Consider the following 56,225-nt stretch of genomic DNA (forward strand, 5'->3'; position numbering starts at 1 on the left):
ATCGTGACGCTGCCGAAGGGCTACGACACGCTGGTGGGCGAACGCGGCGTCAAGCTCTCGGGCGGCGAACGCCAGCGCGTCGCAATTGCGCGGGCGTTCCTCGCGGATGCACCGATCCTGATTCTGGACGAGGCCACTTCGAGTCTCGACAGCGAAAGTGAAGTACTGATCCAGCAGGCCATGGAGCGGCTGATGGTGGGCCGCACGACGCTCGTCGTCGCGCACCGGCTGTCGACCGTGCGCGCGCTGGACCGCCTGCTGGTGCTCGACAAGGGCAAGGTCATCGAAGAAGGCAGTCACGATTCGCTGATCCAGCTCGAGAAAGGCCTGTATCGCAGATTGTTCGAGCGCCAGGCGCTGGAACTGATCAAGGGCCTGTCGGAGCCAACACTGGGCGGACACGCCAGCGTCAGATCCGGCGCGGGCGCCGCGCAGATTGACGACTCGGAAATGCTGGTCGGCGAATAAGCGGTACTGAGGACGATGGCGGGACGTCGCGAGACTCCCGCCATCCCTTTCTGTCTGCCCGAAAGTTTTTTTGTACTTGTGCTTGACAATCTATCTACTGGTAGATAAAGTTCAGTCCATGGAAACGACAACGACAGTCCGCGAACAGATTCTCGAGCACGCCATCACGTTGATGATGCTGCGCGGGTACAACGGTTTTAGTTACCGTGATCTGTCGAGTCTCGTCGGCGTCAAGACCTCGAGCATCCACTACTACTTCCCGTCGAAAGACGATCTGGTGCTGGAAGCGGTCAACGAATACAGCAAGCAGGTATTCAGCGCGTTTCAGTCTGTCGACGATTCGTGGCCGGCTGATATCAAGCTCAGCAAGTACGCAAAGATGTTCGGCAAGACGCTTGGCGACGGCAACCAGATTTGCCTGTGCGGCATGCTGGCTGCGGACATCGAGTCGTTGCCCGAGAACATCCGGCAGGCAGTGCAGGCGTTTTTCAAGGCGAACGAGCAGTGGCTCGCGAAGGTTCTGGCGCAAGGCGCGCAAGAAGGCACGCTGGCGGTTAACGGCAAGCCGGAAAACGCCGCGCGAACCCTGTTCGCGGCTTTTCAGGGCAGCGTGTTGGCGGCCCGGCTGTTTCATACCAAGGCCCGGCTTGAAGATGTCGAGGCGTCGGTGAGCGTTGCGCGGTAATGCAGTGAATATGAGGTGGCGTGTTCGCCTCTTTGTTTGGCCCGATTATCTATCTTTGCATAGATAGATAATCGGGTAGCCGTGAAAGAGAAATCGTGCGGTCTTTTGTCATTCAATCTATCTAGTAGTAGATAGTAAATTTAGCAATTCAACCTGTTTGGCAGTTCAACCTACTTAAGGAGCTTCACCATGTCCCTCGAAAAAGTCCTCTACCGCGCTCAAGCTCACGCAACCGGCGGCCGTGACGGTCGTGCTGTCGTCCCCGCTGGCAATCTCGACTTCAAGCTGACGACGCCCAAGGAACTCGGCGGTGCAGGCGGCGAAGGCGCCAATCCGGAACAACTGTTCGCAGCCGGCTATAGCGCGTGTTTTCTCGGCGCGATGAAGTTCGTCGCCGCTCGCGACAAGATCGCGATTCCGGCGGACGTGTCGATCGACGGCAGCGTCGGTATCGGCGTGATTCCGAATGGCTTTGGCATCGAAGTGGAACTGAAGATCTCGCTGCCCGGCATGGCGCGCGACGCGGCACAAGCCCTGGTCGACAAGGCGCACATCGTTTGCCCGTACTCGAACGCGACGCGCGGCAACATCGACGTCACGCTGACGATCGTCTAAGCACCGAATAAGCCGCCGATTCAAGCAGGCAAACCCGCTGATCCGGCAGCGGCGCAGTTTTCAAATGGCAACTGCGCTGCGCCCGCTGTAGGGAGCGCCGCCGGACTCACACAGACATTTAACGCATCGGAGTAAATCTCATGAACCGCAATCGCATCGCAACCCTTCTCGTCGCCGCCACCGCAGCAATCGCGGCCCCCGCATTCGCCAGCAGCGGCTACGGCCCGGCGCCGTCGTATAACCCGGTGGCCGGCGCGCCGGCTTCGCAGCGTGGTCAGAGTGCGCAAACCATCGCCGCCGAACAGGCCGCGTTTGGTGCGAACAGCAATGCCTATGGCGGCGTGGCGAGCGTGCAGTCGGAAGCAGGCAGCCGTGTGCAGACCCTGCCTGGCCAGTCGACCTTCGCGCATCATTAAGCGGAGTGGGGATTGGGCCGGGCCACTCGCCCGATTCCATTCAGACCTGGCGCAGCGATTTATCGAGAGCGCGCGCCGCGACGCGATCCCCCTCGGTGGCGAGTGCCGCGCGAAAGACGGTCTGATGATTGTGTCCCGCCGCCGCGGGCGAGTCCCACAGCAGTTCGACCTTGGGCCGCCGATGCAGCCAGCCGCTGCGCGCCATGTCCTGCGGCACCGTCGCCGCCGACGCCGGACCGGCGCCCACCGGCGCGGGCGTCCCCGTGGGGTCGAGCATCGCCACAGGCGCCGCAATGGGCGCCGCGCCCGTATCGCTCTGCCCGTCCAGCCAACGCACCGTCAATTCGCGCGCATCGTATTGACCGAGCTTGCGGCTTTCCACCCAGACGATCACCGTGCGCGTCGCCGTATCCACGGAGATCGCATAACGGCCGATCGCGAAGCGACGCGCCGCGACGTTAGTGCGCCACAGCGCGCGCGGCCGGCAGATCCACAGCACCGCGGCATAGAGAGCCGGCGCCGCCACCAGCCAGCCGTTGGTCGCCGCTACGGCATGGATCGCACGCCGCCCGCCGGCGCTCCAGACGAAAGCGCCCACCGAGAAAACCGCGAACAGGAAACCAAGGAAAGCGAATAGCCGCAGCGCCTGCCGCAGCCATTGCGGCAGCGGATGAAACGGGCGCTCGGCGCGGGCGCGCGCGCCCGGCAGGAAAATCAGCAGAAACAGAAAGACCAGGTTGATGCAGGCCCACGGCGATGAAGCCATGGCGGACAACGACGCAATAAAATCCATGTCCGACATCGAAAACAGCCAGCGCGCCAGAATCACGAGACCGATGGCACGCAACGCGAAAACCGTTCCGGCGCCGGGCGCCGCGTTCGCACGCGTTTCTTTCGTTCTCGCCAAGGCATCCTCCTGTCGTTGACGCCGCCGCAGCCAAATTTGCGGCACGGCCATTATAGGGATATTACCGAGGCGGCTCACGGTTCCCGTTCCCGAAACGCCACTTTCAGACAGTTCCACCACAAATGCGCGGCGCGCATGCAACAACGCCCCGCGTACCTGAGGCACGCGGGGCGTTGTTGGCGCCTGGCACGCCGCCCGCAGGCGGCATACAGACAGTCACGCTGAGCAGAACTTAGCTCGCGTTGACTTCGCGCAGGACCGTGCGGCGCTTCTGACGCAGCAGCTCCTCGTAGGTTGCCACGTAGTTCTGCGCCATGACCTTCGACGAGAAGCGCGATTCGAACGCGCCGCGCACCGTGGCGCGGGGCAGCGTATGCAGACGGTTCACCGCCGCAACCGCGCTGATTTCGTCTTCAACGACAAAACCCGATACGCCGTTTTCGATCACTTCCGGCACCGAACCGCGCTTGAACGCGATAACCGGCGTGCCGCAAGCCATGGCTTCGATCATCACCAGACCGAAGGGCTCCGGCCAATCGATCGGGAACAGCAGCGCATGAGCGTTGCCGAGGAATTCGGTCTTCTCTGCTTCGCTGATTTCGCCGATATATTCGACGTGCGGCAGCGCCATCAACGGCTTGATGACTTCGTCGTAGTAGGCACGGTCGGCCTTGTCGAGCTTGGCGGCGACCTTGATCTTCATGCCGGCCTGCTCGGCAATGCGAATAGCCGTGTCGAGGCGCTTTTCCGGCGAGATGCGGCCGAGGAACGCGAGATAGCTGGGCTTGACGTCGGGAATCGGCTTCAGCAGGTTTTCCGGCAAACCGTGATACACGGTGGACAGCCAGTTGGCCTGTTGCAACGGCTGACGCTGGTTGTCCGAAATGGACACCACCGGCACGTCGCTGAACGTATTGAAGATGGGCTGCAGTTCCGGCAGGTCGAGACGGCCGTGCATCGTGGTCAGGAACGGCACCGGCTGGCGTGCGAACAGCGAGAACGGGTAGTAGTCGATGTGGAAATGCAGCACATCGAACTCGTCCGCGCGGCGGCGCACTTCTTCCAGCAGCAGCATGTGCGGCGCCATCACGTCGCGAATGGTCGGGTCGAGGCGCAGCGCCTGCGGCCAGAAGGCTTCGAGTTTCGCCGAGGTTTGCGAATCGCCGCTCGCGAAGAGCGTCACATCATGCCCCTGTTCGACCAGTGCTTCGGTCAGGTAGGACACTACCCGTTCCGTTCCGCCATACAGCTTGGGAGGAACCGCCTCGTGCAACGGAGCGATTTGAGCGATTCGCATAAAGAGAACTCCTCGTAAAAAATCAGGCAAAAGTACTGCGGTTTGTTAAAAGCGCCTCGCTTTGCTCGCCTTGCCAGCCGCACCGGACGCTCCGGCACGGGCCTGTTTCTTCGAGAAATCCTGCGATGGATCGCTTGGTAAGGATGCCCAGACTGATCATCGTCACCAGGCTGTTCATGTGCAATAAACGCACCTGCTTCAGACTCGTTGACAAACTGTCAGTTAATTCATGGCACGACCGAGGCTGCATTATGCGGGTCCGCCGCCCCGCGCCGCGCCAAACATTTCAAACACTTTACGTTGTTACAAAGCGGAAACACTTGGCAAACCCTTGTTTTATAAGACAGTTCTACAGTAGGGTCTGGCTGTGGCAGGCGACCGAAATGCGTCTGGTTTGCAAATTCTTCCGTCCATGTTTGCCGCGTGCTACCGCTTCTACGCGTCGCCGGAAGCCGGTCCGCGCTGAATGGCTTTTGTAATTATATCCCGAAATTATCCGCGACCTGTGTGAACGACCGCCGCGGCGCGAGGTCGAGCTAGGGAGGTTTTGCGGATGCCATCGCGAAATCAGTCGCGTCTCGTTGCCGTGCAAACACGGCGGAATGCCTTTTGCGTGTTTACAATGCGAAGCATCTGCCTTTCGTGGCGATGCGTCCCGTGGCCCATGCTGTTGCATGACATAACCTGAATCACACCGACCACACGATCAATTGGAACATCTCACCATCGCCCAGCGTAATGCCCACAACGCAAAGCTCGCGAGCTATGCGCACAGGCCGCTTGCGTTTCTCTTTAGCTACATTCGCCGCCACCCGTTCGCCCATGCGATCGTCCTGTGCAGCGTGTTCGCGGCCGTGGGTTGCGCGCTCGCTTCGCAATACGCGATCAAGCATCTCATCGACGTGCTCGGCGGCGGCCGGCATCATCCCGGCCCGCTGTGGGGCGCGTTCGCCATCCTTGTCGGCCTGATTGCCGCCGACAACCTGCTGTGGCGGGTCGGCGGCTGGGTCGCGGCGCACACCTTCGTGGCGGTTACGGGCGATCTGCGCCGCGATCTGTTCCAGTATCTGAGCGGCCACTCGCCGACCTACTACTCGGAAAAGCAACCCGGCATGCTGGCAAGCCGCATCACCGCCACGTCGAACGCCGTCTACACGGCGGAGAACACCACCGCCTGGAACGTGCTGCCGCCCTGCATTGCGGTGCTCGGCGCCATCGTCATGATCATCGCCGTCAATCCGTTGATGGCGGCCGGCCTGATGCTCTGCTCGGCAATCCTCTCAGTGGTACTTTACAAGCTCGCCGGGCGCGGCTCGGCGCGGCACCATCACTTCGCCACCAAGGCGGCGTCGGTGGACGGCGAGCTCGTCGACGTGATCAGCAACATGGGCCTCGTGCGCGCGTTCGGCATGACGATTCGCGAGCAGGCGCGCTTCGGCGCCACCGTCAAAGCCGAGATGGATGCGCGCCAGCAAAGCCTGCTGTATCTCGAGAAGCTGCGCCTGCTGCACGCGGTCATCACCGCCATGCTCTCGGCCGGCCTGCTCGGTTGGGCGCTGTGGCTGTGGGATAACGGCCGCGCGACCTCGGGCGACATCGTGCTGGTCAGCTCGCTCGGCTTCACGATTCTGCATGGCACACGCGACCTCGCGGTCGCACTCGTGGACGTCACGCAGCACATCGCGCGGCTAGCCGAAGCCGTGCGCACGCTGCTCGAGCCGCACGGCATGCCGGATCGCGCGGACGCCGTCGAACTGGTGCCGCAAGGCGGCCGGATCGACTTCGAGCGCGTCACGTTCGCCTATCCGCGTCGTCGGCCGATTCTCGATCACTTCGATCTGCATATCGAGCCGGGCCAGCGGGTCGGCCTGATCGGCAAGTCGGGCGCGGGCAAGTCGACCGTGCTGTCGCTGCTGCAACGTTTCTACGAGACGCAAGGCGGCCAGATCAAGATCGACGGGCAGGACATCGCCACGATCACGCAAGACAGCCTGCGCCACGCGATTGCCGTGGTGCCGCAGGATATCGCCCTGTTCCACCGCACCGTCTACGAGAACATCGCCTACGGCCGCCCCGAAGCGAGCCGCGAGGAAGTGCTGGCGGCGGCGCGGGAAGCGCGCTGCTCCGATTTCATCGAAGCCATGCCGGAAGGCTACGACACGATCGTGGGCGACCGCGGCGTAAAGCTGTCGGGCGGTCAGCGGCAACGCATCGCGATCGCGCGGGCCATCCTCAAGAACGCGCCGATCCTGCTGCTCGACGAAGCCACTTCGGCGCTCGACAGTGCCTCCGAAGAGGCCATCCAGAAGGCGCTCGACCGCCTGATGGTGGGCCGCACGGTGGTCGCCATCGCGCACCGGCTGTCGACGCTGAACAGCTTCGACCGGATCATCGTCATGAGCACGGGCAAGGTCGTGGACGACGGCACGCCGGAAGAGCTGCGCAACCGGCCGGGGCTCTACCGCGATCTGCTGTCGAAGCAGTACGGCAAAGGCGCTACGCTGCACGCCGGCGGCAAGAAGGTCGACGAGCAACACGTGGTTTGACGGCGGCTGGCGACCCGGCAGCGCCGCCAGGATGCCGATAGATCAGGCCGGAATGTAGAAAAGCCGCTTCGAATCGAAGCGGCTTTTTTGTGCTTTGTGGGCCGGGCTCAGCAGGCCCTCAGCCAGTCACGCCAGTAATCGGTTAGCGGCGATTCAGCGCCATCTCACCGCGCCAGCTTCTCGCGCCTCACCTTCTTCGCGCCTTTGCCGTCCCCCTGCACGCTACCCGCCGCCTGCAAATCGCGCATGAAGTTATCGCGCCATACCGACACGTTGTTCTCGCGCAATTGCACCATCATGTCGCGATAGCGGGCCTGACGCTCGGCGAGCGGCATCGACAAAGCCGTAGCCAACGCCTCGGCCATGCCGTCGATATCCACCGGATTGACGATCAACGCGCCGTCCAGTTCCTGCGCCGCGCCCGCGAAGCGCGATAGCACGAGCACGCCCGGATCTTCCGGGTCCTGCGCCGAGACGTACTCCTTGGCCACGAGGTTCATGCCGTCGCGCAAAGGCGTCACATAACCCACGTGGGCCGTGCGAAACAGCGCGGCCAGCACGGCCCGGTCGTACTGACGATGGATGTAGAGAATCGGCGCCCAGTCGAGTTCGGCGAAACGGCCGTTGATGCGGCCCGACTCGCCTTCCAGTTGCAGGCGGATGTCCTGATAGGCATTGAGATCGGCGCGCGTCGGCGGTGCGATCTGCAGGAACGAGACCTTGTTGCGCTGCGCCGGCGCATGTTCGAGCAGCCGCTCGAAGGCGCGAAAGCGCTCCACCAGCCCTTTCGAATAATCGAGGCGGTCGACGCTCATGATCAGCTTGCGCGAGTGCAGCGTGGCCTTCATCGTGCGCACCGGCTTGCCGCGCTCGCCCGCTTTGGCGAGTTCGGCGATTTCGTCCGGATAGACGCCGATCGGATAAGCCGCGGCCTTCAGCGAGCGGCCGAACGCCTGTATGACGGCGGGACCTGCCGCCGGCGTCTCAACGGTGCCGTTGGCCTCGTTGACGATGTAGTCGCAAAACGCCCGCAGATCCGGACCGGTCTGAAAGCCGAGCAGATCGAACGAGCACAGTGCTTCGACCAGTTCCCGATGCGGCGGCACCGCCAGCAGCACCTGGGAAGCCGGAAACGGAATATGCAGAAAAAAACCGATCCGGTTCTTCACGCCCGCCGCCCGCAAGGCTTGGGCAAATGGAATCAGGTGATAGTCGTGCACCCAGATGACGTCGTCGTCACGCAGGAGCGGCACGAGTTGCTGCGCGAGCCAGGTATTGACCCGGCAATAGCCGCCGAAGTCGTGCCGGTCGTATTGCAGCAGATCCGCGCGGTAGTGGAACGCCGGCCACAAGGTGGCGTTCGAAAAGCCGCGGTAATACTGGTCGTAGTCGCGCCGCACCAGCGGAATGGTGGCGAAGGTCACCGGCCCGCGCTCTTCAAGGCTGATCTGCGGCTGCCCCGAGGCGAGCACGTCGCCGCTCCAGCCGAACCACATGCCGCCCGTTTCCTTCAGCGCATCGTAGACGCCCACCGCCAGGCCGCCGGCTGCCGGGCCGCCTTCCGAGATCGGCGCGACCCGATTCGATACGATAATCAGTCGACTCATGAAGCGCGGTTTCCGTGCAGAAGGACGTTCGATTTGAAGCGAAGGACGAGGCGAAAGCCGGCGCGCATCATGCGCCGCGCGCCGCGCTGACGATCGCGTCGAGCCAGTCGAGCAAGGCGTCGACCGACTCGAGCCGCGAGCGCGCGATCGTGTCGCCGGGGCCGATCTTGATCGACACGCCGCCGCGCTCGTTGACCACCGCGAAGCCCTTCTCGTCGGTCAGATCGTCGCCGGCGAACACCGGGCGGCGGCCGGTGAACGGCGGCTCGTCCAGGAAGGCACGCACGGCGCGGCCCTTATCGACGTCTTTCGGTTTGATCTCGTAGACCATCTTGCCGGGCTGCAGCACATAGGCGCCCGGATAGTCGGCCACCAGTTGCTCGGTGGCCTTGCGCGCCACCGGCTCGCGGTCGGGCGCGTTGCGGTAATGCAGCGCCAGCGCCGCGCCCTTGATTTCGAGCAGCATGCCCGGATTGCCGTTGACGACTTCGGCCAGCACCTGTTCCATGCGCAGAAGCCGCTCGTCATGAAAACCGATGCGCTGAGTGTCGCCATTCGAATCGCGCCGCTCGGCACCATGCAGGCCGGCGATAGGCAGATCGGGCATGCCGAGGAACCCATCGATACTGTCGATCCCGCGGCCCGACACCACCGCGACCGCGCCATTGGTCAGCCGGCGCAGCTCGGTCAGCAGGGTGATGACCTGGGGCTGCACCCGCACGCCATCAGGAGTGGAAGCGAGTTCGACCAGCGTGCCATCGAAATCGAAGAAAAATGCCGTCTCGCTCGGAGACAGAACAGCCGGAAGTGCTTGCATCGGTTTATCTTGCCTTTCAGCCGCTCGCAGCCGCAAAAGTGTGCGCATCTTACCGCGCATCCCGCTATTTTTCGGGAAAGTCAGGTTTAGCGCAACGCGCCCGGAGAATCCGGTGGTTTGCCACGGAAACTCCCTACGGAATCCACTGGGTTCGACGTCAGAAGCGCCCGCTCATCAGGATGCGTCAAATTGCCCCGCGATGGCGACCCTTCGGGACGCCGTATGCCATGCTCCGGGAAATTACGCTACAGTCCCAGCCACGCTGACGGGTCCCGCATGGCGTGCAACCTCGGCAGGCCAGTTGCCGCTTACCCGCCTCAGCCCGTGCTTCATGCCGTTACAGGCCGCCTAGGATCGAGTCATAGATGCCTGCTTTGTTCCCCAGAATTTCGCGCCGACCGGCGCAAGCTGATGGACCGGAATCGCCCCGGCACGCCGTTCGCTCGGCGCGAGGTCTGCGCCGGGCCGCGTGGCGGCCCGGCGTATTGGCGCTCGCCATGACGCTCGGGCTGCTCTCCGCCTGCTCGCACAAGGAAGAACCCTGGCATCTGACCAACGTGACCGGCCATCTGCCCGATCTGGACTTCACGCTGACCGGCGACGACGGTAAACCCGCCACCGGCGGGTCGTTCAAGGGCGACATCGCCCTCGTCTACTTCGGCTATACGCATTGCCCGGACGTCTGCCCTGAAACGATGGCGCGTCTGATGCAGGTGCTCGCCAAGCTCGGCCCGGACGCGCAAAAGGTGCGCATCCTGTTCATCACCGTCGACCCGGCGCGCGACACGCCCAAGGCACTGCATGATTACGTCGGCGCATTCGACGCCGAACACGCCGTGGGCCTGACCGGCAGCGACCGGCAGATCGAGGCGCTGGCACGGCAGTATCGCGTCGCGTATCAGATGGAACAGCGCGATCCGAACGGCAACTATGAAGTCACGCACAGCTCGGCCGTCTATGTCTTCGATGCGCAGGGCCACGCGCGCCTGCTCGCCACCGACCGCGATTCGCCCGACGTGTTCGCCGCCGATCTGCGTCGTATCATGGCAAACCCGTCCTGACGATGGGCGGCTCACCGCCCGGCTTTAATCTTTTATTTGTCTTCTTCCCGAGTCTCCGTTTATGAACCTCAAGCCCTCCTCTCTCGCGGCATTGGCCGGCGCCCTCATCCTCTCGCTCGGCGTCGCCGCCACGGCCGACGCGGCCGGCCCGCAGGCCATCACCGCCCAGCACGCCTGGGTGCGCTGGTTGCCGAACAACCTGCCCGCCGCCGGCTATGTGACGCTCGTCAATTCGAGCGCCAAGCCGGTGGATCTCACCGACATCTCAAGTGACGACTACCAGGGCGCGATGCTGCATCAGACGGTCGCGAACGGCTCGACGCAGCAGATGGTGATGGTCGACAAGTTGACCGTGCCCGCGCACGGCCAGGTCGCGATTGCACCGGGCGGGTATCACATCATGCTGGAACACGCGCAGCACAAGGTGGCGCCGGGCGATACGGTGCATCTGAAGCTGCAGTTCTCGGACGGCGAAACGCTCGATACGGTGTTTGCCGTCAAGTCGCCGGCTCAGGCGAACTAAAAAAGTAGAGTTCGAGCGGCGGCGCATTGCGCAGTGGCGTGACGCGCGCCACGCGCACCGTCATCGTGCCGCTCACTGCGAATCTCAGGCAGAGCGCATCCAGACGTGCGGAATGCCGTCTTCTTCGTGGATATCGGAGACAGGCACGAAACCGAATGCGCCATAAAAGCCCTGCAGATGCGCCTGCGCGTGCAGGCGGATCGGCACGTTGGGCCATTGTTCGAAGATATGCGCGATGGCGCGTTCGAGCATTTTGTTGCCGAGGCCCATGCCGCGAAAACCCGCGGTCGTCAGCACCCGGCCGATGCGGATGTCAGGCTCGTTTTGGTCCGGCAGCAGCACGCGCAGATAGCCCGCGAGTGTGGCCTGCGGCTCGGCGGGACCGAACGCGAACAGATGCCATGCGCCGAGGTCGAGGCCGTCGATATCGCCATACACGCAGTTCTGCTCGACCACGAACACTTCGCTGCGCGCGGCCAGCATGGCGTAGACCTCGCTGATGGTCAGGTCATCGAAGAATTTCCAGCGCCATTCGACAGGTGCATGCGGCGCGGTTTTGGAGTGCTGCGGCTGGTTCATTGGCAAATACACATCGGGAAGGATGCGTCCGGGCGGACGGCAATTGCGGAATTATGCCGCGAATGCCACGCGCGGGCCTGGCGAGCCTTAAAGTGGCAAGCCGGTGCCGGTGCCGGTGCAGATGCAGATTCCGGTACCGGTGCCAATGCGCCATGTTTAGAAATTGAGCGCCGATTTCACCGATTGCAGCGCCGCGCCATTCAGGAAAATGTAGAAGCCGTTCGGCGAGGTGGCGCCTGGCGGCAAGGTCTGCAGCGGGGTGCCGTCCTTGATCAGCGCGCCCTCGTAGATACCGCCGTTATTCTGGAAGAAGACCCGGTATTCCGGCGTCGCGGTCGGGAGTGCCGTGTTCGAAACCCACGCGCGGACCCCTGCCACCGTGGTGATCTGACCGCCCGCAAGCTGATAGGTGGTGCCGTCCGACGCGCTTGCATACGGGAAGAAATTCTCCAGCGCCGACACAGTCGTCGAACACGGCGTGAGATTGGCGCCCGTCGTGGCCGGTGCCGCGCAGTCGCCGACCACCAGCGAATTGCCCACCACCTGCCTGACCACCTTGATGTACGCCGAACCCGGTTGCCAGCTTGCCGACAGGTTGTAGAGCGACTGCCCGTTGATGGTGTTGGTCAGAAGTCCAAGCTGGCTATCCGCGAAAAGCTCGCTCGGTGAAGCCGAAATAAGCCCCGCCAGCGGCACGCTCGTATAGCTGGTGCCGAGCAGCGACATGACGACAGTCTGCCCATCCGCGGCGAGATAGTTTTCCTGCACGTTGGCCCCCGAATAGCTCACCTTCACCTGATCGGGCGCCGGTCTGACGACGACCGCGCCATTAACCAGATATCGCGTCGGCGTAAGGGAAGGCACGGTAAGCGTGGACGCCAGCGACGTCATGCTGACGGTCAACGCCTGTGTGCCGGTCGACGGGCTCGCCGGAGCGCTTGAGTTATCGCTGTAGAAATAACTGGTGGGGCTCACGGAAATCGTGCCCGTCGACGAGGTCGTCAGGTTGAGGTTGCCCAGCAGGAAGTGCGCGCCGCCGTTGGCCGCCAGCGCGAAACTTTCGTAAACCTGCTGATTGGCGCTCAAGTTGGAACTGCCTGAGCCGTCGAACAATGAATTCGGCGATGAACTCGAACCGCCGCCGCCTCCACATCCAGATGCCGCAAGGGCCACTAAAGCAATAACGATTGCGTGCCGCCCAGCCGAAAATCCGTCTTTATATTTCATTTGTCTTTGATTTATCTTTCGATTTTATTTGTTCGACTGATGGGGCCGCCATGGCCTGTTCAGTCGCCCCCGATTGGCGCTCGATATATTGCCGCGTCCGGCTCTGCGCAGCGCGTGAGTCTTGCCACGAGGCAGTTCTGTCGAGCCATACCGGAACATACCAAAGCGTTGTAAAACTGGAAATATGCCAGTTTAGGAATGTCATTCGACATCGGTGAATATCTCGACTCATGAAAGCCCTTTTATTTGCCGGGCGCACATGATCCTGCCGACTTGCCGCAAACACTTAGCGGGCATTCAACCGCTCGCTGCAATCTCTTCAATGGGATGTTGCAGGCGATCGATCAGATTGTCCGGGCCGGCCAGATGCAACGCGCCGACCACGACGAGCGTGCGCTCGGGACTATCGAACGCTTCCCGCACCCGCGGCGCCCACGCGAGATTGCGCGCGTCGAGAATCGCGCTGCGAATGCCGGGCAGGCTGAACATCGGCGATTCGGCGGCGACGTCATAGAGACCCTGAAGATCGCGTTGCAGCCACGCGGCCTGCATACGTTCCAGTGTGCGTTGCGGTTCGGTCAGATCGGCGAGCAGCAGTTCGAGTCCGGTGCAGATGGCCGGCAACGGAATCGACTCGAGCGAGGCGACCACCTCATCGACCGTTTCCAGATAGCGATAGGGCTTCGACTGCGCCGCGGCCTCTCGCAGCATCCTCGGCTCGACGCCCTCTACGACGCGCTGACAAAGCGTCGGCGCAACCATCATTGCGGCCCACGGACGCAAGTCGCCGAGCGGAGCCAGTACGCCCGCGGACGGCCACGATGCGTCGAGACGGCGCCAAACATCAGGCGGCAAAGCGTGTTCGATCGATGCGCCGGTCTCACGCTTCAGAAACGGCAGGATGGATTGCGCGTCGGATTCGAAGACGAGCGTGTCCGCCCAGTCGAACGCCTGCGAAACCCATGCGGGCATGCGCGGACTGGAGGCGGGAAACAGATGCATCGAACCCAGCAATCGGACCTGCGTGCCGGTGAGCTGTAGATACATGGATGAAGAACCCGTGGTCCGAAGAAAATGACGCACAGTATTTCATATGCGACGGATCGTGCGTGACCGCTGGCGTGGCCGGACCTAGCTTGCCGACTTTTGCGTCGCATGCAATGTGACGCCGAAAAAAGAAAAGCCCCGACAAGTCGGGGCTTTTCTTTGACAACTGCTGGAGGCGCGAGCCGGAGTCGAACCGGCCTAAACGGCTTTGCAGGCCGCTGCATAACCGATTTGCTATCGCGCCGTAAGCGGGCTGCTGATCCGTCGCACCTGATTGCGTGGAAACGGGGTTCGCAGATTTGTTCGATGGCCGGTCAGTCCACCAAACAAAAAGGGAAGCGTTGCTTCCCCGAATGTCTGGAGCGGGAGACGAGTCTCGAACTCGCGACCTCAACCTTGGCAAGGTTGCGCTCTACCAACTGAGCTACTCCCGCATAATGCTGCTTCACAACGCCTTGTTACTACATTCGCCACACACAAAACGCTGCTTCAAAAATTTTGGAGCGGGAGACGAGTCTCGAACTCGCGACCTCAACCTTGGCAAGGTTGCGCTCTACCAACTGAGCTACTCCCGCGTTTTGCTGCTTGCTACACCCCGTTGCTCAGAACCGCGTGCATCGGAGAAACGAGATTATGTATAAAGCGCTGAAACGTGTCAACCCCTTTCAAGCAGGTCTTTTACGAGACATTTTTTGCTCACACGATCCCGCCCCGTTCACGAATCTGCGGCCACGCGAGCTTCATGTAATAGAGCATCGACCAGATGGTCAGGAACGCGGCGAGCAGCACGAGCCACATGCCCCACACGCGGGTATCGATACTCACGCCGGGCGCGAGCGGCAGCGGCCCGTAGAACAGCAGCATGGGAATCGCGATCATCTGGCAGGTCGTCTTGAACTTGCCGAGCGAGTTCACCGCCACGCTCTTCGACGCGCCGATCTGCGCCATCCATTCGCGTAGCGCCGAAATGGCAATTTCGCGGCCGACGATGATCAGCGCGATCGCCGAATCGAGCCGCGCCAGTTGCACGAGCACCAGCAGCGCGGCCGTCACCATCAGCTTGTCGGCCACCGGGTCGAGGAACGCGCCGAATGCCGAGGTCTGGTTCCACTTGCGGGCGAGGTAGCCGTCGAACCAGTCTGTCAGCGCAGCCATGATGAAAATGGTCGCCGCCGCCAGATTGCGGTGCGCGGGACTCATCATCATGTCAGGCAAATAAAACACGCCGACGACGAGCGGAATCAGAACAATCCGCAGCCACGTCAGGAAAATCGGGAAATTAAACGGCATGGGCAGGCGCAGCGTCTGACAAGAGAGTTGCAATTGTGCCGTGTCAGAAGGCCTGCCACAAGCAAACATGCCGCAAACAGGCGGCGAACAGCGGGCAAATAGTGGGCAAGGTGCCGCGTCCGAGGCTTTCGCCGGCAAGGGACGGCCACCCTGGCGGCGCCGCCTCGCCCGCGCTCAGTGCAATTGCCGGTATATCTGCTCGGCCAGCGCGAGGGAAATTCCTTCGACGCTGGCCAGATCCTCGACGCTCGCCGCCACCACGCCACGCAGCCCGCCGAAGCGTGCGAGCAGCCGCTGGCGGCGTTTTGCGCCGACGCCTTCGAGTTCTTCGAGGCGCGAGGTCTGGCGAGTCTTGGCACGCTTGGCGCGCATGCCGGTTATGGCGAAGCGGTGCGCCTCGTCGCGGATCTGCGCGACCAGCATCAGCGCGGCGCTTTCCTTGCCCAGTTCGAGCGGCGCGCGGCCGTCCGCGAAAATCAGCGTTTCGAGCCCGACCTTGCGCCCTTCGCCCTTCGCCACGCCCACCAGCATCCCGCAATCCAGACCTACTTCGGTGAACACCTGGCGCGCGATTTCCACCTGGCCCTTGCCCCCGTCGATCAGCACGATGTTCGGCAACAGGCCGCCGGCGGCGGGTTCGGGGGCGTCGGCGGCGAGCGGGGCGGCGGCCGCCGCGAGCGCCGGATCGGCGGCCGGTTGTTCCAGCGCGGCGTCTGCGGCATTCGCGGCGGCCTGCGCGACCATTTTTTCGTAGCGGCGTGTCAGCACCTGGCGCATGGCGGCGTAGTCGTCGCCCGGCGTAATGCCTGTGATGTTGTAGCGGCGGTACTCCGACGACTGCATCTTGTGATGGTGATAGACCACGCACGACGCCTGGGTCGCCTCGCCCATCGTATGGCTGATGTCGAAGCATTCGATACGCAGATGCGCGAGGTCGTCGCATTCGAGGCCGAGCGTGTCGGCGAGCACCCGCGTGCGCGATTGCTGCGAGCCCTGCTCGGAGAGCAGCCGCGCCAGCGCAAGCCGCGCATTCTGCTCGGCCATTGCCAGCCATGCGCGCTTTTGTCCTTGAGGCTGGCGCAGCAGCGTGACCTTGTGGCCCGCTTGCTCAATCAGCAGATCGACGAGTTCCCGATTAGCCGGCGCATGACTCACGACCAAAACGGGCGGCACGCGGTTGCCCAGATAATGCTGCGCGATGAAGGCTTCGAGGACTTCGGATTCGATGCCGGTGACGCGGCGGCGCGCGGGTTGAGCGGCGTTCGCAGCGGCGGCTTCTTCTACTGCGGCGGCTTCTGAGTCGGCGGGCTCCTCGTCGGCGAGCTCATCCGCTTCGTCGTCCGCGTCGTCCGCAGCGTCCACGTCGTCATCTTCGGACCGCAACTCCTGCGCGATCGCCAGCGCATCCGCCAGCGCGTCGGCCTGTGCATCGGCATCCGCCGCGCCGCCCGCGCGCCGCTGCGCCACGATACTCGCGAGCGATGCCTCTTCCGCCGCCCGTAAACCTTCCGCGACAACCGCCTTCAGCACGCCCTGCGCATCCGCGTCGCCATCGTCGAGACCGCCTTCGTCGATGGTCAAGGCGCTTTCCACATGCGAAGGAAAATACGCCTTGTCGCCCAGATGACGGCCGCCACGTACCATCGCGAGGTTCACGCACACGCGCCCGCCGAGCGCGACCACCGCGAGAATGTCCACGTCGCTGTCGCTGCCCACTTCGATGGCCTGCTGATGCAGCACCGTCGACAGCGAACTCATCTGGTTGCGCACCGCCGCCGCCTGCTCGAACTTCAACTCGCCGGCAAACGCGTGCATCTTCTCTTCGAGCTCCTTCATCACTTCGCTCTGCCTGCCGAGCAGAAAGCGCGAAGCATTGGCGACGTCGCGCGCGTAATCTTCCTCGTTAATCGCACCGACGCACGGCGCCGTGCAGCGCCCAATCTGATGCAGCAGACAAGGCCGCGTGCGATTGTTGAACACCGAGTCTTCGCAGGTCCGCAACTGGAACACGCGCTGCAGGATCTGGATGCTTTCGCGCACGGCCCACGCGCTCGGGAACGGTCCGAAGTACTGGTTCTTGCGGTCCACCGAGCCGCGGTAATACGCCATGCGCGGAAACTTGTGGCCGGTCAGCTTGAGGTACGGATACGACTTGTCGTCGCGAAACAGAATGTTGTAGCGCGGCGTGAGCGCCTTGATCAGGTTGTTTTCGAGCAGCAGCGCCTCGGCCTCGGAGCGCGTGACGGTGGTCTCGATGCGCGCAATCCGCGTCACCATCATGGCGATGCGCGGCGACAGCAGCGTCTTGGTGAAATAGCTCGAGACGCGCTTTTTCAGGTCGCGCGCCTTGCCGACGTACAGCACGGCGCCGCTCGCGTCGTAATAGCGGTACACGCCGGGCAGATGCGGCAGTTGCGCGAGCACCTTCTTGGGCTCGAATGACTCGGGCGTTTCGGAAGCAGCGGTTGCGTCTGGCTTGGTCATGCAGAATCGAATGAGCACCGCGCCGGGATTCACGCGGAGACTGGGGTGAGTGCTTTAGAATCGCCAGTTTAGAACATTCCGCACGCGTCCGAGACCCGGATGCCCGCCATCATGTCCTCCGCGCGCCGTTCTGCCCCGCTTTCGACTGCTCCGTCCGCCACGCCGTCGCCGAACCTGCCGGTTGCGGCTGGCGACGCCATCGCCTGCGACCTGTTCTGCGCCGTGATCGACAACTTCGGCGATATCGGCGTGTGCTGGCGTCTCGCGCGCCAGTTGACGAGCGAGCACGGCTGGCAGGTGCGCCTGTTCGTCGACGACCTGCACGCGTTCCGGAAGCTGTGTCCCGCGCTGGATGTGTCGCGCAGCCGCCAGGCGGTGAGCGGCATCGTCATTGAACATTGGCGCGAGCCGGCGCACGTGGGCGACACGCTGGAAGTCGCGGACGTGGTGATCGAGGCGTTCGGCTGCGAACTGCCGCATGTCTACGTCGCCGCGATGGCGCGCCGCGAGCGCGCGCCGGTCTGGCTGAATCTCGAATACCTGAGCGCCGAGGATTGGGTCGCTGATTTTCATCTGCGCCAGTCGCCGCACTCGCGCTATCCGCTAACCAAGACCTTCTTCTTCCCGGGCCTCGCCGCGGGGACCGGCGGCGTGCTGAAGGAGCGTCACCTCGATGCCGCGCGCGCCGCTTTCGAAGCATCGCCGCAAGCACGCGAGGCCTGGTGGCGCCAGACCACCGGCCAGCCTGCGCCCGGCCCGGAAGTCACCGTCATTTCGCTCTTCTCTTACGAAAATCCGGCGCTCGACAGCCTGCTCGGCCAATGGAGCGAGAGCGCGGATCCCATTGTGCTGCTGGTGCCGGAAGGCCGCATTTCCGCCGCGGTCGCGCGCTTTTTCGGCTTGCCGTCGTTCGCGGCGGGTTCGCATGCCGGGCGCGGCAAGCTGCGCGCCCACGCGCTGGCATTCACGGACCAGGCCGGCTACGACGCGCTGCTGTGGGCCAGCCACTTCAATTTCGTGCGCGGCGAAGACTCGTTCGTGCGCGCCCAATGGGCGGCCCGGCCGTTCGTGTGGCATATCTATCCGCAGTCCGACGACGCACATCTGCCGAAGCTGGACGCCGCCCTCGCCCACTATGCCGGTCCATTGCCCGCGCCCGCTCGCGCGGCGCTCGGGCGCTTCTGGCATGCCTGGAACGGCGTCGGCGAGCCGGACTGGGCGGATTTCTCGGGCCCCCGCGCCCTCTTCGAGCAGCGTGCAGCCGCATGGGCGCAGGAACTCGCCGGCCTCGGCGACCTCGCTGGAAATCTGGCCGGATTCGCAAAAAGTCAGTTAAAATAAGCGGTTATCCAACGGCCGACGACGCAAGCGCGGCACGATGGCGGCGGCGAATTCCGGCACTGGCAGTGCATCCTCAGTGAAACCGGGTCGTCCTCGCGCGTCGGCGCCACTCGTGTACGCGCCCGCACCGGGTAAATCAGGTTTTCGGAAGGCGACGGGCCGCGGCAATTCGGAGCAACAGGTGCCGTACCCGCTTACGCCGTATGCCGTTGAGCACAGTTGAAGCTACTCATTTCGTACAGGACAGTTTTATGAAGACCGCACAGGAACTCCGCACCGGCAACGTCGTGATGATCGGCAGCGACGCGATGGTCGTGCAAAAGGCCGAATACAACAAGTCGGGCCGCAACTCCGCCGTCGTCAAGATGAAGTTCAAGAACCTGCTGACCGGCGCAGGCATGGAAACGGTCTACAAGGCCGACGACAAATTCGACGTCGTGCTGCTCGACCGCAAGGAAGTGACCTACTCGTACTTCGCCGACCCGATGTACGTGTTCATGGACGCCGACTACAACCAGTTCGAAGTCGAAGGCGAAATGATGGGCGACGCCCTGCATTACCTCGAAGACGGCATGGCTTGCGAAGTCGTGTTCTACAACGAGAAAGCCATCTCGGTCGAACTGCCCACCACGCTGATCCGCGAAATCATCTACACGGAACCGGCTGTCAAGGGCGACACGTCGTCGGGCAAGGTCCTGAAGACCGCCAAGCTGAACACCGGCTTCGAACTGCAAGTGCCGCTCTTCTGCAACATCGGCGACAAGATCGAAATCGACACGCGTACCCACGAGTACCGCAGCCGCGCCTAACTACATTTAAGCGCAAGCTCTGTCAGGCCCGTCCCGCAACGCTGCGGGACCCGGTCCGAATTAAAAAAGCGCCCCGCGGGGCGCTTTTTCTTTTTTCCGCGGCCGTGTATGGTTGAGGAAATCTTTACCGGTACGGTTTTTCGATTTTTCCAATCCGCATGCAATCCGCACCCCTCTACGTGCGATAAACCATTGATAGGCTTAAGTAATTGCTGATGGCACGCTCCCTGCTAGTAAGAGAGGCAAGGGCCTCAGGGCTTTTCCCTTTTTTCTCGTTCTGGAGACGTGACATGAACAACGACATCGCTGAAGGCAAGTGGAAGCAGATCATGGGCAAGGCAAAGACGGCGTGGGGCGAGTTGACGGACGACGAACTGACGAAGGCCGAAGGCCGCGCCGACAAGCTCGCCGGCCTGATTCAGGAGCGCTACGGCAAGACCCGCGAAGAAGCCGTGCGTGAAGTGAACCGCTTCTTCGACGCGTACCGCGACTGACCATCGATGACAACGCGCGCGGCGCTGTATTCCGCAAGGAACAGCGCCCGGCTAACGCACCCTTGCTCCGCGCCGGACGGCCGGCGCCCCGGCAAGGCCTCCATCACCTAAAAAATAGCGCTCGCCATGCCACACGCCTTGATTGTCGAAGACGATCCCAATAGCCTGTCCGGTCTGTCCGCGATTCTCGCCGCCGACGGCTTCTCGGTCGACACCGCGACGACGCTTGCCGAAGCGCGCGCGGCCCTGACCCGCTTCATCCCCGACGTCGTGCTGGTGGACCTGAACCTGCCCGACGGCAGCGGTCTGGACCTGCTCCAGCATCTGCCCGCGCAACCGCCCGGCGGCGCCCTGCCTGTCATCGTGATGACGGGTAACGCCACGGTGGAAAGCGCGATTGAAGGTCTGCGGCACGGCATCTGGGATTACCTGCTCAAGCCCGTCAACATTCCGCGTCTGCGCAGCTTGCTGGCGCGCATCCCGCGTCCCTACGAGCTGACCGAAGAAGTCCAGACCCTGCGCGCGACGCTGCGCCAGCTCGGCCGCTTCGGCAATATGCTCGGCAGAAGCGGCGCGATCCAGCACGTCTACGACCTGATCGAACACAACGCGCCCACCGAAGCCGCCGTGCTGATCTCCGGCGAAGCGGGCACCGGCAAGGAAGTCGCCGCGCGCACGCTGCACGAAATGAGCCGGCGCCGTAAAGGCCCGTTCGTCGCCTTCGATTGCCGCACGGCGGCGAATCTCGCGGCCAACCGTTCGCTCGACAGCGTCCTGTTCGGTCACGAACGCGGCGCGTTCAATGGCGCCGACCACCGCGAGCAGGGTCTGTTCGAACAGGCGAGCGGCGGCACGCTGTTTATCGACGAAATCGCCGAACTGCCGCGCGCTCAACAGGAAGCACTGCTGCGCGCACTCGACTCCCAGACCTTCATGCGGGTCGGCGGCACCAATCCGGTGGTCACGGATTTCCGCCTGATCGCCTCGACACGCAAGTCGCCGCGCGCCGCGGTCGCCGACGGCAGCCTGCACGAAGACCTCGCGCTGCGCCTCGACGCCGCCGCCGTGACGCTGCCGCCGCTGCGCGAGCGCGGTGAAGACGCCGCGCTCTTCGCGCAATCGATGGTGGACGAATTGAATCGCGAGGCCAGCGCGCGCGGCGTCACCGATTCGACCAAACAGATCGGACCGAATTTCCTGCGCGAATGTCTCGCGTATGAATGGCCGGGCAACGTGCGCGAATTGCAGGAACGCGTGCGACGCGCGTATCAGGCCTCGGGCGACGTGCTCGAAACGCTGCGCGCCGACGAAGCCGGCTCAGCCGGCGGCCGCGACCTGAACGGCAGCCGCGTCCAGGTGACGGTCGGCACGCCGCTCGCGGATGTCGAAGAGATGTTGATCCGCGCGACGCTCGACGCGGTTGGCGGCACGCGGCATCGCGCCGCCTCGCTGCTCGGCATCAGTCCGAAGACGCTGTACAACAAGCTGCAGCGGATGCGTTTGAACTGACGGGATTGCGCGATCAGGCGAAGGCGCTGCGCAACAGCGTCTGTGCCTGCAGATACTCGGGTTCGGCCACCAGCTTGTTCCAGTTGAGCGCCTTGCCGCGCGGGCGCATCCGTTTGAGGCGCGCCTGCGATTCCTTCGACGGCGTGAAGCGCAGCGCGTCGAGCACCTTCTCCGCCTCCTCCGGCTGATTGCAGATCAGCACCATGTCGCAACCCGCGTGCAAGGCCGCGCTCGCCGCTTCGGTGAGCGTGCCGCCTTGACGCGCGGCTTCCATCGACAGGTCGTCGCTGAAGATCGCGCCCGCAAAACGCAGCTTGCCGCGCAGGATGTCCTGCAGCCAGACCGTCGAAAAACCGGCCGGCTTCGGATCGACCTGCGAATAGATCACATGCGCCGGAATCACCGACGACAACGCGAGCCCCAGCCAGTCATACGGCGCGACGTCGTCGCGCAAAATCTGTTCGAGCGGACGGTCGTCCACCGGCATGGCGACGTGCGAATCCGCGCTGGCGAAACCGTGTCCGGGGAAATGCTTGCCGCAGTTGGCCATGCCCGCCAGCGCGAGGCCGTGGTTCAGACTCTTCGCCAGCATCGCCACCACGCGCGGGTCGCGATGGAACGCGCGGTCGCCGATCACCTGCGACTGGCCGTAGTTCAGATCGAGCACCGGCGTGAAGCTCATGTCGATCCCGCACGCGCGCAATTCGGCGGCAAGGATATAACCGACCGCCGTCGTCACCTTGGTCGCATGCAGCACGTCCGAATCCCACAACGCGCCGAGCTTGCCCATCGCCGGCAACACGGTGAAGCCGTCGGTGCGAAAGCGCTGCACACGGCCGCCTTCGTGATCGACGGCGATCAGCAGATCGTCGCGCACGGCGCGAATCGCCTCGGTCAGCGCAACAAGTTGCGCGCGGTTCTCGTAATGGCGGGCGAACAGGATCACGCCGCCGGTCATCGGATGCGCGAGGCGGCGCTTGTCGTCGCCGCTGAGCGTTTTGCCGACCACGTCGAGCATCACCGGTCCGGGAGTGGTTTTCATCGAATTCCGTGCAGAGAAAGAGAAGGCGCGGGTTGCCGACCCCGCACCGGGATAAATCAGGGAGCAGCGCGGTCCGGCGTCTCGGCGATCACGAACGACACCGCGTAATCGTGCTCGTCGCTGATCGTGACCTGAGCGGTGATGTTGCGTGCTTTCAGCCAGTCGGCCAGTTCGCCCGAGGCGACCACCATCGGCTTGCCGCTCGGCTCGTTGAGCGTCTGCAGCGCGCGCCACGTCATCGGCCAGCGCATGCCGAGGCCGATCGCTTTCGAGAAGGCTTCTTTCGCCGAAAAACGGGTGGCGAGAAACGCGAGGCCGCGCACGGCCGAGCGGGCCTGACGCGCGTGATAGATCTTCAATTCGTCCGGTCCGAGCACCTTTTCGGCGAAGCGCCCGTTGGTGCGCGTCATCACCGCCGCCACCCGGCTGACCTGAATGACGTCCGTACCGATGCCGTAGATTGCCATGCTCGCGCGCCGTTAAGCGCGTGCCGCGAGACGGGCGGCGACCATGATCGCCTTCATCTCGCGCACCGCGTTGTCCCAGCCGGCGAAGATCGCATGCGCAACGATCGCGTGGCCGATATTCAGCTCGACGATGCCGTCGATCGCGGCAATCTGCTGGACGTTGGTGTAGTGCAGACCGTGTCCGGCATTCACCTTGATACCGAGCGAGCGGCCGAATTCGACGCCGCGCACCACGCGCTCGTACTCGCGCTGCTGTTCGGCCGGGTCGTGCGCCTCGGCGTAGCGGCCGGTGTGCAGTTCGACCACCGGTGCGCCCGCTTCATACGCCGCGCGGATCTGCGTTTCGTCCGGGTCGATGAACAGCGACACCCGCGAGCCCGCCTCGGCGAGCTGTTTACACGCGGCGCGCACCGCTTCGAACTGGCCGGCGACGTCGAGACCGCCTTCCGTGGTCAGTTCGGCACGCTTTTCCGGCACGAGGCAGACGTCATGCGGTTTCACTTCGCAGGCAATGTCGAGCATCTCCTGCGTGACCGCGCATTCGAGATTCATGCGCGTGGTCAGCAACGGACGCAGCTTGCGCACGTCGGCGTCGACGATATGGCGGCGGTCTTCGCGCAGATGCAGCGTGATGGCATCGGCGCCGGCGGCTTCGGCATCGAGCGCGGCACGGATCGGATCAGGGTACGAGGTGCCGCGCGCGTTGCGCAGCGTGGCGACGTGATCGATATTCACGCCCAGGTCGATCACATCAGGCGACGTAAGAAAGAAACTCATAAGTTCTGCAGGTCGATAAGGATCTGGCGCGTCGCGAGCGGCGTGCCGCCAAGATAAGTGTTGAGCAGAAAGCGCATCAGCGTCTTGCTTTGCGCCACGGTCTGGGGACGATGGTACTCGTCCGCTTCCATATCGAGCAAGGTCTGGCCGGCCACTACAGGCCATTGCGTAGGCAGTTCGTCCGAGGCTTCACGCACGCCGCGCTCCGGGTCGAACACGTAGCGGCCTTCGGCCATCACGGTCTTGCGCGATACCGTGCGGTTCAGCGCCATGGCATAGCCCGTTTCGCGCAGCAGCACGCGCTCGAAGGAGCGCAGCACCTGCACGGCGGGTTCGTCGTGTGCGAGACGCGCGAGGGTGACCACGTAGTGCTGGAACAGTTGCGGATGCGGATCTTCGCGGCCGCAAAATTTGACCAGCAATTCGTTGACGTAAAAGCCGCACAGCAGCGCGTCGCCGGCAAGCGGCAACATGCCGCCGACCCACTCGGCACCGGTCAGCGTGCGCAATTCGGCTTTGCCGGACCACGCGAGCGCCAGCGGCTGGAAGGTTTGCAGCACGCCACGCAACGCGGAATGCGGACGCTTGGCGCCCTTCGCCACCAGCGCGAGGCGGCCGTGATCACGCGTCAGCACATCGATGATCAGGCTGGTCTCGCGATGCGGATAGCTGTGCAGCACGAAGGCCGGTTGCTCGGTGACCTTATACTCGGAGCCGGAACTGCGCGGCGTGCGGCGGGCGGGGGTTTTACGGGGCTGCGGCGACGGTTCGCCGGCTGCGTCCGTTGCGGTGTCGGCGGAGCGGCGTGAAGCGTCGCGCGCGGCACTGCGCGGTGAGGTCCCCGAAGAGTTTTTCTTCGATGCGCGAGCCTTCACAGGCTCACGCGCCGACGCGTCCGGCTCGGTGTCGTCCGGCTCAGCGTCGGATTGCAGCGTCATCCATGCGTCATTCGTACCCATACGCACGGAGTCCGGCTTCGTTGTCGGCCCAGCCGCTTTTCACCTTGATGAAGGTTTCCAGATACACCGGGCCGTCGAACAGCTTTTCCATGTCGAGGCGCGCTTCGGTGCTGATCTGCTTCAGCTTGGCGCCCTTCTGGCCGATGATCATGGCCTTGTGCGTGTCGCGCTCCACCATGATGGTGGCGAAAATACGCCGCAAGCGCCCTTCCGTTTCGAACTTGTCGATCAGCACGGTGCTGGTGTACGGCAGTTCGTCGCCGGTCCAGCGAAACACTTTTTCGCGCAGGATTTCGGCGGCGAGAAAACGCTCGCTGCGATCGGTCAGGTCGTCTTCGCCGTAGATCGGCGCGCCTTCCGGCAGGAACGGCTTGACGGTCGCCATCAGACGCTTGATGTCGTCCACATTCTTGGCCGACAGCGGCACGATCTCGTTGAACTGGCGCAGCGCGCTCACCTGCTGCATGAACGGATACAGCGAGTCCTTATCCGAGACGCGGTCGAGCTTGTTGGCGATCAGCAGCGTGGGCACCGACGGCGGAATCAGGTCGAGCACCTTCTGGTCGTCCGGACCAAAACGGCCGGCTTCGATGACGAACAGGATGGCGTCGACCGAGGTCAGCGTCGACGTCACCGCGCGATTCAGCGAACGGTTCAGCGCGCCGCTGTGCTTGGTCTGAAAACCCGGCGTATCGACGAAGATGTACTGCGCGTCTTCCAGCGTGTGAATGCCGGTGATGCGATGGCGCGTGGTTTGCGCCTTGCGCGACGTGATACTGACTTTCTGGCCGACCAGCGCGTTCATCAGCGTGGACTTGCCGACGTTGGGCCGGCCGACGATCGCGACCATGCCGCAGCGAAAACCAGTGGGAGTGGGAGCGTTCATATTCGGGCTGCAGCAAGTTCGTACGGACGCGCGGCAGAGCGCGCGCCCATGACATCAGTGGCCCGCATCGGCGACGCGCGTTTGTTCCGCGTCGGCAATGCCGGGTTCGAGTTCGGCTGGCGCCGCCGCGCCGGGCGCGGGTTCGCGGCTACGGGATGCGGCGGATTTGTCGGTGCTGCGGGCGTGGGCGGCTTCGGGCTTGTCTTTCTCTGCCACGGCCTGGCCGCTGTTGCTGTATTCGACGTGGGCGGCGCGAATCACGGCAAGCGGCGCAACAGCCGGCGCCGAAGTAGCCTGCGGCCGCTCGGCCAGCGCTTCGGCGACGGTCGCTTTCGGCTCGCCGCGCGCATGACGTTCGGTCTTGCGGTCAGGAGCGCGCAGATCGAGCGCCGTCTGCACGCCGGTTACGCCGGGAACGATCTCCAGCTCGGCGTTTTTCGCGGCGCGCGCGCCCTTCGAACGCTTGGGTTTGGCCACCACGGCGGGCGCGGCCGCCATCACCTCGTCGAGCGCCTTCTTGGCCGCAGCCTGCTCGGCCGCGCGGCGGCTGGCGCCGGAACCGGACACCTTCACTTCCAGCTTGGGCACCGTGCATTCGACTTCGAACTGCTGATTGTGCGCCGCACCATGAGTCGCAACGACGGTGTAGGTGGGCAAGGCGATCTTGTGGCCCTGCAGATACTCCTGCAGCAGCGTCTTGGAATCCTTACCGAGCGTGCGTGGATCGATATGGTCGAGAATCGGCACATAAAGCCGCTTGATGACCGTCTGGGCGGCGTCGAAACCGCCGTCGAGGAAGATGGCGCCCAGAATGGCTTCCAGCGTGTCAGCGAGGATCGACGGGCGGCGGAAACCGCCGCTGCGCAACTCGCCTTCGCCCAGGCGCAGACCGTCCGAGATATTCAGGGCCTGAGCAATTTCGTAGAGCGACTGCTGCTTGACCAGATTGGCGCGGACGCGTGACAGGTCGCCCTCGTCCAGTTTGCCGAAACGTTGGAACAATAGCGCAGCCACCGCGCAATTCAGAACGGAGTCGCCGAGAAATTCCAGCCGCTCGTTATGCGTGGCACTGTGACTGCGGTGAGTTAAAGCCTGGCGCAACAATTCCGCATTGCGAAATTCGTAGCGCAAACGGCTTTCCAACGGAGATAGGGGCATGTGCAGAGTATAACGCGGGCGCCCGCCCCGGCGAAAACGCCGGGCGGCCGACGGAAAAAGCGTAGTGAAGCGACCTTACCGCACGTTCTTAAAGTAGCGTGATAACACGGCGCGCCCGATGAAGCCGAGGCGCGCGGCGCGTCGTGCGGTCATTGCACGCTGATTGCATGGCTAGCGTGCGGTCAGATGCAGCGACATTCAGTGGAACGTGCCGATGCGTTTCAGATTGCTGAAATTCATCCAGATGAAGAACGCGCGGCCGACGATATTCTTGTCCGGCGCGAAACCCCAATAGCGGCTGTCGGCGCTGTTATCGCGGTTGTCGCCCATCATGAAATAGTTGCCGGGCGGCACCTTGCAGATAACCCCGCGCGCGTTATAGGTGCAGTTATCGCGGTACGGATAATCTTCCGCGCCGACGATGAACGGCGGCACCGCGGGATTGTTCAGAATCGCGTTCTTGCGGCCGTCGATGTCTTCTTCGAACTGCTTCGCGTAACCGATGCGCTCTTCGTCGAAGTAATCCGGCAGCGGCGTTTCCGCCACCGGCTTGCCGTTGATCGTCAGTTGCTTGTCCTGATACGCCACCACGTCGCCCGGCAAGCCGATCACGCGCTTGATGTAGTCCACCGATTCGTCTTTCGGATAACGGAACACCACCACGTCACCCCGCTCCAGCGGCCGGCCTTCGGTGATCTTGGTGTTGGTGATCGGCAGGCGAATGCCGTATTCGTACTTGTTCACGAGGATGAAATCGCCCACCAGCAGCGTCGGCACCATCGACCCCGAAGGAATCTTGAACGGCTCGACCACGAACGAGCGGACCACGAACACCACCAGGATCACCGGGAAAAAGCTCGCGGAATACTCGAGCCACCACGGCTGGCGCAGCTTTTCGTCACGCAGACGGGCGCGCGTTTGCGGCGCGTTTTCGTCGGCGAAACGCTCGCCGACGCGGCTCTGCTGACGATCGAACTCGGCGACTGCCTCGTCCGCTGCGCGCCGCCGTTGCGGCATGAAAACCAGTTTGTCTGCGACCCACGCGATGCCCGTAATGATGACGAGCACAAAAAGAATCAGCGCAAAATTCATAAAGTTCCGTTCTTCGTCTTATTTGTCTTCGACACGCAAAATTGCGAGGAAAGCCTCTTGCGGAATCTCAACGGACCCGACCTGCTTCATTCGCTTCTTGCCTGCCTTCTGCTTTTCCAACAGCTTCTTCTTACGCGAAATATCGCCGCCGTAGCATTTTGCCAGCACATTCTTACGCAAGGCCTTGATGTTTTCGCGGGCAATAATGTTCGCGCCGATGGTTGCCTGAATCGCCACGTCGTACATCTGGCGCGGAATCAGTTCGCGCATCTTGGCCGCCACTTCGCGGCCACGGTACTGGCTCTGCGAGCGGTGCACGATCACCGACAACGCATCCACCTTGTCGCCGTTGATCAGCATGTCGACCTTCACGACATCCGCCGCGCGATATTCCTTGAACTCGTAGTCCATGGACGCGTAGCCGCGCGACATGGATTTCAGGCGGTCGAAGAAGTCGAGCACCACTTCGCCCATCGGAATTTCGTACGTGAGCTGAACCTGGCGACCGTGATACTGCATGTTGATCTGCACGCCGCGTTTTTGCGTACACAGCGTGATCACCGCGCCGACATAATCCTGCGGCATATACAGATTCACGGTGACGATCGGCTCGCGCACTTCTTCGATCTTCGACGGGTCCGGCATCTTGGCCGGATTCTCGACCATGACGACCGTGCCGTCGCGTTGCAGGACTTCGTACACCACGGTCGGCGCCGTAGTGATCAGGTCCATGTCGAACTCGCGCTCGAGGCGCTCCTGCACGATCTCCATGTGCAGCAGCCCCAGGAAGCCGCAACGGAAGCCGAAGCCCAGCGCCTGCGAAACTTCCGGCTCGTAGTGCAGCGAAGCGTCGTTGAGTTTCAACTTTTCCAGCGAATCGCGCAGCGCGTCGTACTGGTTCGCTTCCACCGGGTAGAGACCGGCGAACACCTGCGGCTTCACTTCCTTGAAGCCCGGCAGCGGTTCGGGGGCCGGACGGTTCACCAGCGTGACCGTGTCGCCCACCTTGGCGGACGCCAGTTCCTTGATGCCGGCGATGATGAAGCCCACCTGCCCCGCGGACAGCGACTCCAGGTTCTTCGACTTCGGCGTGAACACGCCAATGTGTTCGACCGGATACTGCGTGTCGGTCGCCATCAGGCGGATCTTGTCTTTGGGACGCAGCGTGCCGTTGACGATACGCACCAGCATCACCACGCCAACGTAATTGTCGAACCACGAATCGATGATCAGCGCCTGCAGCGGCGCGTCCGGATCGCCCTTCGGCGGCGGCACTTTCGCGATCAGCGCTTCCAGCACGTCTTCGACGCCCAGACCCGTCTTCGCGCTGCAACGCGTGGCGTCGGTGGCGTCGATACCGATCACGTCTTCGATTTCGGTGATCGCATTTTCCGGATTTGCAGCCGGCAAATCGATCTTGTTGAGCACCGGAATGACATCGACGCCCAGTTCGATAGCCGTATAGCAGTTCGCCACCGTCTGGGCTTCGACGCCCTGGCTCGCGTCCACCACCAGCAGCGCGCCTTCGCACGCCGACAGCGAGCGGCTGACTTCGTAGGAGAAATCGACGTGCCCCGGCGTGTCGATCATGTTCAGGTTATAGATCTGCCCGTCACGAGCCTTGTACGTCAGTGCCGCAGTCTGTGCCTTGATGGTGATGCCGCGCTCGCGCTCGAGATCCATCGAGTCGAGCACTTGAGCTTCCATTTCGCGGTCGGACAGGCCGCCGCAAATCTGGATGATGCGATCGGCGAGCGTCGACTTGCCATGGTCGATGTGCGCAATGATCGAGAAATTACGAATATGATCCATTCAGTACCGATCAAGCGAAAAAGGCGCGCTCGGACGATTGCGGAGCACGCCTTGTAAGTAGGTGAAAAACCTGTCTATTTTAGCCGAAAAAGGCTTGCGCCCGGCATATCTTGCAGGAGAGCACGGAAAGTGGGCTCAGACGTCGTGTCAGGCCCGAAGACTTTCGATGCGCTAGCGGGCCTGCCCGGCACGTGCGCTCAGCGCCGCACGGACCCGCCCTTCGTCGAGATGATAGTGGCACAACTCGACACCATCACACACCAGAACCGGCACCAGCTCGTTATAACGCGCTTCGAGTGCGGGATCGGTGTCGACGTCGATAACTTCGACCTGGGCACCGAATTCGGCCAATAACGGCTCGAGTCCGGCGCGCATGTCGTCGCACAGATGGCACCACGCGCGCCCGAAGAGCGTGAGTGGCGCCGCCACGGTCACTTCGGCGCTGCGCCGCTACGCGGGCGCAGCGGCACGAACTGCGTGTTGTCGCCACGACGCACGAGCAGCGCGACCATCTTCTGCGGATCGAGATGCGCGGTGACTTCGTCGAACTGCCTGGCGTTCGTGATGTCCGTGTCGCCCACGCGCAGGATCACGTCGCCCTTCTGCAAGCCGACGCGCGCAGCCGGGCCGTCCACCTGATCGACCTGCACGCCGCCGTGTACCTTCAACGTCTTCTGCTGATCGGCCGGGATGTCGCTCACCGCGATGCCCAGCGAGTTGGTGGCGCGCTGTTTCGGCGCCGGCGCCTGCTTCTCGTCGGCCTTCGCCGTCTTGTCCGGCTGCATTTCGGCAATCGTCACCGGCAGGTCGCGCGTTTGACCCTTGCGCCACACGGTGATGGTGGCCTTGGTGCCCGGCTTCGTATCGCCCACCATGCGCGGCAGATCCGTCGCCGTGTCAACGGAATGGCCGTTGAATTTCAGGATGATGTCGCCCGGCTGCACGCCCGCCTTGTCGGCCGGTCCGCCCGGCTCGACGCTGCTGACGAGCGCGCCTTCCGCGGTCGGCAGGCCGAGCGAATCGGCGACGTCCTTGGTCACTTCGCCAATCGCCACGGCGATGCGGCCACGCGTGACCTTGCCGGTGGTCTTGAGCTGGTCGGCGACGCGCATCGCTTCGTCGATGGGGATCGCGAACGAAATGCCCATGAAACCGCCGGTGCGGCTATAGATCTGCGAATTGATGCCAATGACTTCGCCCTGCATGTTGATCAGCGGACCGCCCGAGTTGCCCGGATTCACCGGCACGTCGGTCTGGATGAACGGCAGGTAGTCGCCCGTATCGCGGCCCTTGGCGCTGACGATGCCGGCGGTCACCGTGTTCTCGAGCCCGAACGGAGAGCCGATGGCCACCACCCACTCGCCCACGCGCACCTTGGTCGAATCGCCGATCGTCACCGCCGGCAGGTTCGAGGCGTTGATCTTCACCACCGCGACGTCGGTGCGGTCATCCATGCCGATCAGCTTGGCCTTGAATTCGCGCTTGTCGGTGAGGGTGACGTAGATGTTGTCGGCGTCGTCCACCACGTGCGCATTGGTCATCACGTAGCCATCCTGCGACAGGATGAAGCCGGACCCTACGCCGCTGCTTTGCTCGGAATCGGAATTGTCGGGCGCATCCTGGCTGCTGCCGCCACTACCGCCGCTTCCACCGCCGTTGCCGCTTTTATCGCCGCCACTGCCGTTGTCGCCACCGCCGTTTCCGCCGCCGTGCGGCGAACCCGGCTGCTGCGGCATCGGAATGCCGAAGAAACGCCGGAAGAACTCCGACATGTCGCCATCGTCCATCCCCGGCGGCATGCCGTGAGCACTGTCGCTGCTCGTCACCCGCGTAGTGGTGCGGATATTGACCACGGCCGGCCCGACCTTGTCGACGAGATCGGTGAAGTCGGGAAGATTGGCTGCTGCAGGGGCCGCCGACGCCGCATGCGGCACGAGCGGCAGACAAACTGCCACCACCGCGGCTGCGAGAAATTTGCGCACCGTGAAAATCGTCATATCTTAGCCAGCCGAGGGATTCGAGGGAGTCGCGGGGTTACTTCGGAGCCTTATATTCTATGGCAGAGGCAAATTGCTGCAATGTGGCTTGGGGCACTTCCCCCAGCAGAGTAATCCAGAAGTCGCCGCGACGCTTCACCAGCACGTGCGTCGCCCCACTATTGCCCGCGCCTTCCTTGCGCGTGTTGTTTTCGACCGGCTCGACGAACACCGAGATCGCAGCCAGACCGTCGGAAAACACCGCCTGATCGACCGGGATGGGCGGCGCAGCCGGGTCCGCCGACGCCATCGGACGGCGCAACTCACGAATCTTGTGGAAACCCGGCACGGAGGGCGCGATATCCCAGCCCTGCGCTTCCATGTCGACCGGCTCGACCGGCGGCTTCACCATCGTCCAGCCCGCGGTGTTATGGATGCCGTTGACGATGGCGCTTTTGTCGCCCGCGACGCCAATGCTGATCTGCGAGAACGACAGCTGCTCCAGCACCTGCCCGCTCGGATCGAGCGTCTGCGCACGCAGCAGCAAGCCGGTCTTTTTGTCGGCCCACAATTTGTAAGCGAAGCGATAGGCGTCTTTCGGGTCGAGTTCGACGACCTCGCTGTCGATACCCGCCACGCGGTCAGTGCCGAGCAGTTTCGGCTCGTAGACCGACAGCACGTCGTCGCTGGAAGCGGTGAGCAGTGCCGGGAACGAATCCTTGTTTTGACGTTTTTCGACGACGCACAGATGCCGTTCGGGGATGAACGTGTACATGTCGTCGTTATGGCGCAACATCTTGCGCGGCTTGCCGTCGAGGCTTTCGAGCTGTTCGAACTCGCCGTCGCTGTGAGTAGCGTAATGGGCGATGCGCGAGGTCTGGACGAAATTGCCCCGCTGATAGACGAACGCGCCTTCGTAATTCTGCTGCTGGGCAGCCTGATGAATGCGGTTGAGCAAGTCCGCCGCAGTGCGGCGGACGACGAGCGGATCGTCTGATTGCGCAAAGACACGCGGTGTGGCTGACAACAATACGGCTGCACAGAAAAGAAATGCCGGCAGCCGCCCCCAGATAGTCGTTTTATTCAACCGCAGTGTCTGCATCAGACTATTGGCCTTGCGTGGTCGTGGCGGAAGTACGAATCAGCGGCATCGAACCGGGCATGACCGGCTGCTGCGCGAACTGCTGATGGGCTTCCAGATACTGGTCGAGACTGGCGTCACGAATGATGTTGCCGTCCTGCACCGGCTGCGCGGCGGCTGTCGGCACGGGCGCCATGGCCACCCGCTGCAAGGAATCACCGTGCGTCTGGACGGACGCCACCTGACCCACCGAACCGCCGGGCACGCCTTGCAACTGCGGCACGACGATCCACGTCAGCGTGGCGGCGGCCGCGGCCACCGCGAATGCCGGCACGACGCGGCGGCGCAGCGCCAGCAGACGGCGGGCAGCCGGCAGCGCTGCGGGCGCGAGCACGTGAGGCTCCTGCTCGAGACGCGCGGCAAAACCGGCGAGGAACGCGCTGCTGGCCGCCGGACTCACCGCCAGATCGTCCGACCGCAGAGCGTCGCCGATCAGATGGTAATGCGACCAGGATGCACGATCTTCGTGATCCAGTTCCGAAATAAACTTGTTCAGATGCTCTTCGCCGAACAGCTCACCGTCGACAAAAGCGGACAGACGCTCGCCTCGCGAGCTTGCTTGCGATTGCATCGAGACCGACCTCATGATGCTCCCCATCTTACGGACACCCCTAGTGACACCACCTAACCCAGATATTGCCCCATTGCCCCGCCGGGCTAGCCGGTGTTTACCAGCGTTTGCCTTCGGGTGTGTCAAGCAATGGACGCAATTTTGCCGCAATGGCTTCGCGAGCGCGAAAAATTCGTGATCTGACCGTGCCGATGGGGCACCCCATCATCTCAGCGATTTCCTCGTAACTCAAACCTTCAATTTCACGAAGAGTAATGGCGGTGCGCAACTCTTCCGGTAAAACCGCCATTGCAGCATTGACCGTCTCAGCGATCTGCTTGCTCATCAACATCGACTCAGGCGTGTTGATATCCCTTAGTTGGTCGGCGTCCGAGAAAGTTTCAGCTTCTTCAGCATCTGCTTCGGTCGACGTGGGTGCGCGCCGCCCCTGGGTCGCAAGGTAATTCTTTGCCGTGTTGACCGCAATCCGGTACAACCACGTGTAAAACGCCGATTCGCCGCGGAATTGGGGCAATGCCCGGTAGGCCTTGATAAAGGCGTCCTGGGCCACGTCCTCAACCTCGGCGGGGTCGCGCACCAGGCGCGAGATCAGCCGGAGGATCTTGCGGTGGTATTTGGAGACCAGAAGCTCGAACGCCTGCTTGTCGCCCTTCTGGACGCGTTCGACCAGCACCTGATCAATTTCTTTTTCGCTCACCTGATAAATCCGTTAACTATAGGGCGCATCGCGGGGCACCATTGTAGCGTCCCCATCATCGCGTCACCGAACTAAGGTAACAGCGGTTACAGTCGTTACAGTCAGACGCGGCCGGCCCGCCGGCCCAGCACGGCCAGTTCGCGAAACGCCTCGGCGCAGAGGGCGTCAGCCGCGATCAGTAAAGCACGGGAACGGCCGCCGGCGTCGGCGAGCACCAGAATGAGAAGCCGGCCGCTCCACTGCGAGCACCCGGCAATACGGCCCTGCACGAGCAGTTTCCCCGCACGGTTCCAGACGACGAGCTCATCCGGCCCGATTTTGATGGCGTGAGGCTCGCTGCGCCAATGCCGCTCCGCGCCAAGCAGCAGAAAGGCTAGCACAGCTAATGTGGCAGGGACTGCCTGCATGGCGCCGAGCCTGGCCGCCAGACATGACTGCACGGCCGCGACGGCTATCAGGACAAAAACCAGCGTGAGAACGCGCAGCGCCACCGAACGCCGCAGCGTGATCAACGGCGCCCCATGGGACGAGGCCGGTCCTGGCGGGAGCGCCGGACCGGCCTGCATAGGGTGTTGCGCGGACTTTGACGTCAAACGGCGAAGCCTGCTCAGGCGCGCTTGAAAACCAGCGTACCGTTCGTGCCGCCGAACCCGAACGAGTTCTTCAGCGCGATGTCGATCTTCATCTCCCGCGCGGTGTTGGCGCAGTAATCGAGATCGCAAGCCGGATCCTGATTGAAGATGTTGATCGTCGGCGGCGACACCTGATTGTGCACGGCGAGCACCGTGAACACGGATTCGAGACCGCCGGCGCCGCCCAGCAGGTGGCCGGTCATCGATTTGGTCGAATTCACGACCATGTTCTTCGCGTGGTCGCCGAAAGCGCGCTTGATGCCGGTGGTTTCCGCCAGGTCGCCCAGCTGCGTGGAGGTGCCATGGGCATTGAGGTAGTTCACCTCGTCCAGGTTCACGCGTGCGTTCTTCAGCGCGGCCAGCATGCAGCGGCGCGCGCCGTCGCCATCTTCCACCGGTGCGGTCATGTGATACGCGTCGCCGCTCATCCCGTAGCCGCTCACTTCCGCGTAAATCTTCGCGCCACGGGCCTTCGCGTGCTCGTACTCTTCGAGCACCATCACGCCGGCGCCTTCGCCCAGCACGAAACCGTCGCGGTCTTTGTCCCACGGGCGGCTCGCCGTTGCCGGGTCGTCATTGCGCTGCGACAGCGCGCGCGCCGCCGCAAAGCCGCCAATGCCGAGCGGCGACACGGTGGATTCCGCACCGCCCGCGATCATGACGTCGGCATCGCCGTACTCGATCAGGCGCGATGCCTCGCCGATGCAATGCAGGCCGGTGGTACACGCCGTGACAATGGCGAGGTTCGGGCCTTTGATGCCGAATTTGATCGACAGGTGGCCGGAGATCATGTTGATGATCGAGGCCGGCACGAAGAACGGCGAAATCCGCCGTGGACCGCGGTTCAGCAGCTCGGTTTGGGTCACTTCGATCATCGGCAGACCACCGATGCCCGAGCCGACCACCACGCCGATGCGCTCCGAATTCTCGTCGGTGACTTCGAGCCCGCTGTCCTGCATCGCCTGGATGCCGGCCGCCACGCCGTAATGGATGAAGGTATCCATATGGCGCGCTTCCTTACCGGGGATGTAGTCCTCGATATTGAAGCCCTTCACCTCGCCGGCAAAGCGGGTCGTGAAGTTCGACGCATCGAACTTCGTGATATTGGCAATACCCGACTTGCCTGCGACCAGATTGGCCCAGCCGTCGGCAACATTATTGCCAACAGGCGAAATCAGCCCCAGGCCTGTAACAACAACACGACGACGGCTCACGGTAACCTCTTTTTCATAGGTGACAAAAGCAAAAGCCACAGCGGCTACAGGAATCAGACCTGTGAGCCCTGTGGCTGTTTAACCTGGAAACTGCGCTCGAAACCTCGCTGGCGCCAGCCCCGCGAATGCCGAACAGCGGCCCGACAGGGCGTCACACGCCGCCAAACCAGCAACGCGGGCGCGAATGACCTTAGGCCTTGACGTTTGCGCGAGCGTAGTCGATTGCTTGCTGAACGGTGGTGATCTTCTCAGCTTCTTCATCCGGAATTTCCATGCCGAATTCGTCTTCGAGGGCCATCACGAGTTCGACGGTGTCGAGCGAGTCAGCGCCGAGGTCGTTCACGAACGATGCTTCGTTCTTGATCTCCGCTTCCGCAACGCCCAGTTGTTCTGCGACGATCTTCTTGACGCGCTGTTCGATATTGTCCATTAACCCCTCCAAGGGAAAAGAAGTTCAAAAATACAGGTGCGCGCATTTTATCAGGTTTGCCCCTGCAAAAAAGCGGCGCGCACGGTTCCTGTCAAGGCATCCGCCTCGCCGCGTCAAGAAACGCGTCACGGCGCGGATGGTACCCGAAATCCGTTACGACATGTACATGCCGCCGTTCACGTGCATTGTCGTGCCGGTGATGTAGCCGGCCTGCGGCGAAGCAAGAAACGCGACGGCGTGTGCGATGTCTTCCGGGCTGCCCAGCCGGCCAAGCGGAATCTGGGCTTTCAGGGCGGCTTGCTGCTCTTCCGGCAGGGTCTTCGTCATGTCGGTGTCGATGAAGCCCGGCGCAATGCAATTCACGGTAATGCCACGGCTGCCGATCTCGCGCGCCAGCGCCCGCGTCATGCCCGCCACGCCGGCCTTGGCGGCCGCGTAGTTGATCTGCCCGGGGTTGCCGGCCGAACCGACCACCGAAGTGATGTTGATGATACGGCCGCCACGCGCCTTCATCATCGGCCGCAATACGGCGCGCGACAAGCGAAATACGGCCTTGAGATTGGTGTCGACCACCGCGTCCCAGTCGTCGTCCTTCATGCGCATCGCCAGTTGATCCTGGGTGATGCCCGCATTGTTCACGAGTACGTGCAGCGTGCCGAATTCCTTCACGGTGCCGTCGATCAGCGCTTCCGCCGCGGCGGCGTCGTTCACGTTCAGCACAACGCCACGGCCGTTTACGCCCGCATCCCTAAAGGCTTCGGTGATCGCGCTTGCGCCGCTTTCACTGGTGGCCGTGCCGATCACCGTGGCGCCCTGGCGTGCCAGTTCGAGCGCGATGGCGCGGCCAATGCCGCGCGAGGCGCCCGTCACGATTGCGATCTGCTTATCGAGAGTCTTTTCCATCTGTAGTCCGGATTGCCCGCGAGGGCGGATTGCGCGTTAGCTGAGTGGATCTTGCCGAGTCTTGCAGCGAGGCTTGCGCGGCAGCGCTTCAGGCCGTCACGAGCTTGAGCGTTTCTTCGAGCGAAGCCGGGTCGAACACCGAAGCACCGACCAGATTACCGTCGATACGTTTGGTCAGGCCCGCCAGCACCTTGCCGGGGCCGCATTCGATCACGTGCGTCACGCCCTGCCCCGCCATGGCCTGCACGCACTCCACCCAACGCACCGCGCCGGCGGCCTGGCGCACCAGCGCGTCCTTGATGGCGGCCGGTTCGCTGACCACGGCCACGTCGACGTTATTGACCACCGGAATCGCCGGCACCTGCACTTCGACATTCGCCAGATACTCGCGCAACTGGTCCGAAGCGGGTTTGAGCAGCGACGAATGGAACGGCGCGGAGACCGGCAGCGGCAGCGCGCGCTTCGCGCCCTTGGCCTTGGCGATTTCGCAGGCCTTCTCGACCGCGGTCTTATGACCGGCAATCACAACCTGTGCGGGCGCATTGAAATTCACCGCTTCCACGACACCTGCCGACGCCGCTTCGGCACACACCGCGCGCACCGTGTCGTCGTCGAGACCGAGAATGGCGGCCATGCCGCCTACACCGACCGGCACGGCCGTCTGCATGGCTTGCGCGCGAAAGCGCACGAGCGGCACCGCGTCGCGGAACGCCAGCGCACCCGCGGCGACCAGTGCCGTGTATTCGCCGAGGCTATGACCGGCGACGAGCGCCGGCGCCGGGCCGCCCGCCGCCTGCCACGCGCGGTAGATTGCATACGCGGCGGTCAGCATGACGGGTTGGGTATTGGTGGTGAGATTCAGGTCGTCCGCCGGACCTTCGGCGATCAGCTTGCCCAGATCCTGGCCGAGCGCGTCGGATGCTTCCTGAACCGTCTCGCGCACGATGGCGTGATCGGCAAAGGCATTGAGCATGCCGACCGATTGCGAGCCTTGACCAGGAAAAACAAACGCAAATTTCATAGGATCCTCAAAATTCGATATTTCAGATGCGCGCGGCACACGGCCGGATCGACACCATCGAGCACTGCGAGCGGCGCCTACGCGCCGACTCACGCAGCGATCAATAGCGGATCACCGAGGCGCCCCACGTGAAGCCGCCGCCGACGCCTTCGATCAGCACGTTCTGGCCGCGCTTGATGCGGCCGTCGCGCACGGCGACGTCAAAGGCGAGCGGGATGGACGCAGCCGACGTATTGCCGTGCTCGCCCACCGTGACGACCATCCGTTCCTGCGGCAGGCCGAGCTTGCGGCACGTGCTTTGCATGATACGGATATTGGCCTGGTGCGGAATTAGCCAATCGACCTGGTCGGCCGTCAGGCCAGCTTTTTCGAGCGCTTCGACCGCGACCTTTTCCAGCACGTTGACGGCGAGCTTGAACACCGCCTGGCCGTCCATATGCAGGAACGCGCTGCCGGCGATCACGCCGCCGTTCACGTTACCCGGCGTGCAGAGAATATTGGAATGGCTGCCGTCCGCGTGCAGCGCGCTCGAAAGCACGCCCGGCTGTTCGGAGGCCGAAAGAATGACGGCGCCGGCGCCGTCGCCGAACAGCACGCAGGTGGTGCGGTCGTTGAAATCGAGCAGGCGCGAGAAGGTCTCGGCGCCGATCACGAGCGCGGTGCGATGCTGGCCACTGCGGATGAAACTATCCGCCGTCGCCACGGCATAAGCGAAACCGGAGCACACGGCCTGCACGTCGAACGCCGCGCCGTTGTTCTTGATGCCGAGCTTGTTTTGCAGCAGACACGCCGTGCTGGGGAACACATAGTCCGGCGTAGAGGTGGCGACGATGATCAGGTCGATCGATTGCGGGTCGACGTCGGCGGCCTCGATCGCGCGCTGGGCGGCGATGAGCGCGAGGTCGCTGGTCGTAACATCGGGATCGGCAAAGTAGCGCGCATGAATGCCGGTGCGGGCCACGATCCACTCGTCACTCGTCTCGACGCCTTGCTTCGCGAGACGATCCGCCAGTTCCTGATTGCTGACGCGTCCGGGCGGCAGATAGCTGCCGGTGCCCAGCACGCGGGAATAAATTGTTGATTGAGCCATTATGCCTTCGAGGATAGCGCAGCGTAGGGCTCGGCTGGCTGGCCCGCGGCCGGGCTTGCGTGACCCGCGCCGTGTGCTTCGCGCGTGGCCTGTTCCAGAGAACTCGCATTCTCTTCCATCGCCCGCGCAAGTCGTTCCAGCACGCCGTTTTTGACGGCATCATACCCGCGTTTGATCGCCCACTCAAACGCGTAGGCGTCCGCCGAGCCGTGACTCTTGATCACGAGACTGCGCAGGCCGAGCAATGCGGCGCCATTGTATTGCCGGTGGTCGACGCGCTTCTTGAAACGCATCAATACCGGCAGCGCGAGCACGGCCATCACCTTGGTCAGCCAGGAACGGCCGAACTCTTCCTTGATGATGTTGTTCAACATCTGCGCGAGCCCTTCGGACGTCTTCAGCGCGACATTGCCGACAAAACCGTCGCAGACGATCACGTCGGTCGTGCCCTTATAGATGTCGTCGCCCTCGACATTACCGTGGAAATTCAGTGTACTCGCCCGCAGCAGCTCGCCCGCGCGCTTGATGGTCTCGTTGCCCTTGATGACTTCCTCGCCGATATTGAGCAAGCCGATCGTGGGACGCTCCTTGCCGCCGAGCGCCGCCACGAGCGCATGCCCCATCTCCGCGAACTGCAGCAGATGCTGCGGCTCGCAGTCGACGTTGGCGCCCAGGTCGAGCATCATCGTATAGCCAGTGGGATTGGGGAGCGCGAACGCAATCGCCGGGCGTTCGATGCCCGGGAGCGTTTTCAGAACATAGCGGGACACGGCCATCAACGCGCCGGTATTGCCGGCGGAGATACAGGCCTGAGCCTCGCCTTCCTTGACGCGGTTCAGCGCCACCCGCATCGACGAGTCTTTTTTCTTGCGCAGCGCGACTTCAACCGAATCGTCCATGGCGACGACCTCGGAAGCAGGCACGACGATCAGCGAAGGCTGGCTCTCAGCCTTCAACTTTTTCAGTTGCGCGCGAATGGCGCTTTCGATGCCGACGAGCATCAACTGCGCATCGGGATGCGAACGAACGAAATTGACAGCTGCGGGAACGGTCACGGACGGGCCGTGGTCGCCCCCCATGCAATCTATTGTGAGCTTTACTGTCATGGAGTGCGACGAATTTCAGGCGCTCCGCATGGGATTGCAACAGGCGTTAAAGCGCCAACTGCAATCGACACAAAAAAGCGGCAATGGAATGCCGCCTTTTGCCGAGCCGGGAAAATGTCAAGCGAGCCGATCGCCACGCGAAACGCCAAGAGGCGCAACGCAGTGCAACGATTAGTCGTTCTTCGTCTTGACGACTTTCTTGCCGCGATAGTAGCCGTTCGGGCTAATGTGGTGACGCAGATGCACTTCACCCGTGCTCGGTTCCACAGCCAGCGGCGCTGCGCCGAGGAAATCGTGCGAACGGTGCATGCCGCGCTTCGACGGCGACTTCTTGTTTTGTTGGACTGCCATGATAACTCCTAAAAATTTTCCGAATTCTAACACAGCCCGATACTGCAATCGCCACTGGCCGGATGGCCAACGCGCCGCATCGTGCTCCTATGCAACTGTTCAGTGCTTCTCGCCGCCGGAACCGCCCTTCTTGAGCGCTTCGAGCGCCGCAAACGGATTGGGCCGCGCGGGCTCGCCGCCCTCTTCGGCTTCATCTTCTGCAGCTTCGTCGCCCTCTTCTCCGGCCGCCCCTGACACGAGCGACTCGTGCACTTCGGGACAGACCTCGTGCTTGGGCACCAACGGCAAATTCAGCAGCAACTCTTCTTCGATCAAGTCGACAAGATCGAAATGGGCCGAACCCACGATCACGTCGACTTCATCCTCGTCGAGCGGAAACTCTTCGGCTTCCGCCTCGGTGTTGACGATCCGGTAAATCGCATCGACGTTGAACGCCTGCGAATACGGCGCGAGACACCGCTGACATTCGAGCCATGCCGACCCGTGAATCGCCAGCCTCAGATAAGGCTGCGGACCCTCGGTGCCGTCGTCCTGCAATTCCGGTTGCGTCGTCCCTTCGGCCTGCCAGGTGAATGCGCTTTCACGCTCTGGCGCTTCTGCCGGGACTTCGTTTAACATGCGCGGCAGTTGCGAGACGCGCACGAGACCCGCGGCCTGGCGCCCACTACGCGCGAATTCGAACAGATCGAGATCATGCGGGTCGGCGAGACCGGCAGGTTTGCCAGGATGTTGAGTCATGTGCGCTCCTGCGTCGGCACGGATTGAGCCGGGGTAATCGGTATGGTGAGTATGCTGCCTGTTACGGCACGTCTACCACGAGACAAACCCTGATCGCAGCGAGGCTGCGGGAGGGTTTTCAGGCGGCTTTCCGCAGTTCTCATGCAGCTTCCATGTGAACGCAACTTCGCATACCGATGAAAAGCCCAAAATCATATCCGTTTTGTCTTTTCGAGTCAAACACTTAAGCCCGTATGCGCGAAAGCCCGTGCGGCCTGCCCTCTCTAGCCGTTGGTTCACCATGCCGGATACCTTTTCCCGCCCGCCACGCCTGATTCTGGCGTCGAGTTCGCGCTATCGTCGCGAGCTGCTCGAACGCCTGCGCGTGCCGTTTGACGTCGTCGTGCCTGCCGTCGACGAGACGCCGCAAGCGGGCGAAACGCCCGAAGCCACCGCGCTGCGTCTTTCCGAAGCCAAAGCGCGCGCCGTCGCCGCCCGGCTGGCCGAGGGCGAGCATGCGCTCGTGATCGGTTCAGACCAGGTCGCCACCTACGACGGCCTGCAGATCGGCAAGCCCGGTTCGCACGACAAGGCGCTCGCACAATTGCAGGCCATGCGCGGCCGCGAGGTACTGTTTCACAGCGCGCTGTGCCTGTTCGATAGCCGCAACGGCCGCGCGCAAACGCTCGACGTCATCACGACCGTCCGCTTCAGGAATCTGTCAGACGCCGCGCTCGACGCCTATCTGCGCGCCGAAACGCCTTACGATGTCGCCGGCAGCGCCAAATCCGAAGGACTCGGCATTGCGCTGCTGGACGCGATCGAATCGGACGATCCGACAGCGCTCGTCGGACTGCCGCTGATTGCCTTGTCGCGGATGCTGCTGGCCGCCGGTTTTCCACTGTTGGGGGCGCAATGAGCGGCACACTGTATCTGATTCCGAACACGCTCGGCGAAGGCGACGCCGAGGCGCTCGACGCCGTTCTGCCCGCGCCGGTGCGCGCCCGCGCCGCGGCGCTGCACTACTACATCGGCGAAAACGCCAAAACCACGCGGGCGTTCCTGAAGAAGGTCGGCACCGAGAGGCCCATCCAGGAAATCGAGATCCGCGAACTGAACGTGAACACGCCGGCGGGCGAGATCGACAAACTGCTCGCGCCGATTCTGGGCGGCACGGATGCCGGCCTCGTCTCCGAAGCCGGTTGCCCGGCCGTGGCCGACCCCGGCGCGCTACTGGTACGCCGGGCCCATGAGCGCGGCGTCAAGGTCGTGCCGTTCGTAGGACCGAGTTCGATTCTGCTGGCTTTGATGGCGTCCGGCCTGAACGGCCAGAGTTTTGCGTTTCACGGCTATCTGCCGGTGGATGCTGTTGAGCGCGCCAAGCGGTTGCGCGATCTGGAGCAGCAGTCGCGCAAGGCGAAGCAGACCCAGATCTTTATCGAGACGCCTTATCGGAATAAGGCCCTGCTCGATACGCTGCTGGCGACCTGCACGCCGTCGACGCTGGTCTGCGTCGCGGTGGACCTGACGCTGGAATCGGAGACGATTGCCAGCCGCACCGTGGCGGACTGGAAAAAAGCGCCGGCGCTCGATCTGCACAAGCGTCCGGCGATTTTCCTGCTACTGGCGGTCTGACAGAGACGAAGACGCCCGCTCCGTCTGGTCGGGCGGGCCGCTGACGCCGCGATAAGCGACGCTCAGCAATCGTTCTTTACCGCACGCTCATCTTCCCGCCCATCACCATCGCATGCACGGCGGCGCTGCCCACGGCGGCGCCGAACTTGCGCGCCACGCGGTCGGTGATGCTTTCCTTCACCGTGTAGTCGACGATATCCGGCGCCTTGATGATTTCACGCGCCACGTAGTCGGAATCGCCAAAGCCATCGGCGAGGCCGAGGTCGACGCTTTGCTGGCCGGTCCAGAACAGACCCGAGAAGATGTCCGGCGTTTCATGCAGCCGCTTGCCGCGGCCTTCCCGCACCGCGTCGATGAACTGCTGGTGGATCTGGTCGAGCATTTCCTGCGCGTGGGCGTCCATCTTCGGCGTTTCCGGCGAGAACGGGTCGAAAAAGCCCTTGTTCTCACCCGATGTATGCAGGCGCCGCTCGACCCCGAGCTTGTCCATCAGCCCCGTGAAGCCGAAGCCGTCCATGAGCACGCCTATCGATCCGACGATGCTCGCCTTATCCACGTAGATCTTGTCCGCCGCCGCGGCCGCGTAGTAGCCACCGGAGGCGCACATGTCGCCCACCACCACATACAGCGGAATTGACGGGTATTTAGTGCGCAAACGGCGAATATCGCGGTTGATGATGCCCGCCTGCACCGGACTGCCGCCCGGACTGTTGCAGCTCAGGATCACGCCCGCCGTGCCGGCGTCGTCGAAGGCGCTTTCCAGCGCGGAATCGACGTCGTCGGCGTTGGCGTTGGTGTCCGCGGCAATCTCGCCGTCGAGCGAGACCAGCGCCGTATGCCGACCGGTGGTCGCCACCTTCTCGCCGGAAAAGTCGAACACGCCCCAGACGATCAGCAACAGAACAATGATGAAAATAAAGCGGAAAAAGATTTTCCAGCGCCGCGCCGCGCGCTGTTCACTGATTGCCGCCAGCGCAATGCGTTCGAGGGCGGCGCGTTCCCAGCCCGGTTCATCGGTGGGCGTCGGCTTGCGGCCCGCTGAGGACGGTTGGTTCGGATCGGGAGTGAGATTGTCGGCCATGCGTCGCAGATCGAAGAGTCAGGGAGTGACCGGACACAGGTCGTGATCCGGCAGCCAGAATACCGCGCGGCCATCCGGTGTATCCCGTTCGTCGACCTGAACGGGACGCAGCCTGCCGCCACGGCACGGACCGCCGACACATTTACCCGTGTCCGGCGCGTAAATTGCGCCGTGCGTGGCGCACATCAAGTATAAGCCCGAAGATTCGAAGAACTGGCCTTCGACCCAGTCGAGCTCCATCGGCACGTGCGCGCAGCGGTTCAGATAACCATAAGCCTCACCACCATAGCGGACAAAAAAGACAACTGCGTCGCCGCCGGCATATTTCGCCGCGCGACGCAGCCCCGCGCCGCCTTCGACCAACTCGGCGGAGGCGCAGATCCGCACTGGTTCCATGGCGGTGGGGTCGCTCATGTGGTCACGCTCATTTTCTCGCTCAGGTTGCTCACGCGTTTTCGAGCAGCCAGGCGGACAGCACGCCGACGCTGGAAGCGACGAATTTCGGTTCCAGCGCGACGAGCGAGGCAGCCGGATGGGCGCCGTAGGTCACGCCGATGCCGGCCACCCCGGCGTTGATCGCCATCTGCAGGTCGTGGGTGGTGTCGCCGATCATCACCGTGCGCGTCAGATCCTGCCCCAGTTCGCGGGTCAGTTCATGCAGCATGGCCGGATGGGGCTTGGAGAAGGTTTCGTCGGCGCAGCGCGTGCCGTCGAACAGGCTCGTCAGACGCGACTGGTCGAGCGCACGGTTCAGGCCCACGCGGCTCTTGCCGGTGGCGACGCCCAGCAGATAACCCTGGTCGCGCAGCGCCTGCAGCATCTCGCGCACGCCTACGAACAGTTCGGTGGTCTGGTCTTTGACGAGATAGTGGAAGCGATAACGTTCGGCAAGACGCGGATAATCCACCGGATCGAGCGTGGGCGCGGCGATCTGCAGCGCGTCGCGCAAGCCGAGGCCGATCACATAGCTCGCCGCCTCATCCGCCGGCACCGGCAAGCCGAGATCGCGGCAAGCCGACTGGATGCTGCGCGTGATATGCACGGTCGAATCCATCAAGGTGCCGTCCCAATCGAAGACGATCAGGTCAAATTGCTCTCTAGCCATGCGATTCTGTCTCCGGGTTTGACCCTTTATTCAATTCATTGAGCTGATCGACGAAGCGCCGGCATTCCGCCGGCAGCGGCGCCTCGAACTGCAGCACCGCGCCGGTGGCGGGATGATTCAGCTTGAGCCGATAGGCGTGCAGAAACATCCGCTTCAGTCCCGGCCGCGCGTTGGTGCGCGCCAATTCTTTATTCAGTGCGAAATCGCCATATTTCGCGTCGCCGACGATCGGCAATTCCAGATGCGCGAGGTGAACCCGGATCTGATGCGTGCGGCCGGTCTTCAGTTCCGCCTCGAGCAGCGCGTAATCCGGCCAGCGGCTGACCAGGTTGAAAACGGTGTGCGACGCCAGCCCGTCCGCCTGCACCCGCACGCGGCGCTCGCCGTCGGCGGTCAGATACTTGTGCAGCGGTTCCTTGACCGCGCGGCGGCGGCCCCAGTCGCTCGCCCATTCGCCATGGACGCACGCATAGTAGCGCTTGTCCATTTTGTTCTCGCGGATCTGCTCGTGCAGACCCACCAGCGCCGCGCGCTTCTTCGCCAGCATCAGCACGCCGGAGGTCTCGCGGTCCAGCCGGTGCACCAGTTCAAGGAATTTCGCCTCGGGACGCGCCTCACGCAATTGCTCGATCACGCCGAACGCCACCCCGCTGCCGCCATGCACGGCGACGCCGGCCGGTTTGTCGATCACCAGCATGTGGTCATCTTCAAAAAGAATATTGAAATGGCCAGCCGGGATCGGTGTGTGAGCGCTCGCTTCGGTTCCCTGAGCAATGCGGATGGGTGGCACCCGCACCAGATCGCCATGTTCCAGACGGTACTGGGCGTCGACCCGGCCCTTGTTTACACGCACTTCCCCGCTGCGCAGGATGCGGTAGATGTGGCTTTTCGGCACGCCTTTGCAGACGCGTAACAGGAAGTTGTCGATGCGCTGTCCGGCCGCGCCGTCGTCGATCTCGATCATCGAGACCTGGTCGCTTGCGACCGATTTCTGGGATATTTTGCCTAACTCTTTCATTCTGAATATAATTTGCCCAGCAGTCTGCGGCGGCCGGCGCATTGTCCGGTATTCCGGCGGTCTGCGCAGGTGCAAGCGATAAACAGTCATTTTACTTGCGCCCGGGTCTGGTTGCTCACCCGCATAACGAGATGCAACAAGTTGTACGCACGGAGTCAGCACCCGGCAGGGACGGCGCCCACAGGCGCGTTCGGTCACGGTCGGCTCCGCGGTAACGGAATTTTGGTAAAAAAGAATTTAACTGCGAAGCCTTGGTATCGGGCGGTTTGACGCCCTGCAGGACGGGGCTTCCAGTTGCGAAAATACGGCGTGCGCCCGAGGCGTCTTGTAGAAAGTACAAGACATGGCGACGTCAAAATGAGGCGAGACACCCCCGGCGAGAAAAGACGCGCCTTTTGCGCGAACTTCCCGCTGCGGCATGACCCCATCCTTCGGCCCTCCGGTCACGCGCCCAGTTGGCGCACCGGCGCGAGTGGACGAAGGCAGATGCAAGGTCAGCCGGCAGAACCCGCGGCGTGTCGGGTCATTATTTGAAGCCGTGTTCGCATGTGCCCTGCGGCACCGTGTCCTTTTATGTGTGGACCGGGCCCTCTCAGGCAATTCTCCCCGCCATTTTTCCCGCTCCAGCGTGCTTGTGAAAACACAATAAGGCGCGGCATGCCGCTGCCCTGAAACGTCCTTTGCGTCCGACAAACGCGAGGCGTGGGCAAGCTAAGCCGCTCTGGAGCCGTTCAATGAAACGAATGTTGTTCAACGCGACGCAGCAGGAAGAACTGCGCGTAGCCATCGTCGATGGGCAAAAACTCATCGATATTGACATCGAAACCGCCGGGCGCGAACAGCGCAAAGGCAATATTTACAAGGGCATCATCACCCGCATCGAGCCGTCGCTCGAAGCCTGTTTCGTCAACTACGGCGAAGACCGTCACGGTTTTCTGCCGTTCAAGGAAGTCGCCCGCCAGTATTTCCGTGACGGCGTCGACATGCGTTCCGCCCGTATCCAGGACGCCCTGAAAGAAGGTCAGGAACTGATCGTTCAGGTCGAAAAGGAAGAGCGCGGCAACAAGGGCGCGGCCCTCACCACCTTCATTTCGCTGGCTGGCCGGTATCTGGTTCTGATGCCGAACAACCCGCGCGGCGGCGGCGTGTCGCGCCGGATCGAAGGCGACGATCGCCAGGAACTGCGCGAAACCATGGCGCAGCTGCAATTGCCGGAAGGCATGAGCATCATCGCGCGCACGGCCGGCATTGGCCGTTCCGCCGAAGAGCTGCAGTGGGACCTGAACTACCTGATGCAACTGTGGCGCGCCATCGAAGCCGCGTCGCAAAGCGGTTCGAGCGGCCAGCCGATGCTGATTTATCTCGAATCGAGCCTCGTGATCCGGGCGATTCGCGACTATTTCCAGCCGGATATCGGCGAAATCCTGATCGACACCACCGAAATCCATGACCAGGCTCGCGCCTTCATGGATATCGTGATGCCGGACAATGTCGGCAAGGTGAAGCGGTATCACGACGATGTGCCGCTTTTCTCGCGCTTCCAGATCGAACATCAGATCGAAACGGCGTACTCGCGCACGGTGCCGCTGCCTTCGGGCGGCGCGATCGTGATCGACCACACCGAGGCGCTGGTCGCCATCGACGTGAACTCGGCGCGCGCCACCAAGGGCGCCGACATCGAGGAAACCGCCGCGCGCACCAACCTCGAAGCCGCCGACGAAGTGGCCCGCCAGTTGCGTCTGCGCGACCTGGGCGGCCTGATCGTGATCGACTTCATCGACATGGAATCGGCCAAAAGCCAGCGCGAAGTCGAGCAGCGCCTGAAAGACGCCCTCAAGCACGACCGCGCGCGCGTCCAGATGGGCAAGATCTCGCGCTTCGGCCTGATGGAACTGTCCCGTCAGCGTCTGCGCCCGGCTCTGTCGGAAGGCAGCCACGTGACCTGCCCGCGCTGTAACGGCACGGGCCACATCCGCGATACCGAATCGTCCGCGCTGCAAGTGCTGCGGATCATTCAGGAAGAAGCGATGAAGGAAAACACCGCGGCGATCCATTGCCAGGTGCCGGTCGAAGTGACCGCCTTCCTGCTGAACGAGAAGCGTGCCGAAATCAACAAGATCGAGTCGCGTTTCAAGGTCAATGTCGTCCTGATCCCGAACAAGCATCTCGACACGCCGCATTACAAGCTCGAACGCCTGCGTCACGACGACGCCCGCCTCGACGAGCCGCGCGCTTCGTGGAAGATGGCCGAAGAAGCGGCCCGCGAACTGGAATCGGAAACCGGTTACAGCAAGCGTGCCGAGGAAGTGAAGCCGAAGCAGGAAGCGGCGGTCAAGGGCATCACGCCTGAGAAGCCGGCGCCGAGCGCACCGGTTCGCCCGGCGGTCCAGGCGACGCCTGCGCCGGTCGCGGTCACGCCGGCTGGCGGCGGTTTCATCGGCTGGCTGAAGAACCTGTTTGGCGTGGCACCGGCCGCGCCCGCTCCGGTCGCTCCGGCGCCTGTCGAGAAGACGGCGCGTCCGGCCCGCGGCGATCGTCCGGAACGCGGTGAACGTACCGGCGAGCGCGGCGGTGACCGCAACCGCAATCGCCGTGGCGGCGCAACCGGCCGTGATGGCGCAGCACGCGGCGAAGGTGCGGCGGTCGGCGGCCGTCAAGCCCAGCCGTCGCAGCGTCGTGACGAACGCGAAGGACGCGAAAGCCGTGAAACCCGCGAGGGTCGTGAGCCGCGTGAGAGCCGCGAAGCTCGTGAGGTCCGCGAACCGCGCGGCAACCGTGAGCCGCGTGAAGGGCGCGAACCTCGCGAAGGTCGTGAACCGCGCGGCGAGCGCGAAGGCCGCGAAAGCCGTGCCGAGCGCGGTCAAGAACGCGCAGACCGCGGCGAAGCCGTAGAAAGCGCACCGCGCGCCGAGCGCGGCGAACGCCCGGAACGCGGCGAACGTCGTGAGCGCGGCGAACGAGCGGAACGTGGCGAGCGTCGCAAGCAACAGCCGGAAGGCGCAGAGGCAGTCGGTCAGGACGAAAACCAGGATCTGCTGACACAGAACCAGCCCGGCAACGTCGAAGGTGGCGCACCGGTCGATCAGGAAGCCGTGGCGCGCGAGGGTGAAGAACGCCGCCGCCGTCGTCGCGGTCGCCGTGGCGGTCGTCGCGAGCGTGAAGAAGAAGGCGTGAACGGCAATGTTGGCGCGGAAGGTGCGGAGGGTGCAGAAAGCGCCGAAGCAGGTAAAGGCGCCGAAGCGGACTACGAATCGGTGAGCGCAGTGAGCGAGGCGCCGGCCCAGCAGCCGCGTCACGAATCGTCGGAGGCCGCGCCGGTCGAAGTGGTCGTCGCCGCTGTCGCCACGGAAACCGCCGTGGTCGCCGAACTGCACGCCACCAGCGAAACCCCGGCTCTGGCTGTCGAACAGGCCGCCAAGGCGGAAGCCTTCGTGCCGACGCCGGCCGCTGAACCGGTCGTTGCCGAAGCTCCGGTGGTCACGCAGCAACCTGAACCGACGCCGAGTCCGGTTGCTACGGCTGCTGCAGCTGCTGAGCTTGTTCCTGCCGCGCAGGTCGCGATCGAAGCGGCGCCCGCCGCGCTCGTCGAAGCCACGCACGCAGCGGTTGAAGCGGCGAAGGTCGAAGCACCGGTGCAGGCACCGGCTGCAGTTGAGCCGGTAGTGGCCGCCGAGCCGACGGTCGCCCACGCGCCCGTCAGCGACGCAGCATCGGTGGCGCCGGCCGTCCAGGTCGCGGCTCCGGTCGAAGCCCAGCCTGTGGTCGAAGCCGCACCGCAGGTCCATGCCGAAGCCGCCGCTCCGGTCGCCCCGCAGCAGGCGTTCGTCGCCGAGCCGGCAGCGGCGCCCGTAAAAGCTGCCGAGCCGGCACAGGCTCCGGCCCCGCAACCGGCAACGCGCAGCACCGGTCTGTCGACGGAAGCCCTGGCTCCGGTGCTGGAAAGCGCTGGTCTGGTCTGGGTCAACACCGACTCGTCCAAGCTGCGTGCCGCGCAGGAAGCCGCTGCGCAGGCCGTGAAGCCGGCCCGCGTGCCGCGCGAGCGCAAGCCGCTGCCGCCGGTCGATGCCGCGCCGATGCAGCAGGTCGAAACGGCAAAGCATCAGCAGTAAGCTGCCGCGTCGGGGCGCTTGCATGGCCCCGTCACCCAGAAAGCCCGCCTTAACCGGCGGGCTTTTTGTTTTGTTATGTTGGGGCGCGCATTCGCTCCACTATGGCCCCGCCCCCCATCCGCTAGAATGAGAGTCTGTACTCCTTAAAAGCGCTGCCCCGCCATCCATGTCCCGACGCATCATCCCTGTTGCTGATGTCAGCGCGGTGCCGGCCTTCTCCGGCCCCGTGCAGACGCCAAGCGGCGTGCTGCGCGACACCCTGTCGCGTCCGCTGCGGGATTTGCGCATCTCGGTGACGGACCGCTGCAACTTCCGCTGTGTCTACTGCATGCCGCGCGCGGTGTTCGACAAGGATTACGCGTTCCTGCCGCATAGCGCCCTGCTGAGTTTCGAGGAAATCGAGCGGCTGGCGCGCCTGTTCGTCGCGCATGGCGTGGAAAAGATCCGCCTGACCGGCGGCGAGCCGCTGTTGCGCAAAAACCTCGAATTCCTGATCGAACGGCTCGCGCGGCTCACCACGCCGGACGGCCGGCCGCTCGACCTCACGCTCACCACCAATGGCTCGCTGCTGGCCCGCAAAGCTCGCAGTCTGAAAGATGCCGGCCTGACACGCGTGACAGTGAGCCTCGACGCCATCGACGACACCCTGTTTCGCCGCATGAACGATGCCGATTTCGCGGTAGGCGACGTGCTCGAAGGCATCGAAGTAGCCCACGCGGCCGGCCTTACGCCGGTCAAGGTCAACATGGTGGTCAAGCGCGGCACCAACGACGCGGAAATTCTGCCCATGGCGCGCCACTTCAAGGGCACCGGCAGCGTGCTGCGCTTTATCGAATACATGGATGTCGGCACCTCGAACGGCTGGAACATGGCCGAGGTGATGCCGTCCGCCGAAGTCGTGACGCGCATCGCCGAACATTTCCCGCTGGTGCCGCTCGAGCCGCACAGTGCCGCCGAAACCGCGCAGCGCTGGGGCTATGTCGACGGCGGCGGCGAAATCGGCGTGATTTCGAGCGTCACGCGGGCGTTCTGCGGCACCTGCACGCGCGCCCGTCTATCGACGGAAGGCAAGCTCTACCTGTGCCTGTTTGCAGCCGCGGGACACGACCTGCGCGCGCTCCTGCGCAACGGTTCGAGCGACGCTGTCATCGGCTCGGCGGTCGCCCACATCTGGCAGGGCCGCCGCGACCGCTACTCGGAGTTGCGCGGCAGCAGCGCCGCCACGCTCTATGCGGCGGACGAGCGCCGGGTCGAAATGTCGTACATCGGCGGGTAGACCACCTTGTCCACCAGGTCTGCCAGCACCGTCGCGACGGCGAATCTCACCGGCCTCGTGCTGGCCGGCGGTCGCGGCATGCGCATGGGCGGCGTCGACAAAGGGCTGCAACTATTGCACGGCGAGCCGCTCGCCGTGCACGTCCTGAGACGCCTCGCCACCCAAACCGGCGCGCGACTGATCAGCGCCAACCGCAACGCCGAAGTCTACGCAGGACTCGGCGCGCCCTTTGGCGCAGCGGTTGTGGCCGATACCGTGGCCGGCTTTCCCGGGCCGCTCGCGGGTTTGCTGGCCGGCTTGCGGGCCGCGCGCACGGAATTCGTGCTGAGCGCGCCATGCGACTCGCCCGCACTGCCGGCCGATCTGGCCGCGCGCCTCGCCGAAGCCGTCAATGCGCACAACGCCGATATCGCCACCGTCACCACCACGGACGCCGCGGGCCAAACCTCGCTTCACCCCGTCTTCGCGTTATTGCGCACGAGTCTCGCCGACGACCTCGCGGCCTTTCTGGAGGCGGGCGAACGCAAGGTGCGCGCGTGGTACGCGCGCCACAAGACGGTGGAAGTCGCCTTTCCCGATGAGCGCGCGTTTTACAATATCAATTCTTTGCAAGAACTCGCCGACCTCGAGCGTCACTGAGACGTCACGGAGGTCGTAGCCGTAGTCCTGCTCCGGCCGCACAGCGGCCACCGGCCAAGCCGGCGGCTGGACCCGCCGGGCGCATCCGGCCGCGACGCTCCTCCATTCATGACCACGCATAACGAATTCTCCAGTTGCGTCGCCCAGTACGATCCTCAAGCGCTGCCGGTCTCGGCCGCGCAGGCGATCGTGCGGCAGTGGGCCTCCCCCGTCACCGCCGTCGAACACGTGCCGCTGCACGACGCGCTAGATCGCGTGCTGGCCGAGGACATCGTCTCGCCGAGCGACGTGCCCGCGCACGACAACTCGGCCATGGACGGCTACGCGTTCCAGAGCGCCGCCCTCGCGGCTGGGTCGGGTGTCGTCGAACTCGCGGTGGCGGGTAAGGCGCTGGCCGGTCATCCGTTTGCCGGCGCAGTCGCGCTCACGCAATGCGTGCGCGTCATGACGGGCGCCAGCATGCCGGCCGGTTGCGACACAGTCGTGCCGCAGGAACAGGTGACGCGCCACGGCGAGTCGATCCAGTTCCCCGCCGCCAGCGTGCGCGGGGGCGCCAACCGGCGTCTGGCCGGCGAAGACCTCGCGCGTGGCAGTTCGGCCCTATGCGCCGGCCGCATCCTGCGCGCCTCGGATCTCGGCCTGATCGCCTCGCTTGGCATTGCGGAAGTACCCGTGCGGCGCCGTCTGCGGGTGGCGTTCTTCTCCACCGGCGACGAATTGCGCTCGCTCGGCGAGCCGCTCGAACCCGGTTGCGTCTACGACAGCAACCGCCACACGCTGTTTGCCATGCTGCGCCGCATGAATATCGACACGCTCGATCTCGGCGTGGTGCGCGACCAGCCGGCCGCGCTCGAAGCCGCGCTGCGCAGCGCGGCCGGCAGCGCCGATATGGTCCTGACCTCGGGCGGCGTCTCGGTCGGCGAAGCGGATTTCACCCAGCAGTTGCTGCAGACTTTCGGCGACGTCGCGTTCTGGAGCCTCGCCATGCGTCCCGGCCGGCCGCTTGCCTTTGGCCGCGTTTGGTCCGGCGAGCGTCCGGGGCTCGGTCTGCCGGCGCTGTTCTTCGGCCTGCCCGGCAATCCGGTGGCCGTAATGGTGACGTTCTATCAGATCGTGCGCGAAGCACTGCTGGTCATGTCCGGCGCCACGCCGCAGGCGGTTCCGATGCTGCGGGCCGCCAGCCGCGAGACGATCCGCAAGCGCGCGGGCCGCACCGAATATCAACGTGGCGTCGCCGAGCGCGATGCGCGCGGCCAGTGGCATGTCATGCCAACCGGCTCGCAAAGCTCCGGCGTCCTCAGTTCGATGAGCGAAGCCAACTGTTTTATCGTGCTCGAACATGAGCGCGCCGACGTCGACGCCGGCGAGACTGTGGATATCATGCTGTTCGACGGCCTGATCTGACGCGCGCCTGCTGCCCGCTTCCAACCCCTTACCCTTTACCTACGACCAACGGGTTTGATCTACATGAAAAAACAGATCTCTTTCATCGCGGCGGGACAGACCGCCAAAGCGCTGATCCTGGTGTATCTGACTTTTAGCGTGCCTATCGTGCTGCTCGGCGTGCTGGTGGCTTTTTTCCGTTATGGCTCGGTCGAACTGAGCACGGTGTTCAGCGCCTTGCTGCTGAATGCGATCCTTGGCTTCGTGCTGCTGTGGATCGCCTGTCACGCGTATAACTGGGTAGCCTCGCGTTTCGGCGGCATCGAGATCCAGTTGAGCGACGTGCCCGAGGAAGCGTAATGAGCGCGACGATCCGCCCCGCCACGCCCGCCGACGTCGGCGCCATCTTCGCGTTGATGTACGAACTGGCCGAGTTCGAAAAACTGACGCATCTGTTCGTCGCCACCGAAGCCGGCGTGCATGACGCGCTGTTCGGCGCGCGGCCGTCGTCGGAAGCGCTGGTGGCGCAGGAGGAAGATGGCCGCATCGTCAGCTATGCGCTGTTCTTCCATAATTTCTCGACCTTCCTCGGCAGGCGCGGGCTGTATCTGGAAGACCTGTACGTGCAGCCGACCCAGCGCGGCAGCGGTCTCGGTACGCGGATGCTGAAGGAACTCGCGGCGCTGGCCGTGCAACGGCAATGCGGCCGCTTCGAATGGACGGTGCTGGACTGGAACCAGCCGGCCATCAATTTCTACGAGAAGATGGGCGCCACCGTGCTGTCCGACTGGCGGGTCGTGCGTATCACGGGCGAGGCGCTGGAACAGCTGGCGGGCACGGCGACGGTAACCGCCGAATGATGTGACGGCCAGTCAAGAGGCCTGCAGTAAAGCGACACGTGGCTTCGTGCGGGCGGTGCCAGCTGGCGCTACGCGGCCCGCCCCGGTGCATCTGCGTGCCGTCTATTCGTCCGCATCCGCGCCAGGCAGCATGTCCCCGAGCAAACCGCTCGCGGCCTCTCCCGGCAGCGCCTCCACATCGCGCAGCTTGCGGTTCATCATGCGCGTGCGCGTCTCTGCCGCTTCGATCGAACGGGTCACCGTTTCGAGCTGCGACTTCGTCTTCGCCAGCACATCGCCGAATTTGCCGAATTCGGTCTTCACCGCACCCAGCACCTGCCAGACTTCGCTCGAGCGTTTCTCGATGGCGAGCGTGCGAAAGCCCATCTGCAGACTGTTGAGCAGCGCGGTAAGCGTGGTGGGCCCAGCGATCGTCACGCGGTATTCGCGCTGCAACATGTCCGTGAGCCCCGGCCGGCGCAATATCTCCGCATAGAGCCCCTCGGTGGGCAGGAACAGCAGCGCGAAATCCGTGGTGTGCGGCGGCGAAACATACTTCTCGGCAATCGTGCGAGCCTCGGCGCGAATCCGCGCTTCCAGCGCCCGCGACGCGTCCTCCACCGCGACCGGATCGGCCCGCTCCTGGGCATCGATCAAACGCTCGTAGTCCTCGCGCGGAAATTTGGCATCGATCGGCAGCCATACCGGCACGGCGGTGCCGTCCGGATCCTGGCGGCCCGGCAGCTTGATGGCGAATTCGACGCGATCGCCACTCTTCGGCACGGTGGCCACATTCTTCGCGTACTGATCCGCCGTCAGCAACTGTTCGAGCAAGGCTTCGAGCTGCACCTCGCCCCACGTGCCGCGCGTCTTGACGTTGGTCAGCACCTTCTTCAGATCGCCCACGCCGGCGGCGAGCGTCTGCATTTCGCCAAGCCCTCGATGTACCTGCTCCAACCGGTCCGACACCTGCTTGAACGATTCGCCCAGCCGCTGTTCGAGCGTGGCATGCAGTTTCTCGTCCACCGTGCGGCGCATCTCTTCGAGCTTGGTCGAGTTGTTCGCTTCGATGTCCTTCAGACGCTGCTCGATCGTCGCGCGCACCTCGGCGAAACGGCGGTCGTTTGCCTCGCGCAATTGTTCCAGTTGCAGCGTCAGCGTCTCGCCGAAATGGCGCAACGCGCCGCCCTGCTCGTCACGCGCGAGTTGGGCCTGCTGTTGCAGACTTTCGCGCGAGGCTTCGAGCTGTTGCGCATTCGTTTCGGTGAGCTTGACGAGTTGCTGCGCGAAGCCGTCGATTTTGTTGTTCTGCAGCGTCGCCATGCCGGTGAACTGCGCCGCCAGCGTCTGTTGAAACTGCGCGAAGCCGCCGTTCA

General features: G+C 63.6%; 55 protein-coding genes and 3 tRNA genes (2 of these 58 running past the window's edge). 19 read left to right on the forward strand and 39 right to left on the reverse strand.

Annotated elements, in window-relative coordinates; genetic code table 11:
• From FQ755_RS21370 to FQ755_RS21385, 4 genes are all read left to right on the forward strand, one after another.
• A protein-coding gene (locus tag FQ755_RS21370) for an ABC transporter ATP-binding protein (protein WP_144156762.1) crosses the window boundary here: on the forward strand, positions 1-468 show its end. Its footprint begins 1,419 nt before the window's first position; only the last 468 of its 1,887 coding nucleotides appear in the window; its start codon lies beyond the left edge, outside the window; the stop codon is at positions 466-468.
• A 118-nt stretch (positions 469-586) separates the two neighbouring features.
• The gene (locus tag FQ755_RS21375) at positions 587-1,153 is read left to right on the forward strand and encodes a TetR/AcrR family transcriptional regulator (RefSeq protein WP_144156763.1); all 567 of its coding nucleotides are present in this window, start codon (positions 587-589) and stop codon (positions 1,151-1,153) included.
• Between the two features lie 189 nt (positions 1,154-1,342).
• On the forward strand, positions 1,343-1,768 hold the full coding sequence (locus FQ755_RS21380; RefSeq protein WP_144156764.1) for an organic hydroperoxide resistance protein: 426 nt from the start codon (positions 1,343-1,345) through the stop codon (positions 1,766-1,768).
• A gap of 140 nt (positions 1,769-1,908) precedes the next feature.
• A complete protein-coding gene (locus FQ755_RS21385; RefSeq protein ID WP_144156765.1) occupies positions 1,909-2,184 on the forward strand; it encodes a hypothetical protein in 276 nt (91 codons plus the stop codon).
• 40 nt (positions 2,185-2,224) lie between these two features.
• Here FQ755_RS21385 and FQ755_RS21390 read toward each other — a convergent pair whose 3' ends face one another.
• Complete coding sequence (locus tag FQ755_RS21390) at positions 2,225-3,091, reverse strand: hypothetical protein (protein WP_144156766.1); 867 nt, start codon at positions 3,089-3,091, stop codon at positions 2,225-2,227.
• Positions 3,092-3,323: 232 nt separating this feature from the next.
• The gene (locus FQ755_RS21395; RefSeq protein WP_144156767.1) at positions 3,324-4,388 is read right to left on the reverse strand and encodes a glycosyltransferase family 4 protein; all 1,065 of its coding nucleotides are present in this window, start codon (positions 4,386-4,388) and stop codon (positions 3,324-3,326) included.
• A gap of 710 nt (positions 4,389-5,098) precedes the next feature.
• Between FQ755_RS21395 and FQ755_RS21400 the strand changes: the two genes are divergently transcribed.
• Positions 5,099-6,934, forward strand: a complete 1,836-nt coding sequence (locus FQ755_RS21400) for an ABC transporter ATP-binding protein (RefSeq protein ID WP_144156768.1) — start codon at positions 5,099-5,101, stop codon at positions 6,932-6,934.
• A 164-nt stretch (positions 6,935-7,098) separates the two neighbouring features.
• On the opposite strand, the gene otsA is transcribed toward FQ755_RS21400, so the two are convergent.
• Positions 7,099-8,541 (reverse strand): alpha,alpha-trehalose-phosphate synthase (UDP-forming), encoded by a 1,443-nt coding sequence (otsA, locus tag FQ755_RS21405; RefSeq protein WP_144156769.1) that lies wholly within the window; start codon positions 8,539-8,541, stop codon positions 7,099-7,101.
• Between the two features lie 67 nt (positions 8,542-8,608).
• A complete protein-coding gene (gene otsB, locus FQ755_RS21410; protein WP_144156770.1) occupies positions 8,609-9,358 on the reverse strand; it encodes a trehalose-phosphatase in 750 nt (249 codons plus the stop codon).
• Positions 9,359-9,723: 365 nt separating this feature from the next.
• Here otsB and FQ755_RS21415 point away from each other — a divergent pair, with 365 nt between their 5' ends.
• The gene (locus tag FQ755_RS21415; RefSeq protein ID WP_144156771.1) at positions 9,724-10,419 is read left to right on the forward strand and encodes an SCO family protein; all 696 of its coding nucleotides are present in this window, start codon (positions 9,724-9,726) and stop codon (positions 10,417-10,419) included.
• Between the two features lie 61 nt (positions 10,420-10,480).
• Entirely contained in the window at positions 10,481-10,942 is a 462-nt protein-coding gene (locus FQ755_RS21420) for a copper chaperone PCu(A)C (protein ID WP_144156772.1), read from the forward strand.
• An 84-nt stretch (positions 10,943-11,026) separates the two neighbouring features.
• Here FQ755_RS21420 and FQ755_RS21425 read toward each other — a convergent pair whose 3' ends face one another.
• The 8 genes from FQ755_RS21425 to uvrC form a co-directional block, all read right to left on the reverse strand.
• On the reverse strand, positions 11,027-11,521 hold the full coding sequence (locus FQ755_RS21425) for a GNAT family N-acetyltransferase (protein ID WP_144156773.1): 495 nt from the start codon (positions 11,519-11,521) through the stop codon (positions 11,027-11,029).
• A 156-nt stretch (positions 11,522-11,677) separates the two neighbouring features.
• Positions 11,678-12,607, reverse strand: coding sequence for a hypothetical protein (locus FQ755_RS21430; protein WP_260858751.1), 930 nt, complete (start codon positions 12,605-12,607; stop codon positions 11,678-11,680).
• Between the two features lie 438 nt (positions 12,608-13,045).
• Positions 13,046-13,795: a TraB/GumN family protein gene (locus FQ755_RS21435; protein ID WP_144156775.1), complete on the reverse strand. Its 750-nt coding sequence runs from the start codon at positions 13,793-13,795 to the stop codon at positions 13,046-13,048.
• Between the two features lie 170 nt (positions 13,796-13,965).
• Positions 13,966-14,039: transfer RNA gene (locus FQ755_RS21440), tRNA-Cys, on the reverse strand.
• Between the two features lie 114 nt (positions 14,040-14,153).
• Positions 14,154-14,229: transfer RNA gene (locus FQ755_RS21445), tRNA-Gly, on the reverse strand.
• Between the two features lie 65 nt (positions 14,230-14,294).
• Positions 14,295-14,370, reverse strand: a tRNA-Gly gene (locus FQ755_RS21450).
• Positions 14,371-14,491: 121 nt separating this feature from the next.
• The gene (pgsA, locus tag FQ755_RS21455; RefSeq protein WP_144156776.1) at positions 14,492-15,085 is read right to left on the reverse strand and encodes a CDP-diacylglycerol--glycerol-3-phosphate 3-phosphatidyltransferase; all 594 of its coding nucleotides are present in this window, start codon (positions 15,083-15,085) and stop codon (positions 14,492-14,494) included.
• Positions 15,086-15,259: 174 nt separating this feature from the next.
• On the reverse strand, positions 15,260-17,569 hold the full coding sequence (gene uvrC, locus FQ755_RS21460) for an excinuclease ABC subunit UvrC (protein WP_144156777.1): 2,310 nt from the start codon (positions 17,567-17,569) through the stop codon (positions 15,260-15,262).
• A 111-nt stretch (positions 17,570-17,680) separates the two neighbouring features.
• Between uvrC and earP the strand changes: the two genes are divergently transcribed.
• From earP to FQ755_RS21480, 4 genes are all read left to right on the forward strand, one after another.
• A complete protein-coding gene (gene earP / locus FQ755_RS21465) occupies positions 17,681-18,910 on the forward strand; it encodes an elongation factor P maturation arginine rhamnosyltransferase EarP (protein WP_144156778.1) in 1,230 nt (409 codons plus the stop codon).
• 251 nt (positions 18,911-19,161) lie between these two features.
• The gene (gene efp, locus FQ755_RS21470; RefSeq protein WP_144156779.1) at positions 19,162-19,719 is read left to right on the forward strand and encodes an elongation factor P; all 558 of its coding nucleotides are present in this window, start codon (positions 19,162-19,164) and stop codon (positions 19,717-19,719) included.
• A gap of 290 nt (positions 19,720-20,009) precedes the next feature.
• Positions 20,010-20,213, forward strand: coding sequence for a CsbD family protein (locus FQ755_RS21475; RefSeq protein WP_144156780.1), 204 nt, complete (start codon positions 20,010-20,012; stop codon positions 20,211-20,213).
• 126 nt (positions 20,214-20,339) lie between these two features.
• On the forward strand, positions 20,340-21,722 hold the full coding sequence (locus FQ755_RS21480; protein WP_144156781.1) for a sigma-54-dependent transcriptional regulator: 1,383 nt from the start codon (positions 20,340-20,342) through the stop codon (positions 21,720-21,722).
• A gap of 13 nt (positions 21,723-21,735) precedes the next feature.
• On the opposite strand, the gene nagZ is transcribed toward FQ755_RS21480, so the two are convergent.
• The 22 genes from nagZ to FQ755_RS21595 all read right to left on the reverse strand — a co-directional run bounded on the left by nagZ (position 21,736) and on the right by FQ755_RS21595 (position 41,785).
• A complete protein-coding gene (gene nagZ / locus FQ755_RS21485; protein WP_144156782.1) occupies positions 21,736-22,764 on the reverse strand; it encodes a beta-N-acetylhexosaminidase in 1,029 nt (342 codons plus the stop codon).
• Positions 22,765-22,820: 56 nt separating this feature from the next.
• On the reverse strand, positions 22,821-23,231 hold the full coding sequence (gene acpS / locus FQ755_RS21490; protein ID WP_144156783.1) for a holo-ACP synthase: 411 nt from the start codon (positions 23,229-23,231) through the stop codon (positions 22,821-22,823).
• Between the two features lie 12 nt (positions 23,232-23,243).
• On the reverse strand, positions 23,244-24,008 hold the full coding sequence (gene pdxJ, locus FQ755_RS21495) for a pyridoxine 5'-phosphate synthase (RefSeq protein WP_144156784.1): 765 nt from the start codon (positions 24,006-24,008) through the stop codon (positions 23,244-23,246).
• Positions 24,005-24,967, reverse strand: coding sequence for a DNA repair protein RecO (gene recO, locus FQ755_RS21500; protein WP_144156785.1), 963 nt, complete (start codon positions 24,965-24,967; stop codon positions 24,005-24,007). Before recO ends, pdxJ begins: the two co-directional genes overlap by 4 nt.
• Positions 24,954-25,853, reverse strand: coding sequence for a GTPase Era (era, locus tag FQ755_RS21505; RefSeq protein ID WP_144156786.1), 900 nt, complete (start codon positions 25,851-25,853; stop codon positions 24,954-24,956). The genes recO and era overlap by 14 nt, the downstream gene beginning before the upstream one ends.
• A 54-nt stretch (positions 25,854-25,907) precedes the next feature.
• Positions 25,908-27,011: a ribonuclease III gene (gene rnc, locus FQ755_RS21510; RefSeq protein ID WP_144156787.1), complete on the reverse strand. Its 1,104-nt coding sequence runs from the start codon at positions 27,009-27,011 to the stop codon at positions 25,908-25,910.
• A gap of 198 nt (positions 27,012-27,209) precedes the next feature.
• Positions 27,210-28,103 (reverse strand): signal peptidase I, encoded by an 894-nt coding sequence (gene lepB / locus FQ755_RS21515; RefSeq protein WP_144156788.1) that lies wholly within the window; start codon positions 28,101-28,103, stop codon positions 27,210-27,212.
• Between the two features lie 18 nt (positions 28,104-28,121).
• Positions 28,122-29,915 (reverse strand): translation elongation factor 4, encoded by a 1,794-nt coding sequence (lepA, locus tag FQ755_RS21520; protein ID WP_144156789.1) that lies wholly within the window; start codon positions 29,913-29,915, stop codon positions 28,122-28,124.
• 171 nt (positions 29,916-30,086) lie between these two features.
• The gene (locus tag FQ755_RS21525) at positions 30,087-30,350 is read right to left on the reverse strand and encodes a glutaredoxin family protein (RefSeq protein WP_144156790.1); all 264 of its coding nucleotides are present in this window, start codon (positions 30,348-30,350) and stop codon (positions 30,087-30,089) included.
• Entirely contained in the window at positions 30,347-31,912 is a 1,566-nt protein-coding gene (locus FQ755_RS21530) for a DegQ family serine endoprotease (protein WP_144156791.1), read from the reverse strand. The genes FQ755_RS21525 and FQ755_RS21530 overlap by 4 nt, the downstream gene beginning before the upstream one ends.
• 37 nt (positions 31,913-31,949) lie before the next feature.
• The gene (locus tag FQ755_RS21535; protein WP_144156792.1) at positions 31,950-32,993 is read right to left on the reverse strand and encodes a MucB/RseB C-terminal domain-containing protein; all 1,044 of its coding nucleotides are present in this window, start codon (positions 32,991-32,993) and stop codon (positions 31,950-31,952) included.
• Between the two features lie 4 nt (positions 32,994-32,997).
• Positions 32,998-33,618, reverse strand: coding sequence for a sigma-E factor negative regulatory protein (locus FQ755_RS21540; RefSeq protein WP_144156793.1), 621 nt, complete (start codon positions 33,616-33,618; stop codon positions 32,998-33,000).
• An 82-nt stretch (positions 33,619-33,700) separates the two neighbouring features.
• On the reverse strand, positions 33,701-34,300 hold the full coding sequence (gene rpoE / locus FQ755_RS21545) for an RNA polymerase sigma factor RpoE (RefSeq protein ID WP_144156794.1): 600 nt from the start codon (positions 34,298-34,300) through the stop codon (positions 33,701-33,703).
• 101 nt (positions 34,301-34,401) lie between these two features.
• Positions 34,402-34,812, reverse strand: a complete 411-nt coding sequence (locus FQ755_RS21550; protein ID WP_313957467.1) for a protein YgfX — start codon at positions 34,810-34,812, stop codon at positions 34,402-34,404.
• Between the two features lie 95 nt (positions 34,813-34,907).
• Positions 34,908-36,146 carry a beta-ketoacyl-ACP synthase II gene (gene fabF, locus FQ755_RS21555; RefSeq protein ID WP_144156795.1) on the reverse strand — a complete coding sequence of 413 codons (1,239 nt, stop codon included), beginning with the start codon at positions 36,144-36,146 and terminating at the stop codon, positions 34,908-34,910.
• A 190-nt stretch (positions 36,147-36,336) separates the two neighbouring features.
• Positions 36,337-36,576, reverse strand: a complete 240-nt coding sequence (gene acpP, locus FQ755_RS21560; protein WP_004197638.1) for an acyl carrier protein — start codon at positions 36,574-36,576, stop codon at positions 36,337-36,339.
• Between the two features lie 153 nt (positions 36,577-36,729).
• The gene (gene fabG, locus FQ755_RS21570) at positions 36,730-37,479 is read right to left on the reverse strand and encodes a 3-oxoacyl-ACP reductase FabG (RefSeq protein WP_144156797.1); all 750 of its coding nucleotides are present in this window, start codon (positions 37,477-37,479) and stop codon (positions 36,730-36,732) included.
• An 88-nt stretch (positions 37,480-37,567) separates the two neighbouring features.
• On the reverse strand, positions 37,568-38,500 hold the full coding sequence (gene fabD, locus FQ755_RS21575) for an ACP S-malonyltransferase (RefSeq protein WP_144156798.1): 933 nt from the start codon (positions 38,498-38,500) through the stop codon (positions 37,568-37,570).
• A 100-nt stretch (positions 38,501-38,600) separates the two neighbouring features.
• Entirely contained in the window at positions 38,601-39,590 is a 990-nt protein-coding gene (locus FQ755_RS21580) for a beta-ketoacyl-ACP synthase III (protein WP_144156799.1), read from the reverse strand.
• The gene (plsX, locus tag FQ755_RS21585; RefSeq protein WP_144156800.1) at positions 39,590-40,696 is read right to left on the reverse strand and encodes a phosphate acyltransferase PlsX; all 1,107 of its coding nucleotides are present in this window, start codon (positions 40,694-40,696) and stop codon (positions 39,590-39,592) included. The genes FQ755_RS21580 and plsX overlap by 1 nt, the downstream gene beginning before the upstream one ends.
• Before the next feature lie 171 nt (positions 40,697-40,867).
• On the reverse strand, positions 40,868-41,047 hold the full coding sequence (gene rpmF / locus FQ755_RS21590; protein ID WP_076785234.1) for a 50S ribosomal protein L32: 180 nt from the start codon (positions 41,045-41,047) through the stop codon (positions 40,868-40,870).
• Positions 41,048-41,146: 99 nt separating this feature from the next.
• Positions 41,147-41,785: a DUF177 domain-containing protein gene (locus FQ755_RS21595; protein WP_144156801.1), complete on the reverse strand. Its 639-nt coding sequence runs from the start codon at positions 41,783-41,785 to the stop codon at positions 41,147-41,149.
• A gap of 280 nt (positions 41,786-42,065) precedes the next feature.
• Here FQ755_RS21595 and FQ755_RS21600 point away from each other — a divergent pair, with 280 nt between their 5' ends.
• Together FQ755_RS21600 and FQ755_RS21605 are read left to right on the forward strand one after the other, a co-directional pair.
• Complete coding sequence (locus FQ755_RS21600; RefSeq protein ID WP_144156802.1) at positions 42,066-42,683, forward strand: Maf-like protein; 618 nt, start codon at positions 42,066-42,068, stop codon at positions 42,681-42,683.
• Positions 42,680-43,399 (forward strand): SAM-dependent methyltransferase, encoded by a 720-nt coding sequence (locus FQ755_RS21605; RefSeq protein WP_144156803.1) that lies wholly within the window; start codon positions 42,680-42,682, stop codon positions 43,397-43,399. Before FQ755_RS21600 ends, FQ755_RS21605 begins: the two co-directional genes overlap by 4 nt.
• Before the next feature lie 76 nt (positions 43,400-43,475).
• Here the strand turns inward: FQ755_RS21605 and FQ755_RS21610 are convergent, their stop codons facing one another.
• From FQ755_RS21610 to FQ755_RS21625, 4 genes are read right to left on the reverse strand one after another with little or no spacing between them, the layout of a single operon-like run.
• On the reverse strand, positions 43,476-44,480 hold the full coding sequence (locus tag FQ755_RS21610; protein WP_144156804.1) for a S49 family peptidase: 1,005 nt from the start codon (positions 44,478-44,480) through the stop codon (positions 43,476-43,478).
• A gap of 18 nt (positions 44,481-44,498) precedes the next feature.
• Positions 44,499-44,894 carry a Rieske (2Fe-2S) protein gene (locus tag FQ755_RS21615; RefSeq protein ID WP_144156805.1) on the reverse strand — a complete coding sequence of 132 codons (396 nt, stop codon included), beginning with the start codon at positions 44,892-44,894 and terminating at the stop codon, positions 44,499-44,501.
• A gap of 31 nt (positions 44,895-44,925) precedes the next feature.
• Positions 44,926-45,585, reverse strand: coding sequence for an HAD-IA family hydrolase (locus tag FQ755_RS21620; RefSeq protein ID WP_144156806.1), 660 nt, complete (start codon positions 45,583-45,585; stop codon positions 44,926-44,928).
• A complete protein-coding gene (locus tag FQ755_RS21625; RefSeq protein WP_144157104.1) occupies positions 45,578-46,603 on the reverse strand; it encodes an RluA family pseudouridine synthase in 1,026 nt (341 codons plus the stop codon). The genes FQ755_RS21620 and FQ755_RS21625 overlap by 8 nt, the downstream gene beginning before the upstream one ends.
• 734 nt (positions 46,604-47,337) lie before the next feature.
• Here FQ755_RS21625 and FQ755_RS21630 point away from each other — a divergent pair.
• From FQ755_RS21630 to FQ755_RS21655, 6 genes are all read left to right on the forward strand, one after another.
• Positions 47,338-50,712, forward strand: coding sequence for an Rne/Rng family ribonuclease (locus FQ755_RS21630; RefSeq protein WP_144156807.1), 3,375 nt, complete (start codon positions 47,338-47,340; stop codon positions 50,710-50,712).
• A 166-nt stretch (positions 50,713-50,878) separates the two neighbouring features.
• Entirely contained in the window at positions 50,879-51,988 is a 1,110-nt protein-coding gene (gene moaA / locus FQ755_RS21635; protein WP_144156808.1) for a GTP 3',8-cyclase MoaA, read from the forward strand.
• A 78-nt stretch (positions 51,989-52,066) separates the two neighbouring features.
• Positions 52,067-52,627: a molybdenum cofactor guanylyltransferase MobA gene (gene mobA / locus FQ755_RS21640; protein ID WP_260858782.1), complete on the forward strand. Its 561-nt coding sequence runs from the start codon at positions 52,067-52,069 to the stop codon at positions 52,625-52,627.
• Positions 52,628-52,735: 108 nt separating this feature from the next.
• Positions 52,736-54,031 (forward strand): gephyrin-like molybdotransferase Glp, encoded by a 1,296-nt coding sequence (glp, locus tag FQ755_RS21645; protein WP_144156810.1) that lies wholly within the window; start codon positions 52,736-52,738, stop codon positions 54,029-54,031.
• Positions 54,032-54,094: 63 nt separating this feature from the next.
• Entirely contained in the window at positions 54,095-54,370 is a 276-nt protein-coding gene (locus tag FQ755_RS21650; protein ID WP_144156811.1) for a hypothetical protein, read from the forward strand.
• A complete protein-coding gene (locus tag FQ755_RS21655) occupies positions 54,370-54,870 on the forward strand; it encodes a GNAT family N-acetyltransferase (protein ID WP_144156812.1) in 501 nt (166 codons plus the stop codon). Before FQ755_RS21650 ends, FQ755_RS21655 begins: the two co-directional genes overlap by 1 nt.
• Before the next feature lie 102 nt (positions 54,871-54,972).
• On the opposite strand, the gene rmuC is transcribed toward FQ755_RS21655, so the two are convergent.
• Positions 54,973-56,225 carry the 3' portion of a DNA recombination protein RmuC gene (rmuC, locus tag FQ755_RS21660; protein ID WP_144156813.1) on the reverse strand. The gene runs 226 nt beyond the window's last position, so the window shows 1,253 of its 1,479 coding nt (coding positions 227-1,479); the start codon falls outside the window, past its right edge — the gene reads right to left on this strand; it ends in the stop codon at positions 54,973-54,975.

Origin of the sequence: Paraburkholderia sp. BCC1885 (assembly GCF_900996235.1) — a bacterium.
Lineage (GTDB): Bacteria > Pseudomonadota > Gammaproteobacteria > Burkholderiales > Burkholderiaceae > Paraburkholderia.

Excerpts from the sequence above, each read along its gene's own strand:
- fabD (WP_144156798.1), bottom strand. The coding sequence starts at position 38,500 with ATGAAATTTGCGTTTGTTTTTCCTGGTCAAGGCTCGCAATCGGTCGGC.
- FQ755_RS21620 (WP_144156806.1), bottom strand. The coding sequence starts at position 45,585 with ATGGCTAGAGAGCAATTTGACCTGATCGTCTTCGATTGGGACGGCACC.
- earP (WP_144156778.1), top strand. The coding sequence starts at position 17,681 with ATGTCCTCCGCGCGCCGTTCTGCCCCGCTTTCGACTGCTCCGTCCGCC.
- FQ755_RS21480 (WP_144156781.1), top strand. The coding sequence starts at position 20,340 with ATGCCACACGCCTTGATTGTCGAAGACGATCCCAATAGCCTGTCCGGT.
- FQ755_RS21395 (WP_144156767.1), bottom strand. The coding sequence starts at position 4,388 with ATGCGAATCGCTCAAATCGCTCCGTTGCACGAGGCGGTTCCTCCCAAG.
- plsX (WP_144156800.1), bottom strand. The coding sequence starts at position 40,696 with ATGACAGTAAAGCTCACAATAGATTGCATGGGGGGCGACCACGGCCCG.
- lepA (WP_144156789.1), bottom strand. The coding sequence starts at position 29,915 with ATGGATCATATTCGTAATTTCTCGATCATTGCGCACATCGACCATGGC.
- FQ755_RS21605 (WP_144156803.1), top strand. The coding sequence starts at position 42,680 with ATGAGCGGCACACTGTATCTGATTCCGAACACGCTCGGCGAAGGCGAC.
- FQ755_RS21375 (WP_144156763.1), top strand. The coding sequence starts at position 587 with ATGGAAACGACAACGACAGTCCGCGAACAGATTCTCGAGCACGCCATC.
- FQ755_RS21420 (WP_144156772.1), top strand. The coding sequence starts at position 10,481 with ATGAACCTCAAGCCCTCCTCTCTCGCGGCATTGGCCGGCGCCCTCATC.
- efp (WP_144156779.1), top strand. The coding sequence starts at position 19,162 with ATGAAGACCGCACAGGAACTCCGCACCGGCAACGTCGTGATGATCGGC.
- FQ755_RS21610 (WP_144156804.1), bottom strand. The coding sequence starts at position 44,480 with ATGGCCGACAATCTCACTCCCGATCCGAACCAACCGTCCTCAGCGGGC.
- acpP (WP_004197638.1), bottom strand. The coding sequence starts at position 36,576 with ATGGACAATATCGAACAGCGCGTCAAGAAGATCGTCGCAGAACAACTG.
- FQ755_RS21630 (WP_144156807.1), top strand. The coding sequence starts at position 47,338 with ATGAAACGAATGTTGTTCAACGCGACGCAGCAGGAAGAACTGCGCGTA.
- FQ755_RS21380 (WP_144156764.1), top strand. The coding sequence starts at position 1,343 with ATGTCCCTCGAAAAAGTCCTCTACCGCGCTCAAGCTCACGCAACCGGC.
- FQ755_RS21540 (WP_144156793.1), bottom strand. The coding sequence starts at position 33,618 with ATGAGGTCGGTCTCGATGCAATCGCAAGCAAGCTCGCGAGGCGAGCGT.
- fabG (WP_144156797.1), bottom strand. The coding sequence starts at position 37,479 with ATGGAAAAGACTCTCGATAAGCAGATCGCAATCGTGACGGGCGCCTCG.
- FQ755_RS21580 (WP_144156799.1), bottom strand. The coding sequence starts at position 39,590 with ATGGCTCAATCAACAATTTATTCCCGCGTGCTGGGCACCGGCAGCTAT.
- era (WP_144156786.1), bottom strand. The coding sequence starts at position 25,853 with ATGAACGCTCCCACTCCCACTGGTTTTCGCTGCGGCATGGTCGCGATC.
- FQ755_RS21595 (WP_144156801.1), bottom strand. The coding sequence starts at position 41,785 with ATGACTCAACATCCTGGCAAACCTGCCGGTCTCGCCGACCCGCATGAT.
- FQ755_RS21625 (WP_144157104.1), bottom strand. The coding sequence starts at position 46,603 with ATGAAAGAGTTAGGCAAAATATCCCAGAAATCGGTCGCAAGCGACCAG.
- lepB (WP_144156788.1), bottom strand. The coding sequence starts at position 28,103 with ATGAATTTTGCGCTGATTCTTTTTGTGCTCGTCATCATTACGGGCATC.
- FQ755_RS21600 (WP_144156802.1), top strand. The coding sequence starts at position 42,066 with ATGCCGGATACCTTTTCCCGCCCGCCACGCCTGATTCTGGCGTCGAGT.
- otsA (WP_144156769.1), bottom strand. The coding sequence starts at position 8,541 with ATGAGTCGACTGATTATCGTATCGAATCGGGTCGCGCCGATCTCGGAA.
- FQ755_RS21530 (WP_144156791.1), bottom strand. The coding sequence starts at position 31,912 with ATGACGATTTTCACGGTGCGCAAATTTCTCGCAGCCGCGGTGGTGGCA.
- FQ755_RS21435 (WP_144156775.1), bottom strand. The coding sequence starts at position 13,795 with ATGTATCTACAGCTCACCGGCACGCAGGTCCGATTGCTGGGTTCGATG.
- uvrC (WP_144156777.1), bottom strand. The coding sequence starts at position 17,569 with ATGACCAAGCCAGACGCAACCGCTGCTTCCGAAACGCCCGAGTCATTC.
- FQ755_RS21425 (WP_144156773.1), bottom strand. The coding sequence starts at position 11,521 with ATGAACCAGCCGCAGCACTCCAAAACCGCGCCGCATGCACCTGTCGAA.
- otsB (WP_144156770.1), bottom strand. The coding sequence starts at position 9,358 with ATGCAAGCACTTCCGGCTGTTCTGTCTCCGAGCGAGACGGCATTTTTC.
- rpmF (WP_076785234.1), bottom strand. The coding sequence starts at position 41,047 with ATGGCAGTCCAACAAAACAAGAAGTCGCCGTCGAAGCGCGGCATGCAC.
- FQ755_RS21385 (WP_144156765.1), top strand. The coding sequence starts at position 1,909 with ATGAACCGCAATCGCATCGCAACCCTTCTCGTCGCCGCCACCGCAGCA.
- glp (WP_144156810.1), top strand. The coding sequence starts at position 52,736 with ATGACCACGCATAACGAATTCTCCAGTTGCGTCGCCCAGTACGATCCT.
- nagZ (WP_144156782.1), bottom strand. The coding sequence starts at position 22,764 with ATGAAAACCACTCCCGGACCGGTGATGCTCGACGTGGTCGGCAAAACG.
- FQ755_RS21615 (WP_144156805.1), bottom strand. The coding sequence starts at position 44,894 with ATGAGCGACCCCACCGCCATGGAACCAGTGCGGATCTGCGCCTCCGCC.
- acpS (WP_144156783.1), bottom strand. The coding sequence starts at position 23,231 with ATGGCAATCTACGGCATCGGTACGGACGTCATTCAGGTCAGCCGGGTG.
- FQ755_RS21475 (WP_144156780.1), top strand. The coding sequence starts at position 20,010 with ATGAACAACGACATCGCTGAAGGCAAGTGGAAGCAGATCATGGGCAAG.
- pdxJ (WP_144156784.1), bottom strand. The coding sequence starts at position 24,008 with ATGAGTTTCTTTCTTACGTCGCCTGATGTGATCGACCTGGGCGTGAAT.
- FQ755_RS21655 (WP_144156812.1), top strand. The coding sequence starts at position 54,370 with ATGAGCGCGACGATCCGCCCCGCCACGCCCGCCGACGTCGGCGCCATC.
- rnc (WP_144156787.1), bottom strand. The coding sequence starts at position 27,011 with ATGCCCCTATCTCCGTTGGAAAGCCGTTTGCGCTACGAATTTCGCAAT.
- FQ755_RS21650 (WP_144156811.1), top strand. The coding sequence starts at position 54,095 with ATGAAAAAACAGATCTCTTTCATCGCGGCGGGACAGACCGCCAAAGCG.
- FQ755_RS21415 (WP_144156771.1), top strand. The coding sequence starts at position 9,724 with ATGCCTGCTTTGTTCCCCAGAATTTCGCGCCGACCGGCGCAAGCTGAT.
- moaA (WP_144156808.1), top strand. The coding sequence starts at position 50,879 with ATGTCCCGACGCATCATCCCTGTTGCTGATGTCAGCGCGGTGCCGGCC.
- mobA (WP_260858782.1), top strand. The coding sequence starts at position 52,067 with ATGCGCATGGGCGGCGTCGACAAAGGGCTGCAACTATTGCACGGCGAG.
- FQ755_RS21535 (WP_144156792.1), bottom strand. The coding sequence starts at position 32,993 with ATGCAGACACTGCGGTTGAATAAAACGACTATCTGGGGGCGGCTGCCG.
- recO (WP_144156785.1), bottom strand. The coding sequence starts at position 24,967 with ATGGGTACGAATGACGCATGGATGACGCTGCAATCCGACGCTGAGCCG.
- pgsA (WP_144156776.1), bottom strand. The coding sequence starts at position 15,085 with ATGCCGTTTAATTTCCCGATTTTCCTGACGTGGCTGCGGATTGTTCTG.